Below are 55,910 nucleotides of genomic sequence, written 5' to 3' on the forward strand. Positions count from 1 at the left end.
GGGCCAGTGTGCGCTGACGCGCTTCGGCATGTTCGACCGCCGGTGACGGATAGTCTTTCCCCAACGTCACCCCCCATTTTTGCAACTGTTCGGCTCCCGCCAGCCATGGCGCGTGGATCCATTCCGATGGCACTCCGGACAGTTGCGGCAGATAGCGCTTGATGAAACGGCCCTGCGGGTCGAATTTTCCCGGCTGCGTGACCGGATTGAAGATCCGGAACCACGGTTGCGCGTCGCATCCTGTCGATGCCGCCCACTGCCATCCCCCGTTATTCGCCGAAAAATCGAAGTCGTTCAGCAGAACGGCGAAGTAGCGTTCTCCCCAACGTCAGTCGATACCCAGATCCTTGACGAGAAAGCTCGCCGTCACCGTCGATGGGATAAGCACCCGTCATTAGCAGTTCATTGTGGGGTGACGGCGCACGCGAAATAGCGGGCGTATGACCTGCCGACGATACCATCGAAGTCAAACAACGCGCGGACGCGCATCAATGCAAGCGACGCGCGGCCGGTCAGCGACGCCCTTCAGGCGCCACGCCGGCGAAGCGCGTCGTGCTCTACGTGCAGCCCGCGTGCAACTGCGCTCAGGCAACCTGCAGGCGCACAGCCACGTTGTTGCGCGTTGCGTTCGAGTACGGGCACACCTGGTGCGCGGCGTCGACGAGCTCGCGCGCAGCATCGGTTGCGAGGCCCGGCAGCGAAACGCGCAGTTCGATATCGAGTGCGAAGCCGCCGTTGTCATTCGGGCCGACGCCCACTTCTGCCGTCACGGTCGTATCCGCCGGGATCGCCTGCTTGCGCTGGCCGGCGACGAACTTCATCGCGCTCAGGAAACAGGCCGAGTAGCCGGCTGCGAACAGTTGCTCAGGATTGGTACCTTCCGCACCGTTGCCGCCGAGTTCGCGCGGGGCGGCCAGCTTCACGTCGAGAACCTTGTCCGACGATACCGCGCGGCCATCACGTCCACCGGTGCTCGTTGCCGTTGCCTTGTAAAGAATGCTCATTGTGTTGCTCCTTTAAAGTGGGTGCCACGCGGTGTGGCGGTCGCCATCGATCTGGCATGTCGATAAGATATCGCACTAATCATTAGTGTGCAAACTAATTTGGCTATCCCGGCGATAGACGGCAGGGTGCCGGCATTTAGCTCTCGTTGTAGTCGGTGAGCGTGGTGCGCAGGCGCGTCAGGTCGTCGCGCAATTTGAGGAGGAATTCGGGCGCCTGCTGGGTCGCGCAGAAGATTTCGGCAGGCACTTCACGGGCGGCGCGTTTGAGCGCGGTTCCAGCTTTGGTTAGCCGGATGTAGACAAGCCGTTCGTCCGTGACGCCGCGCTCCCGCTCGACGTAGCCTTGCGCTTCGAGGCGTTTGAGCAGCGGCGTGACGGTCGCCGAATCGAGATTGAGACGGGTTGCGATGTCCTTGACCGTGACGTCGTCCGCTTCCCAGAGCACCAGCATCGCGAGATATTGCGGGTACGTCAGCCCGAGTTTTTCGAGGATGGGCTTGTACGCCTTCGTCATCGCGAGCGACGTCGAGTAGAGCGCGAAGCAAAGCTGTTCGTCGAGCGTGAAGGGGAAAACCGGGCGCTGGGTCATGGTGCTTACCGTCCAGTAAGTGCGCGCGAATGGATCGCGCGCAAATCATTGTGCACCAATCGCGAATGGCTTGCGAGAGGCTGATGCTGCCCGGCAGGCAGCGGCGAAGCGCACCGCAAGCCACCAGCGCTGGCTGACACGCCCGGTGCGCTGACGGACGAACAGCAGCGCGAACGCCTGCTGCCCGTCGGGATCCTGCAAGCCGACAGGCTTAAGCTGCCGGCGTAGTGGGCGCGTCCGGCGCTTCGGGCGTCTGCACGCCGAAGCAGCCGCGATAGGTCGCGTAGAACGAGCAGTAGAGCATCGTCGTGACGACGATCGTCGCGGGCATCAGCACGACGAACGCGTACTCGGCGGCGCCGAGCGCCTGCATCAGCGCGGACAGCCCGAATGAAATCGTGATCGCCATTGCGAACCACAGCGCGCCAAACACGATGAACGCGCCGCGATTGCGCCAGCAGCTCACGAGGCTGAAAAACATCGCCTTCGCGGGCGGCACTTCGTGCCAGGTGATGAGTACCGGCGAGAACCAGAACAACATCGCGACCGGAATGTAGAACGCGAGAGCGGTCAGGACGGCGAGCGGAATGTCGCTGTTGACCATCGCTTCCGGTTCCATGCTGGTACCGCCAAGCATCACTTTCAGCAGCATGCCGCCGTCCGCGATCGCCGAACCTGCGAGTACCAGCGCCATCGCCACTACATACAGCACGCCGAGCATGGCGAGCCGCTTCGCGGCCGTGCCGCCATACGAGCGGAAGCCGTCGACGAGGATCGTCGGAAAGACCGGCTTGCCGGCGATCGTGTCGCGGCACGCCGCCATGAAGCCGACGGCCACACCCGGAATGACCGCGAGCGGCAGAAACCCGCCGATGATGGGGATCTGTGAGATCAGCATCATCGCGAGCAGATAGGTGAAGAACAGCGTCAGGAACGCGAGCGGATTCTTGCGGAACAGCCAGATACCCTGCCGGAACCAGACATAGCCGGCCTTCGCGGGAACTTCGATCAGTTGCATGAGGTATGGATGCCAGGAAGTGCAACGCCAGACAGGCGCTCGCGCAGGATGCGCTCGAAATGGCCTGGATCGTGCGGCTTCAGCATTTCGGCCGCACGGGGCATGTGAAAGTCATAGAGACGCGAGACCCAAAAACGGTACGCGCCCGCGCGCAGCATGTCATCCCAGTGACGGTTCTCTTCCGTCGTGAACGGCCGCACGGTCTGGTAGGCGCGCAGCATCGCCTCGACGCGCGGCATGTCGAGCGCGCCTGTTGTGAGATCAGTGCACCAGTCGTTCACCGTGACGGCGACGTCGAAGAGCCACTTGTCGCAGCCGGCGAAGTAGAAATCGAAAAAGCCGCCGAGGCGCACCTCATGGCCGCTTTCCGGCGCCGCGTGCGCGAACAGGACGTTGTCGCGGAACAGGTCGCAGTGGCACGGGCCCTCGGGCAGCGCGGCGTAGTCGTCGGAGGCGAAGAAGGCCTTCTGATGCGCGAGTTCCGTGGTCAACAGGTCGCGTTGTGCGCCGCTCAGGAACGGCGCCACCGCCGGCACGGTTTCCTGCCACCAGGCGAGGCTGCGCAGGTTCGGTTGATGATTCGGGAAAGCGCGTCCGGCGAGGTGCATGCGCGCCAGCATCTGGCCGACTTCGATGCAGTGCTCTTCGCGCGGCGCGAGTTCCGGCGCGCCTTCAAGACGCGTGACGATTGCAGCGGGCTTGCCGTGCAGCAGGCCGAACAGCGCGCCGTCGTCGCGCGGCATCGGGTCCGGCACGGGCACCTTGTGCGCGGCCAGATGGCGCATCAGATCCAGATAGAACGGCAGCTGTTCAGCCGTCAGCTTTTCGAAAATCGTGAGGACGTATTCGCCGCGCGTCGTCGTCAGAAAGAAGTTGCTGTTTTCGATGCCGGACTGGATGCCGCGAAAATCGACGACTTCGCCGAGATCGTAATGACGCAGCCAGTGAGCGAGTTGGGTGTCGGTGACAGCGGTGAAGACGGCCATGCGGGAAAAGGTGGAATCAGGTTGGTCGGACTGACGCGTGCGGGCAGTGCATTCGGAACGGCGACAGGCAAGGGCGAAAGCCGGCGAGCACTGTGCGCGCCAGCGATGCGGGCAGGCAGCGCACACGCGCTGCCGGTGCAAGATCAGTAATGCAGGTTCACCGACGGCAGGCGTGTGCTGGCGCGACCGTTGTCACGCACCTGCGGCGACGTGTCGGGCGACGCGCTCATCTGATAGCGCGTGCCGAAGTTCGAATGCACGTCGATCTCGACTGGCTTGCCCTTGTCACGGTACTCGGTGATTTCCGTGCCGCTGCCGCTGCGCTCGTAGAAACTCGGCGTACGCGGCTGGTTGATTTCCACTTTGGAACTGACTTGTGCGGCTGGACGGTTGATTGCCTCCAGATCCGGCAAGCCGGCCCGTTCGTTGGCGGCGTGGGCCTCGGCGGCAGCCTGGGCGTCGGCGGCGGGCTGTGCGGCCATCGCGACGCCGCTACAGGCGAGCGTCAGCGCAACGGCGACGGGAAGGAGCGGCTTCATGGTAATTCTCCGGGTAGGTGCCCCGATTCTAGCAAATCCGACCTGCCAGAAGGGCGTGACCGCCTTATTTTGCGCTGCTTTCGCGACACTCGCCGGGTTTTTCGACGCCCTTCGCACGTGCGGGTGGCCACATCTGGATGCGTTATTTCCGTGGTAATGTCGTCTCATCAAATGAGGCAATTGAAGATGAACAACGACACGACCCCGCGCACTGTGCAGACGCCCGCCAGCGACTTCCCGACCGAGTCATTCGAAGACGCCACCGAGGCGGTCACGCGTCTGTCCGCCATTTACGAAGCCAACACCTCGTTCCTGCGCGACGCCTTCGCGCGCTACCGCCGCAACGAGCCGTTCGAACGCCGCGTGCGGGCGTGCTATCCGTTCGTGCGCATCCGCACCGAGGTCAACACGCATGTCGATTCGCGCCGCTCATACGGTTTTGTCGCTGGCCCGGGCGTGTTCGAAACAACCGTGACGCGGCCCGACCTGTTCGGCAACTACTATCGTGAGCAGCTTCGTCTGCTGACGAAGAACCATCATGTCGCGATCGAAGTCGGCGTATCGCAGCATCCGATTCCGATTCACTTCGCGTTCGCGGAAGGTATTCATCTGGAAGGCGATCTCGACCGCGACCGTCTGCTCGCGATGCGCGACGTGTTCGATACGCCCGATCTCGCGCTGCTCGACGATCGCATTGTCAACGGGACGTATGAACCGCCGCCGGGCGAGCCGCATCCGCTTGCGCTGTTCACGGCGGCGCGCGTCGATTTTTCGCTGCATCGGCTGAAGCACTACACGGCGACGTCGCCCACGCACGTGCAGAATTACGTGCTGTATACGAACTACCAGTTCTATATCGACGAGTTCGTGAAGCTCGGCCGCACGATGATGGCGCACACCGATGACGAAGATCTGCGCGCGTATCGCAGCGAATACACGTCGTTTGTCGAGCCAGGCGATGTGGTCACGTACAACGCGAATATTGGCGAGCAGCAGGACGAAGGCACTGCGCCGCCGCGTCTGCCGCAGATGCCCGCCTATCACCTGAAGCGCGCCGACGGCAGCGGCATCACGATGATCAACATCGGCGTCGGTCCGTCGAACGCGAAGACGATTACTGATCACATTGCGGTGCTCCGTCCGCACGCGTGGATCATGCTCGGCCACTGCGCTGGCCTGCGTAACACGCAGCGGCTTGGCGACTATGTGCTCGCGCACGGCTATGTGCGCGAGGATCACGTACTCGATGACGATCTGCCGCTGTGGGTGCCGATTCCGGCGCTCGCGGAAGTGCAGGTTGCGCTGGAGCGCGCGGTCGCCGAAGTGACGAAGCTCGAGGGCATCGAACTTAAGCGCGTGATGCGTACGGGCACGGTGGCGAGCGTCGACAACCGCAACTGGGAACTGCGCGATCATCGCGAGCCGGTGCAGCGGCTGTCGCAAAGCCGCGCGGTCGCGCTCGATATGGAAAGCGCGACGATCGCGGCAAACGGCTTCCGCTTCCGCGTGCCGTATGGCACGTTGCTGTGCGTGTCGGACAAGCCGCTACACGGTGAACTGAAGCTGCCCGGCATGGCGGACCAGTTCTATCGCGGGCAGGTCGACCAGCATTTGCAGATCGGCGTGAAAGCGATGGAAATTCTGCGGACCAACGGGTTGCATCGGTTGCATAGCCGCAAGCTGCGCAGCTTCGCCGAGGTCGCGTTCCAGTAACGCGGGTTTCCGTAAAGTTTTGCGTGAGGATCAGAGCTGGCCGAATCCCGTCAGGCCGATGAGGCTGCCGGCGGCCAGCAACCACAGCGGATGGATCCGTGTGCGCCACGCGAGCGCGGCGCACACGCCGGTAGTGATCCACGCGATCCACGTCGTGTCCGACGCCTGTGCGATCAGCACGGCGCTCGCCGCGACGATCCCCGCTGTGACAGGTATGAGCGCCTTCTGCACCATCGCGCGCCACGGGCGGTCCTTGAAACGCTCCCATCCATGCAGCACGAGAATCGTCACCACCGACGACGGCCCGAACTTCGCCACCGATGTCACGAGCATTCCCGCCCAGCCTGCCACATGCCAGCCGACGAGCGTCACCACCATCAGGTTCGGACCCGGTGCGGCCTGCGCAAGCGCGAACAATGCGCTGAATTCGCTGGCGGGCATCCAGTGATGCACATCGACCACCTGCCGCTGCATCTCAGGAAGAATCGTGTTGCCGCCGCCGAACGCGAGCAGCGACAGCTGGCTGAAAATCGCGGCGAGTGAGATGAGGGTATCGATCATCGTGCGGCCCTCGCGGCGACAAGAATGCTGAGTGGTGTGAGAACGAGCATCGTCGGCAGCAATGGAAAACGCAGGATCGCGATCGCAATGAAGCCGATCGCCGCGATGGTCGCGGCAGCGGGGTCGCGACGCAGCGGCAGCAGGATTTTCACGGACATCGCGACGAGCAGACCCGCTGCGGCAGCGGAGAGTCCGGCGAAAAGGTGCCGTACGTGTGGGTCATTCTGCGTGCGTTCATAGAACACGCCGAGCGCGATGACGATAAGCGATGGCCCTGCTATCAGGCCAAGCACAGCGGCGAGCGCGCCGGACACGCCGCGAAAGCGCATGCCGACCGCGACTGAAAGGTTAATGACATTTCCACCGGGCAGAAACTGGCAGAGGCCCAGCAGATCGGTGAATTCGGCGGAAGACAGCCAGCGTCGCTGTTCCACGAGCGCGCGTCGCGCATGCGGCAGCGCGCCGCCAAACGAGATCAGACCGAGGCCGAGAAAGCCGCGAAACAGGTCGCCGAGGCCCGGCGTCGGCGCCAGCGCTGTGGCGGCAGTGTCGTGATTCATGTTCGATCGCGGTGAGGTCTGAAGCTGTGGAGGTTAGCGCGCTTCATCCTTTGCGCAAAACGATTTTTGCGGCGTCGCCTTGTGATCTAGAATCACAAGCATGGCTCGCGAACTTCCTCCCTTTGCCGCGCTGCGCGCTTTTGAGGCCGCTGCACGGCACGAAACCTTTACGGCCGCCGCTGACGAACTCTATGTGACGCACGGTGCAATCAGCCGTCAGGTTGCGGCGTTCGAAGCATGGGTCGGTGTGCAGGTGTTTCATCGCAACGGCAAGCGCGTACGGCTTACCGACGACGGCCGCCGCTACCTCGCCACCGTGCAGGCCGCGTTCGACAGCATCGCGATCGCGACGGAACAGCTTCGCGATACGGGTGTAGTGCATGTGCTGCGTGTGAATGCGTTGCCGACGTTCGCGATGAAATGGCTGCTGCCGCGCCTGAGCCAGTTCCAGCGCATGGCGCCTAACGTGGAGTTGCGGCTGGCCACCTCGAACGCACCCGTCGAAACGCTCGAGAACTTCGATGTGGCTGTGCGGCGCGGGCCTGCGCACTGGTCCAACTGCGCAAGCGGCCATTTTCTTGAGGAGACGGAGATACCTGTATGCAGTCCCGCCTTGCTGCAGCGCTCGCCGATCAACGTCGCTGACGATCTCGCGAAGCACGTGCTGCTGCATTCGGACACGCGTCCGGATGCATGGCGTAACTGGCTTGCCGCAGCGGGTGTGAAGGCGAAGTGCCGCAAGAAGCAGTCTTTCGATCACTTCTATCTTGCGTTGCAGGCTGCAGTGGATGGTCTCGGCGTGGCGCTCGGGCCGTTGCCGTTGCTGGCGGAGGAACTGGCTTCAGGACGCCTGGTGGTGCCGCTCGACGGCCCGCGCATCGATGCGCGGGGCTACTGGTGGGTCGCGCGGCGCGAAGTGGCTGACGCGCCGCTCGTCGCGCAGTTTTGCCGCTGGCTCGAATCGCAGGCCGGGCCTGAATGACAAAACGGGCAGCACATGGCCACCCGTTAAGCACCCGCCAGCATCAGAGATAGAACATCCGGTCTTCGTCCGACTTCGCCGGCGGCTGTTCGCCTTCGTCGCGATCTTCATAGAACGCGAGCACGGCTTCGAGCACCTGTTCCGGGTCGTCGATGACCTGCATCAGGTTCATGTCGTCGGGATTGATGAGACCCATCGGCACCAGCGAATCTTTGAACCACCCAAGCAGACCGCTCCAGAATTCGCCGCCGACGAGAATGATCGGCACGTGACGCGACTTCTTCGTCTGGATGAGCGTCAGCACTTCGGCGAGTTCGTCGAGTGTGCCGAAGCCACCCGGCATCACGATCACCGCATCCGAGTTCTTCACGAACGTGACCTTGCGCGTGAAGAAGTGACGGAAGCGCAGCGAGATGTCCTGCCACTGGTTGCCCGATTGCTCGTGCGGCAGTTCGATGTTCAGGCCGACCGAAGGCGCCTTGCCTGCATGAGCGCCTTTATTGGCCGCTTCCATGATGCCGGGACCGCCACCGGAGATCACAGCAAAGCCCGCGTCGGACAGTCTGCGCGCGATCTGCGTGGCGAGTTTGTAGTAGGGCGAGTTCGGTTTCAGGCGCGCTGAGCCATAGATGCTCACAGCCGGGCGGATCTCCGAGAGGTACTCGGTCGCCTCGATAAACTCTGCCATAATCGTGAACATCTGCCACGATGCGCGGGCCTTCTTGGCTGTCGCGCGCTCTTGATCTGCGAGTGATCGCAGACTCGGAATCAACTTTCTTTTGTTCATAATGCCTGAAGAACGAGTCCTGGAAACTGATCTGAAAACCAAGCCGGGAACTGGGCTGGAAGGTAAGACCCTTCTACTGGTGGACGGTTCGAGTTATCTGTACCGCGCCTACCATGCGATGCCTGATCTGCGCGGCCCCGACGGCGGGCCCACGGGTGCGCTCTACGGAATGATCAACATGCTTCGCCGCATGCGCAAGGAAGTTACGGCAGAGTATAGCGCGTGCGTGTTCGATGCCAAGGGCAAAACGTTTCGCGACGACTGGTATCCGGACTACAAGGCGAACCGGCCCTCGATGCCCGATGATCTGTCGAAGCAGATCGAGCCGATTCACGTCGCCGTGCGCGCGCTCGGCTGGCCGTTGCTGATGATCGACGGCGTCGAAGCCGACGATGTCATCGGCACGCTCTGCTGCGCCGCTGAAAAACACGGTATGAACGTGATCGTGTCGACGGGTGATAAAGACCTGGCGCAGCTCGTGACGGATCATGTCACCCTCATCAACACGATGACGAACGAAACGCTCGACCGTGCCGGGGTGATCGCCAAATTTGGCGTGCCGCCGGAGCGGATCGTCGATTATCTGTCGTTGATCGGCGATACCGTCGATAACGTGCCTGGCGTCGAGAAGTGCGGTCCGAAGACGGCCATCAAATGGCTCACGCAATACGAAACGCTCGATGGCATCGTCGCACACGCGGACGAAATCAAAGGTGCGGTAGGAGACAATCTGCGACGGGCGCTCGATTTTCTGCCGATGGCGAAAAAGCTCGTCACCGTCGACACGAATTGCGACCTGGCAGACCACGTCGTGTCGATCGCGGAAACGCTGCCTGCGCGCCCGGAATCACGCGAGGAACTACGCAACGTGTTCACGCGTCACGGCTTCAAGACGTGGCTGCGCGAAGTGGAAATCGCCGATGCGGTTGAAGGGCCTGAGACCGATGCGCCGCCCGCACCGACCATCGAAGGTCCGGGCGAGCGCGAATACGCCACAGTGCAAACGTGGGAGCAGTTCGACGCGTGGCTCGCAAAGATCAATGCCGCGGAGATCACCGCGTTGGATACGGAAACCACGTCGCTCGATCCGATGACGGCGCAACTGGTTGGTTTGTCGATTGCCGTTGAGCCGGGCAAGGCCGCGTACATTCCGGTAGCACATCGCGGGCCGGATGCGCCCATGCAGCTGCCGCGCGATGAAGTACTCGCAAAACTCAAGCCGTGGCTCGAAAGCGCTGACAGAAAGAAGGTCGGCCAGCATCTGAAGTACGACGAACAGGTGTTCGCGAATTACGGCATCGAGATGAACGGCATCGAGCACGACACGCTGCTGCAGTCGTATGTGCTGGAGTCGCATCGTCCGCATGACATGGATAACCTCGCGCTGCGTCATCTTGGTCTGAAGACGATCAAGTATGAAGATGTCGCGGGCAAGGGCGCAGGCCAGATCGGCTTCGACGAAGTCGCGCTCGAACAGGCCGCCGAATACGCAGCCGAAGACGCCGATATCACGTTGCGTCTGCATCAGACGCTGTATCCGCAGATCGCGGCGGAGAAAGACCTCGATCACGTCTATCGCGCGATCGAGCTGCCGACCGCACGTGTATTGCGCAAGATGGAGCGCACGGGCGTGCTGATCGACGCCGAAAAGCTGCGTATTCAAAGCGCCCAGATCGCGACGCGTCTGGTCGAGCTCGAAACTGAAGCGTATGTGCTGGCCGGCGGCGAATTCAATCTTGGCTCGCCGAAACAGATCGGCCAGATTTTCTTCGAGAAGCTCGAACTGCCGGTCGTCAAGAAAACGCCGAGCGGCGCACCTTCAACCGATGAAGACGTGCTGCAGAAGCTCGCCGAAGACTATCCGTTGCCGAAGATCCTGCTCGAACATCGCGGGCTGTCGAAGCTGAAGTCGACCTATACCGACAAGCTGCCGCGCATGGTGAACGCAGAGACCGGCCGCGTGCATACGAACTATGCGCAGGCCGTCGCAGTGACGGGGCGGCTGGCGTCGAACGATCCGAACCTGCAGAACATTCCCGTGCGCACGACCGAAGGGCGGCGTATCCGCGAAGCGTTTATTGCGAAGCCGGGACACAAGCTCGTGTCGGCGGATTATTCGCAGATCGAGCTGCGCATCATGGCGCACATCTCGGGCGACGAATCGTTGCTGCGCGCATTCGCGCAGGGCGAAGACATCCACCGCGCAACGGCTGCCGAAGTGTTCACGGTGACGCCGATCGAAGTGTCGAACGACCAGCGGCGGATCGCGAAGGTGATCAACTTCGGTCTGATCTACGGGATGAGCTCGTTCGGTCTTGCGTCGAACCTCGGCATCACGCGTGATGCGGCGAAGCTGTATATCGACCGCTATTTCCAGCGCTATCCGGGTGTCGCGCGCTATATGGACGAAACACGCCTGAGCGCCAAGTCGAAGGGTTACGTCGAAACGGTGTTCGGCCGGCGTCTGTGGCTGCCTGAGATCAATGGTGGCAATGGTCCGCGTCGCCAGGCGGCGGAACGCGCCGCGATTAACGCGCCGATGCAGGGCACGGCGGCTGACCTGATCAAGCTGTCGATGATCGCTGTGCAGAACTGGATCGAAGATTCGAAGATCGGCACGCGCATGATCATGCAGGTCCACGATGAACTGATCCTCGAAGTGCCAGACAGCGAACTGTCCGAGGTGCGCAAGCGTTTGCCTGAGCTCATGTGCGGCGTGGCCCAGCTAAAGGTGCCGCTCGTCGCGGAAGTCGGCGCGGGCGCGAACTGGGAAGAGGCGCATTGATGAAGCGCTGACCGGTGCCGAAGCGGCACGATATCGTCGCGCACATGACACACATGTGATTTGATGGCTTGTGACAAAGCGCGTTGCTCGCAGACAATCGTTAAAGGACGGCCGGTGGCGGATGGCGTATTCATACGCGACCTGCGCCGTCCCCTGACGCACAACCCCCGGTAAGCACGGAGAGTCTCGATGCATCGTTTCATTATCGTTGGTGGCGGGGCAGGCGGTCTGGAGCTGGCGACACGTCTTGGTGATCGCTACGCTTCGAACAGCAAGAAGAGCGCGGCGAAAGCGCAGGTGACGCTGGTCGACCGCTATCCGACTCACATCTGGAAGCCACTATTGCATGAAGTGGCGGCCGGCAGCATGGATCCGTTCACGCAGGAACTCGAATACGCGGCGCAGGCGCGCTGGCACGGCTTCGAGTTCCAGCAGGGCGAACTGGCCGGGCTCGACCGGACGGCAAAGCGCATCACACTCTCAGCCGTCGCGGACGACGACGGCGCTGAGCTTCTTCCCCAACGCGACCTCGAATACGACACGCTGATCATCGCGATCGGCAGTACGACGGCTTTCTTCGGCGTCACGGGTGCGCCTGAGTATTCGATCGCGCTCGATACCGTCAGCCAGGCCGAGCGCTTTCGCAAACGTCTGATCGCGGCGTGCATGCGTGCGGAGCACCAGGCGCATGAGTGCGTCGAATCCGGGCCCGGCACATCGCCTTCGACGGAACCGCGCATTCAGGTGGCGATTGTCGGCGGTGGCGCGACGGGCGTCGAATTGTCGGCGGAACTGCGCAATACGGCGCAGGTGTTGTCCGCGTATGGCCTGCACAAGCTCGACCCGCGTCACGACGTCGGTATCGTGCTGATCGAGGCAGGGCCGCGCATTCTGCCGGCGTTGCAGGAGCGCGTCTCGACGGCGACCGCCGAACTGCTGACCAAGCTTGGCGTGAAGGTAATGATCGGCGAGACGGTGGCGGAAGTGGCGCCTGGCATCGTGCGCACGGCGAGCGGCCAGACTGTGCGCGCCGATCTGACCGTATGGGCCGCGGGCATCAAGGCGCCGGCAATCCTGGGCCAGCTCGATGGCCTGCCTGTCAATCGACTGGGCCAGCTGTCGGTGCGCCGTACGCTGCAGACCGAAATCGACGACAACATCTTCGCGCTCGGCGATTGCGCAGCATGCGTATGGCCTGGCAACGAGCGCAATGTGCCACCACGCGCGCAGGCGGCACACCAGCAGGCGAGTTTTCTGATGAAGTCGTTTGCCGCGCGGCTCGAGAACAGGCCGCTGCCTGAATTTACCTATCGCGACTTCGGCTCGCTGGTGTCGCTGGGGCACTTCAGCGCTGTCGGCAACCTGATGGGCGGCGTGATCGGCGGCAACATGCTGATCGAAGGGCTGTTCGCGCGATTCATGTACATGTCGCTGTATCGTCTGCATATTGCCGCGCTTCACGGCTATCCGCGGATGGTGCTCGATACGTTCGCGCACTGGCTGCGTCGCTCGACGTTGCCGCGCGTCAAGCTTCACTGAGCATCGTCGAGCTTTACGACGGGTTCGCGGGCTTCTGCAGCGGGGTTGTCGGCAGTTGTATCCTGTCGCCTCCACCTCGCCGGTCACCAGGAGCCCGTATGCTGAACCCCGATGTCGACAGTCTGGTGCCTCACGTTCCATTCAATCGCCGCACGTTCATCAAGGCCGCGCTCGGCACGGGTTTCGCGGCCGCCGTGCTGCCGGTCTCCGCTCAGACCATCCACACCGATACAGAAGGGCTCGAAGCCGGCGAGATCGGCGTGCGGTCCGGCGACACGCTGGTGCCGGCGTACCGCGCGCAGCCTAAGGGCAAGACGCATCTGCCGGTGATCATCGTCATCCACGAGGCGTTCGGCGTGCACGAACATATCGCCGATGTCTGCCGGCGCTTTGCCAAACTCGGTTATCTGGCGATCGCGCCCGATCTGTTCACGCGCCAGGGCGATCCGATGGCCTATCCGACGGTCCAGCAATTGAGCGATCAGCTTCTGTCGAAGGTGCCGGACGATCAGGTGATGGGTGATCTCGATGCAACGCTCGCCTGGGCGGGCGAGCATGGCGGCGATCTGAAGCGGGTGGGCATCAACGGATTCTGCTGGGGCGGCCGGATTGCGTGGCTGTACGCTGAGCACAATCCTCACGTGAAGGCGGCGGTTTCCTGGTATGGGCGTGTGGCCGGCGACAAGACGCAGATGACGCCGGCAAATCCGCTCGATCTGGCAGGCAATCTGCGCGTGCCGGTGCTGGGCCTGTACGGGCTGCAGGATCAGGGCATCCCGCAGGACACGCTTGAGCAAATGAAGCAGGCAATCGCGCAGGATCCGCCGCCAGCGAGTGGCTCGCAGTTCGTCGTGTACGACGATGCTGGGCATGCGTTCTTTGCTGATTATCGTCCGAGCTATCGCAAGGCCGATGCCGAGGACGGCTGGCGTCGTGCGCAGGCGTGGTTCAGGCAGCATGGCGTCGCTTGAACTGCGCACATTGCGCCCGGAGCACACTTGTTTCAGTGACGTTGGTCCCTGGAAAGCAAAAGCGCCGCTCGCAGCGGCGCTTTTGTTGTTGCCTGACGTGACCTGAACCAGTGTGGCTTACGGATTTGCCCCGGTCGCCACCGGCCGCGAAGGATCCGCACTCCACTCACTCCACGAGCCAGGATAAAGCGCCGCGCCGTGCAGACCGGCCACTTCCATGGCGAGTATGTTGTGACAGGCGGTCACGCCCGAGCCGCACTGCAGCACGACGCGATCCGGCGTGGTGGCCGCCAGCAGCGTGCCAAACTCTTCGCGTAGCGAGTGCGCCGGCTTGAAACGGCCGTCGGTGGTCAGGTTGTCCTTGAAGTAGCGGTTCAGTGCGCCCGGAATGTGCCCGCCGACCGGATCGATCGTCTCGTTTTCGCCGCGATAACGGTCCGGCGCGCGCGCGTCGACGACCGTCAGTTCATGCACAGTCAGATTGCGGAGGATGGCCTGCGCGTCGGTTGTCACCGAAAGCGGCGCGCCAGGCGTGAAATTCCCCTTTGTTTTCGCCGGAATGTCCTGTGTCAGCGGGTGCCCCGCGGCCTCCCAGGCCGGTAGTCCGCCGTCGAGAACCGCAACCGAATCGTGGCCGACCCAGCGCAGCAGCCACCAGAGACGCGCCGCGTACATCCCACCCTGCGCGTCATAAGCCACAACCTGCTTCCCATTCGAGAGCCCATGCGCGGCGAGCGTTTCGACCAGCTTCGCCCGATCGGGCAGCGGATGGCGCCCATTGGTGCCCGTCTTCGGACCGGACAGGTCGCGATCGACGTGCAGATACTGCGCGCCGGCGATATGTCCGGCGGCGTAAGCTTTCTCGCCAGCGTCCGTATCGCCCAGATCGAAGCGGCAATCGAAGACCAGCACGCTGCCCGGTGCGGCGGCGAGGCATTCCGCGAGGTTCGTGGCTGAGATCAGCGTGGTGTAGTGAGTGTGCGGCATGACAACTCCTGAGACTGGCGTTTCCGGCGCGGCCGGCTGACGTTGTTAGTCTAAACAAAAAAAGACGGGCCGAAGCCCGTCTTTCCGTCGATTCGCACTTGCCTGCCCGCAATGGGCGACTGCTGATCAGATCGCGCCGAGTTCGCGGCGCAGAAACTCGTGGAAGTGCTGCATGCCGTCTTCCATCGGGCTCTGATACGGCCCGACCTGCGATTCGCCGCGTTCCATCAGCGCGCGGCGCCCGGCGTCCATGCGTTCGGCGATTTCGTCGTCCTCGCGGGCCGTTTCCATATAGGCGGCGCGCTCGGCTTCGACGAATTCCCGCTCGAAGAGCGTGATTTCCTCAGGGTAATAGAACTCGACGACGTTCGTTGTTTTCTGCGGACCACGCGGAATCAGCCACGACACCACCAGCACGTGCGGATACCACTCGATCATGATGCCCGGGTAGTACACCATCCAGATTGCGCCAAACTCCGGCGGCGTGCCGTTGCGGAAGCGCAGGACTTCGTCGTGCCACTTGCGGTAGGTCGGGCTGCCCGGCTGTTCGAGATCCTTGTGGACGCCGACTGTTTGCACGCTGTACCACTCGCCGAATTCCCACGTCAGGTCGTCGCACGAAACGAAGCTGCCGAGGCCCGGATGGAACGGCGCGACGTGGTAATCCTCCAGATAGACCTCGATGAAGGTCTTCCAGTTGTAGTTGCACTCGTGGACTTCGACGTGATCGAACATGAAGCCCGAAAAGTCGAAATGCCGCTTCGTGCCGAGCCGTGCCAGATCTTTCGCGACGTCGCGCCCCTGCGACTCGAACAGCAGGCCCTGCCAGTTCTGCAGCGGCGTGGCGCCGAGATTCAGGCAGGGGTTGTCAGCGAAATGGGGTGCGCCAAGGAGTTGACCGTTCAGGTCATACGTCCAGCGATGCAGGGGGCAGACGATGTTCTCCGTCTGGCCGCGGCCGTTGAGCATGATTGCCTGGCGGTGTCGGCACACGTTCGACAGCAGTTCGACCTGCGACTGCTGGTTACGGACGAGCACACGCCCCTCGCTCTCGCTGGGCAAGGCAAAATAATTCCCCGCTTCGGGCACCATGAGATCGTGGCCGATGTAGCGAGGACCTTTCCTGAAAAGGGTGTCGATTTCGCGCGTAAGAAGCGCTTCGTCAAAGTAAGCCGTGACTGGCAACTGGCTGTGAACAGACTTCAGCTGCAATGCATTGCTCAGATTGGACATTCCCACTCCCGATGAAAACGTGAAAGCAGTGAACAACCCAACCATCGAAGATTCGATTTAGGGAGCCCGCGATTATACCCGTTTCCCCTTTCCTGGGGCGCTTAAGTGCCTGATTTGGGTCAAAATTGTTACGAAAGTTGCCAATTTCGCCGTGCAATCGACCGCTTTTTTTCTATCGGGTGCAAGCTGTCGGATAGTTGGCCTGAGCCCACGATCGGGTCGGGATTTGCGCTTTTGCCGTAGAATGTCCGACTTGTTTTAATTTTGCGACGACTCATGGCGAAGACCGCATCGAACGACACCGCTGTAGCACCTGTACAGGACGCAAGCGGCGTGCCGCTGCCCGACAACTACGAGGCGGCGGTGGCGGAGCTCGAAGGTCTTGTCGGACGCATGGAAGGCGGCAGTCTGAGCCTCGAGGAATCGTTGTCCGCTTATCGGCGCGGCGCGACACTCGTGGCCTTCTGTCAGCAGCAACTGGAAAAGGTCGAGCAGCAGGTTCGCGTTCTCGATGGCGAGACGCTCAAGCCGCTGCCGACGAACGCCGCAGGCACAGCCGCTGGGGAGAGCGGAGACGACCTATGACTTTCGAACAATGGATGCGATCGGTACTCGATCGCGTCGAGACGGCACTCGATCATTACCTGCCGGTACAGACGACTGAACCCGCCACGCTTCACGAAGCAATGCGTTACGCCGTACTCGGTGGCGGCAAGCGCGTACGTCCGCTGCTCGTTCATGCCGCCGGTGAGTTGACGGATGCGCGTCCCGAATGCCTCGATGCGGCGGCGTGCGCGCTCGAAATGATCCACGTCTACTCGCTCGTTCACGACGACATGCCGTGTATGGACGACGACGCACTGCGTCGCGGCAAGCCGACGGTACACGTCAAATATGACGAACCGACAGCACTGCTCGTTGGCGATGCGCTGCAGTCGCAGGCTTTCGTTACGCTGACGGACGCTGTGCTCGCGCCCGCGCAACAGGCCGCGCTCGTGCGTGAACTGGCGCTGGCCAGCGGCTCGATCGGCATGGCCGGCGGTCAGGCGATCGATCTGGCGAGCGTCGGCCATACGCTGACGCGCGCGCAGCTCGAAACGATGCACCGGATGAAAACCGGCGCGTTGCTGCGTGGCTCGGTGCGGATGGGTGCGCTGGCGGGCACGACGCCGTCGGTGGATGCAATGAAGTCGCTGGACGTGTATGCCGCTGCTGTGGGCCTGGCGTTTCAGGTCGTCGATGACATTCTCGATGTGACGACCGATTCCGCCACGCTCGGCAAAACCGCAGGTAAAGACGCGAAGGACGGCAAGCCGACCTACGTGTCGATCATTGGGCTCGATGCGTCGCGTGCGCTTGCCGCACAGCTACGCACGGACGCACACAACGCACTCGTGCCTTTTGGCGCGCGTGCGCAGCGTCTGGCCGAGCTCGCTGACCTGGTCGTAGACCGGGTGAGTTAAAAACGCGAAAGCCCGCCGCCGCGCACGATTCACGTGGGGTGCGCGTTACGAAGTGCGGGCGCGTAAGTTTTCCTACAATGGAACGACGATGTACGACTTGCTGAAAACCATCGACGACCCGGCAGCCCTGCGCCGCCTCGATCGCCGCCAATTGCAACCGCTTGCAGACGAGTTGCGTGCCTTTGTGCTCGACAGCGTCTCGAAGACGGGCGGCCACCTGTCGTCCAATCTCGGGACGGTCGAACTGACCATCGCGCTGCATTACGTGTTCGATACCCCGCGCGACCGGATCGTCTGGGACGTCGGCCATCAAACCTATCCGCACAAGATCCTGACGGGCCGCCGCGACCAGATGCACACGCTGCGTCAGCAGGGTGGCATCTCGGGTTTCCCGAAGCGCGACGAGTCGGAATACGACACGTTCGGCACGGCGCACTCGAGCACGTCGATCTCCGCTGCGCTCGGCATGGCGGTCGCGAGCAAGCTGCAGGGCGACAACCGCATGGGCATCGCCGTGATCGGCGACGGCGCGATGACGGCCGGCATGGCGTTTGAAGCGATGAACAACGCGGGCGTCGAGGACGACGTGCCGCTGCTCGTCATCCTCAATGACAACGACATGTCGATTTCGCCGCCGGTGGGCGCGCTGAATCGCCATCTCGCGCGTCTGATGTCGGGCCGCTTCTACGCTGCCGCGCGTGCAGGCGTCGAACGCGTGCTGCGCGTCGCGCCGCCGATGCTCGACCTTGCCCGCAAGCTCGAAGAGCACGCGAAGGGCATGATCGTGCCGGCTACGCTGTTCGAAGAGTTCGGCTTCAACTACATCGGGCCGATCGACGGTCACGATCTCGATTCGCTGATCCCGACGCTGCAGAACATCAAGGAACTGCGCGGTCCGCAATTCCTGCACGTCGTGACGAAGAAAGGCCAAGGCTACAAGCTGGCCGAAGCCGATCCGGTGCTGTATCACGGCCCGGGCAAGTTCAATCCGGCTGAAGGCATCAAGCCTGCGACCACGCCGTCGAAGAAGACCTACACGCAGGTGTTCGGCGAATGGCTGTGCGACGCGGCGGAACTCGATGCGCGCGTGGTCGGCATCACGCCCGCAATGCGCGAAGGCTCGGGCATGGTCGAGTTCGAGAAGCGCTATCCGGATCGTTATTTCGACGTCGGCATCGCCGAGCAGCACGCGGTGACATTCGCTGGCGGTCTCGCCGCTGAGGGCATGAAGCCTGTCGTCGCGATCTATTCGACGTTCCTGCAACGTGCGTACGACCAGTTGATCCACGACGTCGCGCTGCAGAACCTGCCGGTGGTGTTCGCAATCGACCGCGCGGGCCTCGTCGGTGCTGATGGCGCGACGCACGCGGGCGCATACGATCTCGCGTTCCTGCGCTGCATCCCGAACATGACGGTGATGGCTGCGTCGGACGAAAACGAATGCCGTCAGATGCTCTACACGGCGCTGCAACAGCCGAATCCGACGGCCGTGCGTTATCCGCGTGGCGCGGGCACGGGCGTGGCGACGGTCAAGCAGATGGCCGCGATTCCGCTCGGCAAGGGCGAAATCCGTCGCGAGACGTCGCAGTCGGCTGGCAAGCGTATCGCGATTCTGGCGTTCGGCACGATGGTCGCGCCTTCGCTGGCTGCGGGTGAGCAGATCGACGCTACTGTCGCGAACATGCGCTTCGTGAAGCCGCTCGACGCCGAGCTGGTTCGCAGGCTCGCCGAAACGCACGACGCCATCGTCACGGTCGAAGAAGGCTGTGTGATGGGCGGTGCGGGCTCAGCCTGCGTGGAAGCCCTCCTTGAGAGCGGGGTGATCAAGCCCGTTCTACAATTGGGCCTGCCCGACCGCTTCATCGATCATGGCGATCCGGCGAAGCTGCTGTCGCAATGTGGTCTTGATGCCGCGGGCATCGCGAAATCGATCCGCGAGCGCTTCCTTGATCACGCTGCCGGCAAGTCGGTCAAGCGCGTCGCGTGATGCTGCTGCCGTCGTGAGACGGCAATTTCCCTTCAGACGAATCGACGGGCCTGCGGGCCCGTCGCGCAGCGTCGGCGCCCTGCCGGCGCACGCGGTTGCGCCAGTCGATACGCGCAGCCAGTGAGGATAACAACATGAACCAGATGAACCCCGCCTTCATGATGCCCGACGTGCAGAGCACCGTCGATACGCGTCAGATCGCGATCCAGCGCGTGGGCGTGAAGGCGGTGCGTCATCCGCTGACCGTTCGTACGCCCGAAGGCGACGCGCAGCCGACGATCGGCACGTGGAATCTCGACGTCCACCTGCCCGCCGAAGTGAAGGGCACGCACATGTCGCGTTTCGTCGCGCTGCTCGAAGAGAACAAGGCGCCGCTCGACGTGGCCGCGTTCCGCGCGATGCTCGCATCGATGCTGCAAAAGCTCGAAGCCGAGGCGGGCCGCATCGAAGTGTCGTTTCCGTACTTCGTGAACAAGACTGCGCCGGTCTCCGGCGTGCAGAGCCTGCTCGATTACGACGTGACGCTGACCGGCGACACGCGCAATGGCGTAACGCGTCTGTTCCTGAAGGTGCTGGTGCCGGTGACGAGCCTGTGCCCGTGCTCGAAGGAAATCTCGCAGTACGGCGCGCACAACCAGCGCTCGCACGTGACGATCAACGCCGAACTCGCGGACGACGTGCCGGTGGAAGATCTGATCCGTATCGCGGAAGAAGAGGCGTCGTGCGAACTGTGGGGACTGCTGAAGCGTCCCGACGAGAAGTTCGTCACCGAGCGCGCGTATGAGAACCCGAAGTTCGTCGAAGATCTGGTGCGGGATGTGGCGCAGCGTCTGAACGCGGACTCGCGGATCATCGCGTATGTGCTCGAAGCCGAGAACTTCGAGTCGATCCACAATCACAGCGCGTATGCGTTGATCGAAAACGACAGGCGCGCGGTGCGATAAGCGTTACCGTGTCTGCCTTGAAAGACGAACGGCCGCATCATGTGATGCGGCCGTTTTTGTCTGGATACCGGTCGTCGCCCGCAGGCTGAAGAGGGCGCGTGTGCAGGCCCTATCGAGCCAGAGACGACAGATCCCAGCGCGGCTTGACCGTGAATGCGTAGTCCTTGCCTGCCTGCTCCGGCCAGCGCTGCAACCGCAGCGCACCCGCGAGCGCGATCATTGCGCCGTTATCGGTACACAGCGACAGGTCCGGATAGTGCACCTCGAAGCCGCGCTTTTTCGCGGCGGCAGAAAGCGCCTCGCGCAACTGTCGGTTCGCGCCAACGCCGCCCGCCACTACGAGTCGCTTCAGCTTCGTCTGCTTGAGCGCCGCCAGTGATTTCGCGGCGAGCACATCGACAGCTGCATCAACGAAGCCACGCGCCAGATCCGCCTTGGCCTGCTCGCAAATGTTGGCGCCGCCGAGCTTCTTCGTGTGCGTCAGGACGGCGGTTTTCAGGCCGCTGAAGCTGAAGTCGAGATCGCCCGAATGCAGCATCGGACGCGGCAGCGAGACTGCGCCCGGATTGCCGAATTCCGCCATGCGCGACACTTCCGGGCCACCTGGATAGCCGAGGCCGAGCAGCTTCGCGGTTTTGTCGAAGGCTTCGCCGGCGGCATCGTCGAGTGTTTCACCGAGCGTTTCGTATTCGCCGACATCGGTGACGCGCATCAACTGCGTGTGGCCGCCCGACACCAGCAGCGCAACGAACGGAAACGGTGGCGGTTCATCGACGAGCAGCGGCGAAAGCAGATGCCCTTCGAGATGGTGAATGCCGATCGTCGGGCGATCCCACGCCATCGCGAGCGCGTTCGCGATGCTCGCGCCGACGAGCAGCGCGCCCGCAAGCCCCGGCCCTTGCGTATACGCGATCGCATCGATCTCCGTGCGTGCGGTGCCGGCGCGCTCCAGCACCTCTTCGAGCAGCGGCAGCGCGCGCCGGATGTGATCGCGCGACGCCAGTTCCGGCACCACGCCGCCGTATTCGCGATGCATGGCGATCTGCGAATGCAGCGCGTGCGCGAGCAGGCCGCGCTCAGTGTCGTAGAGCGCGAGGCCGGTTTCGTCGCAGGAGCTTTCGATGCCGAGAACGAGCATGATTCGGGGGCTGGACGGGCGCCGCGAAGGCGTCCGAAAGGTAAAGGCAAGCCTCAAAGTATAGCAGCGACGGCAAGGCGACGAAGGGCGGCAGGTACAATGCGCGCCATGGAATCCTTCGATATTGCGGTTATCGGCGCAGGCGCGGCCGGCATGATGTGCGCGGCGGTGGCCGGCCAGCTCGGCCGGCGCGTCGTGCTGATCGACCATGCGCCGCGCCTCGCGGAAAAAATACGCATCTCCGGCGGCGGCCGCTGCAACTTCACGAATCTGTACGCCGGTCCGGCGAATTACCTGTCCTCGAATCCGCATTTCTGCCGCTCCGCGCTCGCGCGCTACACGCCGCGCGACTTCATGGCGCTCCTCAAGCGCCATCGCGTGACGTGGCATGAGAAGCACAAGGGGCAACTCTTCTGCGACCAGTCGAGCGAAGCGGTCATCGATGTGCTCAAGCACGAATGCGACGCCGGCGGCGTTGCATGGCGCCGGCCGCTCGCGGTCGAGCAGGTCAGGCATGAAGCCGCCGGCGGCTTCACGCTCGACACCCACGCAGGCCCGATCCGCACCCGCGCTGTCGTGGTGGCGACCGGCGGCCTTTCGATCCCGAAGATCGGCGCGACCGACTTCGCCTATCGTCTCGCGAAGCAGTTCGGGCACAAGCTGATCGACACGCGTCCGGCGCTGGTGCCACTCACTTTTGCCGCTGACGACTGGGCGCCGTTTTCGGCGTTATCGGGTGTTTCGCTGGAAGTCCAGCTGGCGACCGGCAATAAAAAGAGCGGTGGTGAGTTCGTCGAGGATCTGCTGCTCACCCATCGCGGCCTCTCCGGTCCGGGCGTGTTGCAGATTTCGACCTACTGGCAGCCCGGTGAGCCCGTCCACGTGAACCTGCTGCCGGACCGGGACGCCACGACGGCACTTCTGGAAGCCAAAACCGGCACGAAGCGCCAGATCGCCAATCTGCTCGCCGAATGGGTGCCGACGCGCCTCGCGCACGTCTGGCTGGAGACGCATGCGATTCCAGCCGAGGCGCGCGTCGCCGATCTGCCGGACAAAACGCTGCGCAAGATCGGTGAGGCGCTTTCGCGCTGGACGCTCACCCCGAACGGCACCGAAGGCTATCGCAAGGCCGAAGTAACGCGCGGTGGCATCGACACGCGCGAACTCTCTTCGTCGACGATGATGAGCGCGCGGGTGCCCGGTCTCTACTTCATTGGCGAGGCCGTGGACGTCACGGGCTGGCTTGGCGGCTACAACTTCCAGTGGGCGTGGGCATCGGGCGTCGCGGCGGGCCAGGCGGCCGCGGAGCAGGTTCTGGGGGCTTGACGGCGCCGTTTCTTTGTGCGAAACGTCTGTTATAATCTCCAACCTTTGCAAAGCTCCGTTATTGAAAAATGACGACTATCCGCGTAAAAGATAACGAGCCCTTCGAAGTCGCGATGCGCCGCTTCAAGCGCACGATCGAGAAGAACGGGCTCCTGACCGAACTTCGCGCGCGCGAGTTTTACGAAAAGCCAACGGCTGAACGCAAACGCATGAAGGCGGCCGCGGTCAAACGCCACTTCAAACGTCTGCGCAGCCAGATGTTGCCCAAAAAGCTTTACTGATTCTTTGTCCGCCGCAGTCGCTTTGAGCGCCGTGGCGTGCAATCGTTGGCGGCATCCAGCGCTCGATGCCGCTGCACGCGGAAAGACCAGGCCGCAAGGCCGCCACGGTGAGGCCGCATCCATTACGCGAATTCGCGACAACCCGCTTGAGGAAGGTGTCCCAAGCGGGTTTTTGTCTTGATGCGAGCGTCGCGCGGGACTGTTTTCATGGCTTGTTTATCAGGCTTGTTTTAATCAACGCATTCAGGTGAGTGATGAGTCTCAAGGACCAGATCAACGACGATATGAAAGCCGCGATGCGGGCGCGCGAGACCGAGCGTCTCGGCACGATCCGCCTGCTGCTCGCCGCGATCAAGCAGCGCGAAGTCGATGAGCGCGTGACGCTCGACGACGCGGCGATCACGGCCGTCATCGACAAGATGATCAAGCAGCGCAAGGATTCGATCAGCCAGTTCGAGGCGGCCGGGCGCACGGATCTCGTCGACAAGGAAGCGGCTGAACTCGTCGTGCTGACCGCCTACATGCCGCAGCAATTGTCCGACGCTGAGGTTGCCGCTGAAGTGCAGGCCGCCGTCGCGCAGACGGGCGCCGCCGGCCCGCAGGATATGGGCAAGGTGATGGGCGTGCTGAAGCCGAAGCTCGCCGGCCGCGCTGACATGACGGCCGTGTCCGGGCTCGTCAAGGCAGCACTCGCGAAGTAAAACCCTGTCCGGAACCGGGCGACCCGCGTATTGACGGGTCGCCCGGTTCTCATGAAATTCGAGGCCGCCTTCCTACTGTGATTCCGCACTCGTTCCTGCAGGATCTGCTGAACCGCGTCGATATTGTCGACGTGGTTGGTCGTTTCGTGCAGTTGAAGAAGGGCGGCGCGAATTTCATGGGGCTTTGTCCGTTTCACAACGAGAAGAGCCCTTCGTTCACCGTTAGTCCGACTAAGCAGTTCTATCACTGCTTCGGATGCGGTGCGCACGGCACGGCGATCGGTTTTCTGATCGAGCACGCCGGGCTGACCTTCCCGGAGGCCGTGAACGAGCTGGCGCAATCCGTGGGCCTGACGGTGCCGCAGGAGCCGTCGCCCATGCGCAGCGGAGGTGGCGGTGGCGGAGAAGGTTATGCGCCGGCTGTATCGAAAGCTGTCACGACCGCGCTGTCTGACGTGATGCAGACCGCGTGCGATTTTTACCGCAAGCAGTTGCGTGGCGCGCCGAATGCGATCCAGTACCTGAAAAAGCGTGGACTGACTGGCGAAGTCGCGGCGCGTTTCGGGCTCGGTTACGCGCCGGATGGCTGGCAGAACCTCGAAACCGCTTTTCCCGACTATAGGGACGACGCGCTGGTCGAATCCGGTCTCGTGATCGTCAGCGAAAAGTCGGATGCGCAGGGCCAGAACCGCCGTTATGACCGCTTTCGCGAGCGGATCATGTTCCCGATCCGCAACGTGAAAGGGCAGGTGATCGGCTTCGGTGGCCGTGTGCTGGATACCGGCGAACCTAAATATTTGAATTCGCCGGAAACGCCTCTATTTAACAAGGGCAGCGAGCTGTACGGCCTTTTTGAGGCGCGTCTCGCGATCCGCGAGCAGCAGTATGTGCTGGTGGTCGAAGGGTACATGGATGTGGTCGCGCTGGCGCAACTGGGGTTCCAGAACGCGGTTGCGACCCTCGGTACGGCGTGCACGCCGATTCATGTGCAGAAACTGATGCGCCAGACAGATACCGTGATCTTCAGCTTCGACGGCGACTCAGCCGGCCGACGCGCCGCGCGGCGCGCGCTGGATGCCTGTTTGCCGCACGCAGCGGACAACCGGACGATCCGCTTCCTGTTCCTGCCGACAGAGCACGATCCGGACAGTTACGTGCGTGAGTTCGGTACCGAGGGGTTCTCGGAACAGGTCGCGCGGGCGATGCCGCTGTCGCAGTTCATGTTGAACGAAGTGCTGACCGGCAAGGAGCTGGATCAGCCGGAAGGAAAGGCGCGCGCGTTGTTCGACGCCAAGCCGCTGTTGCAGGCGTTGCCGGCGAACGCGTTGCGTGCCCAGATCATGCACATGTTCGCCGACCGGCTCGACGTGCCGTTCGACGAAGTGGCCGCGCTCTGCGAGGTCGATGCCCGGATCGCCGCGGCGTCGCGCGTCGCGCCGCCGCGCAAGGATCGTCGTAGCGTGACCGGGATCGAACAGCGGGCGCTGCGCAATCTGGTGATGCATCCGCGCATTGTCGCGGTGCTGGATGAGGAAGCGGAACAGGCGCTGTTGACGGTCACCCGTCACGGTGAACTGTTCGAGGAAGTGACGACGCATGCGCGTGCGCTGGGCGAAGCGGCTGAGTTTCAGCTGTTGTCGGATCTGCTCAGAAACAGCGCGAATGCGCCGACTTTCGAAGAAATCTTCCGCGAAATTCTGGACTATGATGAAAACGTGCGCGACCTGCTGCTGAAGAATCCCGAGGACGAAACCGTCATCGAGGAGCGCCGCGAGCAGGAACGGATTGTTGGCGAGGAACTGAAGGCGGCGATCTTCAGGATGAGCTATGACGCGTACAGCGCGAGGCTTGATCAACTGTCGCGGCAGTCACGACATACGCCGGAAGAACTGGCCGAATACACCGATCTGAATCGGAAGCGAGCGGACATGAAACGTCAGCTCGGGCTGTAAGCGGGGAAGGGCAGAACCTGAGGTGCTATAATAAAAGGTTCCCAGCAGTTTGTTTGCAGTTTTTGTTTGTTTTCCAGGCAAGAGGGCGAATTGCAATGGTAAAGACTACAGGCGGAAAGAAAGCGACGGGCAAAGGCTCCGAGGAGCCGACCAGAAAGGTCACGCAGGCCAGGTCTGCTTCTTCTTCCGCGAGAAAAACGTCTGCCACAAGCGTCGCACCTTCTCCTGGGAAGAAATCCTCGTCCACTTCTGCCGCGCGAGCGGCACCGGTTGCGGCATCTGTAGCTAACGTGGCTGGCGCCTCGAAAGCCTCAAAAGCCACGCAGCCAGCAACGAAGCGGCCGGGTTCCAGAAGTACCAGGGAAGCGGCTGCCGCGCAGGACACTGCGGCAGTGCGCGAGACTCCAGTATCCACGGTTCAACCGGCTGTTGTCCAGCAGCCGCGAGTCGAGACTACAGCCGGTATGGCGAACTCCATGACGAAAAAGCTGAACGAAGTATCCGTCGATGACGACGCAACCCAGAACGAAGAGGCAGCAGCAGCGCCGGTCGTTCCGGGCAAAGGCGAAAAGGCCAAGGCACGCGACCGCCGCGCAAAGGAAAAAGCGCTGCTGAAAGACGCTTTCGCGTCGACGCAGCCGGGCACCGCCGAAGAGCTTGAAGAGCGTCGCGCGAAACTGCGCGCGCTGATCAAGCTCGGTAAGGAACGTGGCTTCCTGACGTACGCCGAAATCAACGATCACCTCCCGGATAACTTTGCCGAGACCGAGGCGATCGAAGGCATCATCAGCACGTTCAACGATATGGGCGTGGCTGTGTACGAGCAGGCGCCCGACGCTGAAACGCTGCTCCTGAACGACAACGCGCCGGCGGCTTCGTCGGATGATGAAGTCGAAGAAGAAGCAGAAGTCGCCCTCTCCACGGTCGATTCCGAATTCGGTCGCACGACCGACCCGGTCCGCATGTACATGCGCGAAATGGGTACCGTCGAGCTGCTGACGCGCGAAGGCGAAATCGAAATCGCGAAGCGGATTGAAGATGGCCTGAAGCATATGGTCATGGCGATCTCCGCGTGCCCGACGACGATCGCCGACATCCTCGCGATGGCCGAGCGCGTCGCGAACGAAGAGATTCGTATCGACGAACTCGTCGACGGTCTGATCGATGCCAACGCGGAAGACGCGGACGGCTTCTCCGAGCAGGAAGCGGAAGCGATCGAGGCTGAAGAAGAGGAAGCCGAAGAGGAAGCAGAGGAAGAAGAAGAAGACGACGGCACCGCGCAGGCTACGGCCAACGCGGCGCAGCTCGAAGCGCTCAAGCGCGCGTCGCTCGAAAAATTCGCGTCGATCAGCGAATGGTTCGACAAGATGCGTCGTGCGTTCGAGAAGGAAGGCTACAAGTCGAAGGCGTATCTGAAGGCTCAGGAAACGATTCAGAACGAGCTGATGATGATCCGCTTCACGGCACGTACCGTCGAGCGTCTGTGCGACACGCTGCGCGCGCAGGTGGACGAAGTGCGTCAGGTCGAACGTCAGATCCTGCATACGGTCGTCGACAAGTGCGGCATGCCGCGTGCCGAGTTCATCGCGCGTTTCCCGGGCAATGAAACGGATCTCGAATGGTCGGAAAAGATCGTCGGCGAAGGTCACGCTTACAGCGCGATCCTCACGCGTAACATTCCGGCGATCCGCGAACAGCAGCAACGTCTGCTCGATTTGCAGGCGCGTGTTGTGCTGCCGCTGAAGGACCTGAAGGAAACCAACCGTCAGATGGCGGCGGGTGAACTGAAGGCGCGTCAGGCGAAGCGTGAAATGACCGAGGCGAATCTGCGTCTCGTGATCTCGATTGCGAAGAAGTACACGAACCGTGGCCTGCAGTTCCTGGATCTGATCCAGGAAGGCAACATCGGCCTGATGAAGGCGGTGGACAAGTTCGAATATCGCCGTGGCTACAAGTTCTCGACGTACGCAACATGGTGGATCCGTCAGGCCATCACGCGTTCGATCGCGGACCAGGCACGTACGATCCGGATTCCGGTTCACATGATCGAAACGATCAACAAGATGAACCGCATCTCGCGTCAGATCCTGCAGGAAACCGGTCTCGAGCCGGATCCGGCAACGCTGGCAGAAAAGATGGAAATGCCGGAAGACAAGATCCGCAAGATCATGAAGATCGCGAAGGAGCCGATCTCGATGGAAACGCCGATCGGTGACGACGACGATTCGCATCTGGGTGACTTCATCGAGGATACGAACACGGTTGCTCCGGCCGACGCCGCATTGCACGCCAGCATGCGCGATGTCGTGAAGGACGTGCTCGATTCGCTCACGCCGCGCGAAGCGAAGGTGCTGCGCATGCGTTTCGGTATCGAGATGAGCACCGATCACACGCTCGAGGAAGTCGGCAAGCAGTTCGACGTGACGCGTGAGCGGATCCGTCAGATCGAGGCGAAGGCGCTGCGCAAGCTGCGTCACCCGAGCCGGTCGGACAAGCTGAAGTCGTTCCTCGAAGGGAATTGATCGACGGCTGTTGGTGTTAAAGGCAGTCTGCTGCCGATGAAGGGGCTTCCAGATCGTTCTGTGTTCAAGCAGGCGGTCCCGGAAGCCCCTTTTTTCGTGTAGTATGTCGGCCAAATCAGCAATCAGGCCCGGCCCTCAGACCGGGTCTTTTTCTTGGGCCGGACGCCGTGCTGGTTGCAGGCAGCGGACTCATAATCCGCCTCCGAAAGGACATCGTCGGTTCGAATCCGACCCGGCCCACCAAGCCTGGCTTGGGTTTGCGGGTTTTCATGTAGTGAACACCGATTTCCGCAATTCGGGGATTTTTCCGCAATTCTGGCATCGTGGGGTGGTCACCGCTCCGATAGCAGATCAATGACGGCTGAGTTCTGTATTGCACAGGGCTCAGCCCTTTTAGTTTGGTCTTGATGCGTTGGCGATTGTAGTAGTGGATGTATCGGCGCAGGCCAGACCGAAGCGCAACTCGATCTGCAAGCGCTGCACCGTGTCCGGCAGCGACTCGTACCCTGGTGGGTGGCGCCAGCTTTGTACCTGGCAAAAAGAACAATGCTGTATCGCTCGACGGAAGCACCGGCTACGTGAGCCCGCCGGCCGGTCTGATTTGTAGCCTCTCCGCTCCGACGGCAGAACAAGTGGCCGCGCTCGCCCCAAGTTGGAGGATATCGGGCTTCCAGCGCGCTGAACTGGGCGACATTGACGGTGAACTCGGTCCTTGCACTTCGCGTACTCATAGGCGCTTTGCCAAAGCATCAACGTCGCTGATGTCCGCGCTCATCGTTGAACAGGTCAAGCGTCACTGTCAGAGACAGCCGAACGTGGTCGATCACGAATTCGCCTGTAACGGTGGCCAGTTCAAGCCACCGTTATGCCCAGATCGTTTGCCAGCAGCGCCGCCTGCGCATGTGAGATCGTCGCGCGCTTGAAGCTTGAAGCAGTACGAACTCTGAGCGTTCCAAGCTCCGCGTCGCGCAGATCGGCACCCTCGAACTTCGCATTCGCGAGGTGCGCTTCGCGGAGGCTGCCCCCTCAAACACGGTATCCCGGAAGTCGCAGCCGCTCAAATCGGCACCGGAAAAGTCAAGCCTCACCAGTCGCTGCTTTCTGAAAGAAACGCCACTCATGTCGGCGCCAACCAGCAGCGTATCGAAGAACTCAAGCCCCAGGGCCGATATTCCGGTGAAGACGGCCCCTGTCAGTTTCACGCCGTCGAACATTGACGAAGCCAGCTTCGCGCGGGCCCACGAGGAATTGTTGAAGTCGGAGTCCTTGAAACGCGCGTCGGTCAACTGTGCCGTGACGAAATCGATGCCGCGGCCCTTGCAGCCCAGCCATCGGCTGTTCTCGAGTCTGGCGCGCCTGAATGACGTTTCTGCTGCTGAGCAGCGCAAAAATGTGCAGTCCCGGAACGTCAGATCGGACAGGTCGGCGCCGTCGAAAGCGCACCGTTCGAATTCAATCGGGCCGTTGCTCGCGCCGAGCAGTTCAACGAAGTCAGCGCGAGTCATCGTTCTATCGAGAATATGCATGTGGATGGAGGGTGTGCCGAAAAAGGAGAACATGGGGATCTCGGGTTTGCAGTCCGGGAGAGGAGCAGATTATAATCAAAACATTCCATACGGATGGTATGTTTAATGACCCTTGCTCATCGCAGACAGAAGCAACCTGAACTGGTGCGTAAAGAACTGCTGGATGTCACGCTGCAGATACTGGTGGATGAAGGACCGCATGCCGTGACACTCGACGCGGTGTCGAAACGGGCTGGCGTGACCAAGGGCGGACTCCAGCATCACTTTCGCAGCAAGCAGGCACTCCTTGATGCGCTGTGCGATCAGCTTTTCGAGGAGTTCCATCAGCGATATGAGCTTGCGCTGCTTGCCGAGCCTGATGGCCCCGGTCGGCACGCGCGAGCGTACGTGCGGCTGTCATTTGACAGCGGCAACGATCACGAGCAGGTTCGCACGCAGCGCGCGATTGCCTTGCTGGCGCTGACATGGCCGCCATGTCGCGAGCGGTGGAGCGCTGTCGTGACCGCTGCAATAGCGGCCGACGGCGTGGATGAGGATTTGGCGAACCGGTTGCTGCTGTGCAGGCTCGCTGCTGACGGGTTTTGGTATTCCCAGATGCTGGATTCCTATCCAATTGGGAACAAACGAAAAGCCGCGCTCCTGGATGCCCTTCTAGACTTGTGCTGAAAGGGCGCACAACGACCGGAGCAGCGACGACTGGTGGGCTGCGGACCGGTAAGCGCATCAACGCAGGTAACGGCATAGGTCTGAACGTACCTGCCGATAACATCGTTAGATAGGCAAAGAATATTGGGCGTCAGAAAAATGCAAGCGATGCAGTGGGCTGGTGCGTGAATGCCCGTTGATCCTGAAACGCGCCAAAGACAACCCTTGTATTCATACGACCTCTCGCGCCCCTTCGAACCGATTGTCGATCGGCCGAAACCCGGCTTGCCTTTACCTCTCGGATACGCGACATTTCTGGAATCGCCAGTAGCGAAGCAGAACACCTTGGTCCAGGACGGTTCGCGACCACTCCGCATCCCACCACTAAATGCCGTCCTGGACTCCGGCTTCCAGCGAGCGAAGCGGGTTCACTGAACGCCGTCAACGAGAAGCCGATAACCTTCGCGAACCAGGTGTCTACATAATGCGCATCCCACCCCTGAAAGCCATCATTGCATTCGAAAGTGTCGCGCGGACAAAGAGCGTCAATCGGGCGGCTGACGAATTAGGGCTCACGCCATCGGCGGTCAGCCATCAGATTTCGAACCTCGAATCCATGGTCGGAAGACCTTTGTTCACCCGGCTAGGGCGAGGGCTCGTTCTGACTCCGACCGGTCAGCAATACCTGACGGACGTCACAGGATCGCTTGCTGATCTGAGCCGCGCGACGGAGCGCGCATCGAGCCAGTCGGGCCTCGAGATCCTTCGTATCCATTCGAGTCCAAGCTTTGGGTTGATGTGGCTGCTACCCAGGCTGTCTTCGTTCCAGGAAGCGAACGGCGACATCCAGTTGAATCTGGCCTGTTCCTACGAAGATGTGTCGTTTACCTCTGGCTACTATGACCTCGATGTACGGCACGGCTACGCAAACTGGACCGATGGAGAGATCAAGACGCTCCGCAATGAATTCATTGCGCCTCTTGCTTCACCGGAATACCTGAGACGGTTCCCGGTGCGCACTCCCGAGGATCTGCTCGAGCGGCGTCTGATCTTCTCGGAGACTCCGCTCGTACAGTGGAAGCAATGGTTCGGCAAGTTCGGCGTCGCGGCGGCCGGGAAAGCCTACGATTTCTCTTTCGACCGCTCCTACATGTCGCTCGAGGCTGCAGCGCTGGGGCACGGCATCGCGCTCGAAAGCACGATGCTCGCATCGGTCCAGCTCAGGCGACGTTCGCTCGTGCCGGTCTTCGATCAGACCTTTGCGGTCGAAGTCGGTGCCCATCACCTCGTTTACCCTGGCCAGAACGCGGATTTGCCCCGCGTGGCCAAATTCGTGGCCTGGGTCGAGCAAGAGATCGGCGATGACGCAGTGGGTCAAGAAGCCACGCCAGGCGGGACGACGGCGCCCGCCATGAGGCGAAATGGCTGACTACCGACGCCTGTAAATCCACGGTGCCGCGACACCTGAAAATTCTTCAGCAATAGTTGAGCCGAACTGCATTGATCGAGATGGTCGGAGCGCTGAAACTGCGCCTACTCACTCACACGATCAATGGAGACAAGCATGTTGCTCAACAGCAAAGTGGTCATCGTCACAGGTGCAGCCTCGCCGCGCGGCATCGGCAAGGCAACCGCAAAAGCGCTCGCTGCGCAGGGCGCGCGAGTGGTCATTCTGGACCTTCGAAAGGAAGACGCCGAAAGCGCCGCGCGCGATCTCGGCGACGGGCACCTGGGGCTCGCCTGCGATGTGACCGACAAGGCCGCATGTATCGCCGCGGCCGGGGCGGTGCTGGCAAAGTACGACCGGATCGACGGGTTGATCAACAACGCGGGCATCACCCAGCCGCTGAAGACGATGGACATCGAAGCAGGCAACTTCGACGCGGTCATTGACGTGAACCTGCGCGGCACGCTCTACATGTCGCAAGCGGTTATTCCGCAGATGAGAAAACAGAAGAGCGGCAGCATCGTCTGCATGTCATCCGTTTCCGCGCAACGCGGCGGCGGGATCTTCGGCGGTCCGCACTACAGCGCCGCCAAAGCAGGCGTACTCGGCCTCGCTCGTGCGATGGCGCGTGAACTCGGGTCCGACAACATCCGCGTCAACTCGATCACACCGGGCCTGATCCAGACCGACATCACCGGCGACAAGCTCACGACGGAGATGCGTGCCGACATCATCAAGGGCATTCCGCTTGGTCGTCTTGGCGACGCGCTCGACGTCGCCAATGCCTGTCTTTTCCTCTCAAGCGATCTATCGGCCTACCTCACCGGTATCACGCTCGACGTCAACGGTGGGATGTTGATCCACTGAAAAGTGACTCGCCTGGATGTCGGGCGAACCCTCAACGCACCCGGGAGAGACCCGGGGCGATATGGCAGGAGACAAGCATGAAATCGAAGTCCACGGTGCCGTCGATGACGGTCGATGTCACGTCGCTTGCCGATCCGGCGAGCTTCGAATCAAAAACGTATGCGAAGGTTGGACGGCGCTTGATACCGTTTCTGATGCTGTGCTATCTGGGCGCTTATCTCGATCGTGTCAACGTGGGCTTCGCGAAGCTGCAGATGCTCAATGACCTGCGATTCAGCGAGACCGTGTATGGCTTCGGCGCCGGTATCTTCTTTCTTGGCTATTTCCTCTTTGAAGTGCCGAGCAATCTTATGTTGCACAGAGTGGGCGCACGAAACTGGCTCGCTCGCATCATGCTGACGTGGGCGCTGATTTCCGCCTCCTTCGTCTTCGTAAAGACGCCCACGACGTTTTATGTTCTGCGGTTTCTATTGGGTGTGGCGGAGGCCGGGTTTGCGCCAGGCGTCATCCTGTACCTGACGTACTGGTTTCCTTCGGCACGGCGCGCCAAGGCGCTCTCCCTCTTCTTCATGGCGATCCCGCTTGCCGGCATTGTCGGTGGGCCGCTGTCCGGTTACATCCTGCACGCGTTCCATGGCGTACAGGGTCTCGCGGGCTGGAAGTGGCTGTTCATGCTCGAGGCGCTGCCGTCGTTGCTGCTTGGCGTTGCCATTCTGCTGTACCTCGACAACGGCATCGCCGCCGCGAAGTGGCTCACTGATGCCGAGAAAGCGCTCCTCTCACGCAACGTGGCGAACGACAACGCCCACAAGGTGGCCCACGTGTCGATCCGGTCTTTCATCGGCGATGGTCGTTTGTGGTTGATGGCTGCGATCTACTTCTGCGTCGTGCTCGGTCAGTATGGGCTGACGTTCTGGCTGCCGACGATCATCCGCAAGTCGGGCGTGGCTGATCCGTTGTGGGTGGGTATCTTTACCGCCATTCCGTACCTGTGCGCCATCATTGCGCTGCCGCTGGTGGGAGCAAGCGCTGACCGTCATCGCGAACGTCGTCTGCATCTTGCGATTCCGATGCTCGTATCGGCGGCAGGCTTTGCAACGCTGCCGATGCTGGGCGGAGTCGCCGCGTCGCTGGTGTGTGTCAGCGTGGCCGCCGCCGGCATCCTCGCTTCGTCGTCGCAGTTCTGGTCACTGCCGACGGCGCTCCTCGGCGGCATGTCCGCCGCAGCGGGTATCGCCGCGGTGAACTGTTTCGCCAATCTCGCGGGCTTCTTCTCGCCGGCCATTGTGGGCTGGTTGAACGACCTGACCGGTAAGTCGACGGCTGGGCTCATCTTTATCTCTGTCGCAATCGTCATCGGCGCCGCGCTTGTTTTCCTCGTGCCAGCCAAAACCGTCAATCGTTGACATTGTCCGCTGCAAAGACTCACTTCTCTCCAAGGAGACATCATGAACAGTCCGTCATCAGATGCGGTGACGCTCGCTGAGCGCGCCTATCGGATCCGCAGAAACGCCTTGCTGATGGGCGAAGTGCAGGGGCAGGGGTACATCGGCCAGGCACTCGATATCGCCGATGTACTCGCGGTTGCCTACTTCGGCGCGATGCGCTACCAGCCCGACAACCCCGAATGGGACGGCCGCGACCGCTTTCTGCTGTCCAACGGCCACTACGCGATTGCGCTCTATGCCGCGCTGTTCGAAGCCGGCTTCCTGCCACCGGAAGAACTCGAAACCTACGGCAGCGACGACAGCCGCTTGCCGATGTCCGGCATGGCGAGCTATACGCCCGGCATGGAGATGTCCGGCGGCTCGCTCGGCCATGGTCTGACGATCGCGGTGGGTCGCTGCCTCGGACTGAAACGCAAGGGCTCGGACGCTTTCGTCTACACGCTGTTCTCCGACGGCGAACTCGATGAAGGCGCGATCTGGGAAGGCCTGATGTCGGCCGCGCACTGGAAGCTGGACAACCTGATCGCCATGGTCGACGTCAACAACCAGCAAGCCGACGGTCCCTCTACGCAGATCATGGCGTTCGAGCCGCTCGTCGAGAAGCTCGAAGCATTTGGGTGGTTCACGCAGCGCGTGGACGGCAACGACATCGATGCCGTGAAGGCGGCCTTCGATGCCGCGCGCATTCATCCGAAGGCGCAGCCGCGGATCATCGTCTGCGATACGCGCATGGGTTGCGGCGTGCCGTTCCTCGAGGAACGGGAAAAGAACCATTTCATCCGCGTCGATGCCCATGAGTGGCAACTGGCGCTTGCAGCACTCGAAGCAGGGAGACAAGCATGAGCGACACCACCATCAGCAAGCCGCGTCTCAAGACCTCGGCAATGATCGCCTCGATTGCCGGCGAAGGACAGGTCACGCGGTCGGCGCCGTTCGGCCATGCGTTGGCGCAGCTGGCTCGCGAGAAGAAGAACGTGGTCGGCATGACCGCCGACCTTGGCAAGTACACTGACCTGCACATCTTCGGCAAGGAATTCCCTGAACGCTACTATCAGATGGGCATGGCCGAGCAACTGCTGATGGGCGCGGCCGCCGGCATGGCACATGAAGGCGCCCAGCCGTTCGTCACGACCTACGCCGTGTTCGCGACCCGTCGCGCGTATGACTTCATGCACCAGGCCATCGCCGAGGACAACCTCGACGTGAAGATCATCTGCGCGCTGCCGGGCCTCACGACCGGCTACGGCCCGAGCCATCAGGCGGCCGAGGATCTTGCCCTGATGCGCGCAATGCCGAACATGACGGTCATCGATCCGTGCGACGCGCTCGATACCGAGCAGATGGTGCCCGCGATCGCGGCGCACAACGGTCCCGTATATGCGCGCTTGCTGCGTGGCAACGTCCCGGCCGTGCTCGATGAATACGACTATCAGTTCGAACTGGGCAAGGCGAAGCTGCTTCGCGACGGCGCCGAGGTGCTGATCATCTCCTCGGGCATTATGACCATGCGTTCGCTGGAGGTCGCGAAGGCGCTGGAAGCGGACAACGTCGGCGTCGGCGTGTTGCACGTGCCGACCATCAAGCCGCTCGATACAGCGACGATCCTGCGCGAAGCCAGGCGCACAGGCAGAATGGTCGTGGTCGCCGAGAATCACTCGGTGATCGGCGGTCTCGGAGAAGCGGTCGCGACCACGCTGCTCACGGCCGGCGTCACGCCGATGTACCGCCAAATCGCACTGCCCGATGAGTTTCTCGCTGCAGGTGCGCTGCCGACCCTGCACGACCGCTATGGCATCTCGACCAACGTCATGGCGAGCACGATAAAGAGTTGGCTCGGATGAGCACAGGGAGTATCCCGACGAGACAGGTAAGTCGGGGCCACAGCGTTGAGAGCTGTGACGGTGCGTCAGTTCGACGGCGCACCGTCATGGGAAGACGAGAGAAACGTGGCTGTGAGCCGCGCTTGCTGATGTGCGCGGCTACTCCTCACCGCGAACACAATTCACCTTCGTCATCTGTCTCCATATTTTCTGGCCTGCCCTTTGGGGCCGACGAGCGCAGTGCGTACAGATTCGCGACCGCAAGGCCGTTGCAATCCCACAGCTTCGCGAAGCCGCGGCATCGGCGAATGGTCGGATCGTCGAGGTTTGCGTCGGCGGTGCCCGGATTGAGCATCACGAACAGGGCTGCCGGCTTCATCGGCGCCATCGATTCCGACGCGCGCCTGAGCAGGTAGCGGTAGGTGCCGCGCATGCGCTAAAGATTGCGCTCATGCTACGATTCCTTCATGAGGATGACGGAGGTTGATATGGCTACGTTTGCTATCGACGGCGTACGCATCAGTCCCGCTACTGACCGCGTCACGCACGTGCGCTGGGCTCTCATCGACCCGAAGACACACGAATGGCTGTCCCCGCCCCAAATCGCAGAGGTGGACGCCGCAGTAAGGGCCATACGTGCGGGAGACGTCGTTTGGTCCCTGTTTACCCTCGGTGGCGTGAGATTTCTGGGTCCAAAAATAAAGATCGTTGCGCACCCCGGCGGTCATGATGGGATCGACACGGAGATTCCCGACGGGAAGATCGAAAAGTCCATAGACGATCTGCCGAACGTTTGACTGAGTGCCTGCGTGCTCGTTGGTAGTCATACCAGGGTTCCTTGAAAGCGACGATGGGGGCCGGCATGCAGTTCGACTGCAAGCAGTTCCACATCGACGCTTCGCCGCTCGATGAAGGCGGCTGCTACTACGCCCGCGCAAAGATCTACCGGCGCGCCTCGGTGGGTGGCGATGCCATCGAGGTGAAGTATTCGGGCGACCTCGGTGACTACCCTCCGATGCGGACGGATTCGAGGCGGCGCGCCGCTGGGCGATGCAGTGGTGCGATGAGCACTCCGCTCAGGTCGCGAGTTTCGATTCCTGGAGTATCTCGATGGAGGCTGACATGTGGGATAAAGTCGAACACGAGGGATTTGAAATCTGGGTACTGCCGTTCCCCGTATTCGGACCGCCGGTTCCCAATACTCCCTTTAACTACAGCGGGTATTACTGCCGCCATGGTGCGGATGCACATCTGGTTGACCCGAGCGGTCGGTTCCATGAGCTCGCTGGGACATTCCCCACTGAAGAAGAGGCGAGAGAAGCTGGATACAGTGAAGGCCGGCGTCTTATTGACAAGCTGCTGTCCGAAGGTGGCTGGGCTGTTGGCAACAGCTGAATCAGTCATTCCTTTGACTCTCCCTGCTCTCTAGATTGCGACAGAGCGGCGTCGTAGCCGGGAAAATCAGGCCAGCACCTTTCCCATCGAAAGGTCAGCCGAAAACTCGCTTACATATTGGCACTGTGTACCTGGGACCGCTGAGAGAACCTCCGACTACAAACTCGTCGAGTGCGAGTGTTCAAGGAATGTCGTTACCCGTGAAGTTCATGACCTGGAAGACATGTGCTGATCTGTTGACTGAAGCGCCATGCACTTCAGTCAACAGGATGTGGTTTCGGGTTTAAGCGATGCCCGCGCCAAGGGCCGGGAACACATCGGTGAACAGCAAAGCGATCAGCTGTTGTCCGGCCGGGGTGGACCAGTCCTGCGCGATTTCCGCCATGAGCGTGTTGGTGGCGGTGAGTACCACGCCCGCATCGTGCATCCGTTGACGCGAAAACGCTTCGGAAAGATCGCTGGGCGATCCAGATGCATCCATCACTGCCTGCACGGCAAAGCCTTCGAGCGCAGCGTCAATGGCCGGGAAGATCAGGCAAACGTCGGTGGTGACGCCTGCCATGATCAGGTTCTTGCGCCCCGTGGCGAGCACCGCATTGCGGAAGTCGGGGTAGGCCCAGGCATTGACGACGCCGGGACGCCTGACGCGCGCGGCATGAGCTTCGGGCAGGATCGCGGCGATTTCCGGAAGAATGGGGCCTTGGGCGCGATCTTCCTGACTGGACGTGATCACGACCGGCAGATTGAGGATCTTCGCCATCTTGGCCAGCGCAATCGACTGCCTGGCTGCGAGTTCCCGGTCGATATTCCTGATCAGTTGCATCGTGCCAACCTGATGGTCAATCAGCAGCAAGGCGGTGTTGTCGGCAGTGAATCGTTCAACCTTCATGATGTAGTTCCTAAGTAGTGGTGGGGCGCACGCCCTGGGGTGCGTGGCGGCTTGCTACAGCCTTCCCATCTCGCCACGGCGGTAAGCGGTGGTTGCCGCGATCAGGCTCTCCTGGCTCGCAAAAGCCATGGGTCCGTTTGACAGTACCGGTTGGCGCAGCGGCTCGCCGATGAACACGGCGACCTTGGCGCCTCCAGCCTTGGCGGCGAGCTTGTGCGTCGTCGCGTCGGTCGCGGCCGGCAGGATCGGGGCAGCGAGGTTGTCGAGGCCGAAGCGTTCGCCATTGAGCTCCGCGTTGCCGAAGATTGGCATGAAGAAGGCGCGCTGGCCCGCGGCCACCGGCAGCGCCAGTTCAGCGCCGGCCTCCAGCGTGATGTCGAGCAAGGTGACCTCGGTCGGCGGTGTCAGCGGGGAACGCACGCCGTCGAAGCTGCCCAGGGGGACGCGGACCCGGACGCCGGGGCGCTGCACCACCGGCACGTCCTGCGGGGCCAGGCTCAGCGCGAACGGCGCCGCGTTCTGCTGAGCCCGGGGGAGATTGACGAAGATTTGCAGCAGGTGGGTGGTACTTCCCGGCACCGCGGGATTCTCTTCATGGATCAACCCCCGCCCTGCCGCGGTCCAATGCAGCCCACCCGGCTCGATTAGCGTGTTGCTGCCCAGCGAATCACGGTTGGCAATGCCCGTCTCCGAGTCGAGGAACAGGTAGGTCACCGCGGAGAAGCCGGCGTGCGGATGCGGCGGGAAGGTGGGCGCGCTCATCCACGCATGGTCGATACCCATGAACGGATCGAGCAGCAGGGGATCGGCACCATGCAGACGGTACGCGCGGAAATGGTTTCCCCGATTGGCGCGCTGCATGCGGGCGGTGGCTGTCGACATGGCGCAGTCCTTAGACGTTACCGGCCGCATTCAGCGCGGGGTAATCGATGTAGCCCTGAGCGCCGGGCGTGTAGAACGTGTTCTTGTCCGGGGCGTTGAGCGATGCGCCCTGGCGGAAGCGCTCGGGGAGATCCGGGTTGGCGAGGAATGCACCGCCGAAGACCGTAGCGTCGGCGCGTCCCTCGGCCAGCAGATTTTCAGCGGCGGTCTGGTCAAGTCCGCCCCCGACCAGATACGCGCCATCGAAACGCGGGCGCAACATGGCGTGGTAATCGACGCTGGTACCGAACAGGGCGACGTGCAGATACGCGAGATTGAACCCGCGCAGACGTTCGACGAGATACGTGTAGGTTTCCTGCGGCGCGGCGTCGGAAATGTCGTTGAACTTCATTTCCGGCGAGATCTTGATCCCCACGCGATCGCCACCGGCCTCTGCCACCATCGCGTCCAGCACTTCAAGAACGAAGCGCGTGCGGTTCGCAACGGAGCCGCCATATTCATCCTCGCGCTGATTGCTGCCGGACGAGAGGAACTGTTCAGGCAGATAGCCTGAAGCAGCATGCAACTCGACGCCGTCGAAGCCCGCTTCGAGCGCGCGACGCGTCGCCATACGGTACTCGTCAACGACACCGGCGATCTCATCCAGCCGCAGCGCTCGCGGCGTGACGAATTCTTCCATACCGTTGCCGGTCCAGGTCTGTCCTGCCGGCTTGATGGCCGACGGTGCCACCGGCAGCGCGCCGTCCGGCTGCATCGATGGGTGCGAGATGCGCCCGCTATGCATCAGCTGCATGAAGATGCGTCCTCCGCGGGCATGCACGGCTTCAGTCACCCGCTTCCAGGCGGCCACCTGGACATCGCTATGGATGCCGGGTGTACGCACATATCCCTTACCGGTCGTGGACGGAAACACGCCCTCAGTAACAATCAGACCTGCGCTGCTGCGCTGGGCGTAGTAGGTGACGACGACGTCGTCAGGAACGCCCGCGTCATCGGCGCGCGAGCGGGTCATCGGGGCCATCACCATACGGTTCGGGATGGACAGGCCGCCAATGCGGACCGGGGTAAAAAGCTGGCTCATGTTGTGTTCCTCTACGGTGATGTGCTCATCAGATGCAGTCATCATCCAGCAAACCGTAGACGGGATAAAGATGGCAAAATGGAAATCATTGGGTCATTTATGGAGCAGTGAGATGGAGTTTCTGAACGACATGGCGTTGTTTGTCGACGTGGTCAAGGCGAAAAGCTTCCGCCGCGCGGCCGAGGCAACCGGGGTGCCGAACTCGACGCTATCGCGCCGGATTGGTGCCCTCGAAAAGGCGATCGGATTGCGCCTTCTGCATCGCACGACCCGCAAGACCGAGTTGACCGAAGCCGGTCAGCTCTATTTCGAGCGCGCGAGGCGCATCGTGGACGAGGCGCGGCTTGCGCACGAGCAACTCGGCGAAATGCTGGCCCAGCCAGTGGGTGTGTTACACGCGTCATTGCCGGTGGATTTTGCGAATATCTTCCTCGCGCCGCTGCTCGCGGAATTTGCACGCCGCTATCCCGGCATCACTTTCGAATTCGACCTGACGCCGCGCCGGGTCGATCTGGTCACCGAGCCGTTCGATGTCGCGATCCGGATGGGTGAACCGCCGAGCTCGAGTCTAATTGCGCGGCAGCTCGCCCGTTTGCCGCGGTATCTCTACGCATCACCGCGTTATATCGAAACCTATGGCGAGCCAGTCGAGCCGGCCGACCTGGAGCGGCACGAATGTCTGCGCCTCAGCCCGGCAGAGGTCAACGGATGGACGCTGCACAGTGAAAGCGAAAGCGAACCGGCAGAGGTCGCAGTGGGCGGTCGGTTCCTGCTGAACAGCGTCGGCATGATCCGGCGACTCGCGACCCTGGATCTGGGCATCGCTGTACTTGCGGAAGAAGTCGTCGCCGAAGACGTCGCCAACGGGCTGTTGCGCCGGGTGATGCCGGGGTGGCAGGCCCCGGCGGTTCCGGTCTATGCCATCACGGAGACGCGGTTGTTACCAGCGACAGCGCTTCATTGAATTTTTACGAGAGCACCTTGGGGGAGTAGTGCCTGTCACCAACCCGGCAGCACCGATGCCGACGCGAAAGTTGCACCGGCGAAGAGGACGACGGGTTTTATAGCGCTTTCCTTCGATTGCCTAGACATGGCTGAGCACAGCGGCAGCGATCACCAGGGTCGCTCCGGCGCCGACCACGAAGGCCAGCGTGCGGACAACCGGGATGCCGGCGGCGTAGACGACGTAGTGGACGAGCCGCGCCCCCAGATAGACATTGCATGCCACGATTGTCGCCGGGGTGCTCACGCCGGTCAGCGCCGCGATGACCACGAGAGGCGCGAACACGGCCAGGTTTTCCACCGCGTTGGCGTGCGCGCGGCGCGCCCTCTCGGCCCAGGCCGGGTCGGGCCGAAAAGCTGGATCGGGATTGGCCAATGTCTGGGCGGGCCCGCGCGTCAGGATTCTCGCGAACATGTAGGGGATCCACATCAGGACCGTCGCTGTGGCAATCAGAGCCAGGACATGGAGTTCCGGTGTGAGCTTCATAATTGGCGGCCTCTTATCGCTCCGAGAGCTTCAGTTGGATTTCGAGTTGACGGGCGCGCCCGTCGTTCTGGTGAACGAAAGCGCGAGAGGGAAGCCCTTCTGCAAGAGGCGCTTCGCGGCGACGCTGCCGGTTGCGCCGCCGATGTGTTCATCGACGGCGCTCCTGCGCTTACTTGCTTTGAATCAGAAGACCCAGCGGAGCGAGCGGACCGACGTGCATCAACTCATACTTTGCGTACCCGCCGGCCGTGAGCGGCAGGGCTTCTACCGTCGCCCTGGCCTCTTCGATCGTTTCGACGTTCATGAGGAAGATCACGCCGGGCTTATCCTGGCGGAACCAGAACTGCTCGATCTTGCCGTCGAGATAGAGCTTGAGCGTGGCAGGCACTTCGTTCGGCATGATCTGCTGGCGCTGTTCCGGCGAGAGCGGCTGAACGATCGATGCGACAGCTAAAACCTTCATGTGGATCTCCCTGGTTAAAGTTCATTGCGTTGTGCAACGGAGAGCACTGTAGTCGTCGCGGGCAAAAATCTGTATCGTCACAAATGCCAACTTTAGGGTCATTTACGCCATGCGCATTTCGGTGCTCGCTCTTGACGGATTATTCGATACCGGGCTCGCTGTGACGCTCGATGCGCTCACCGCCGCGAATGGGCTCGCTTCCCGCCTGATGGGCGGAACACCTCGTTTCGACGTATCAACCGTCGGCGTGCGCAAAAGAGTGCGTTCCGGCCAGGGCTTCACGATTCCCGTACAGGCCATCACGCCCGATCTGAAGCCGGACTGGGTGATCGTTCCGGCGCTGAATACGACGACTCCGGATCGGCTGGTCCCCGCTCTCGAACGGGCGGATGTGAGGCGCGCCGTCGCGCAACTGCTGACGTGGCATCGCGAAGGCGTACGTATTGCCGCTTCGTGTATCGGGACGTTCCTTGTGGCAGAGGCCGGCCTTCTCGATCATCGGGAGGCAACGACGACCTGGTCGCTTGCTCCGCTGTTTCGGCAACGCTATCCGCGTGTCTCGCTCGACGAGTCCCGCATGCTCGTGCCATCGGATATCGGCGTAACCGCTGGCGCAGCGATGGGACATCTCGATCTCGTCCTCTGGTTGATACGCACGGCGAGCCCGGAACTGGCGTCGCTCGTTTCACGCTACCTGCTGGCAGATATTCGCTCCCTGCAGGCGCCCTACATCATTCCCAACCATCTGGCGCAGGCCGATCCTTTGATCCAGCAATTCGAACGGTGGGCCCGGGATCATCTGAAGGAGGGATTTTCGCTGCAGGAAGCAGCTGGCGCGCTGGCGACCAGCATGCGGACACTGCAGCGCCGTTGTCAGGAAGTGCTCGGCAAGTCACCGCTTGCCTGGTTCCAGGATCTGCGCGTCGAACGCGCGCAATCCCTTCTTCACGGCAGCGGGCTCGATATTGAAGCGATTGCCGCGGAAGTTGGCTACGAAGACGGGGCAACGCTGCGCACGCTCTTGCGCCAGCGGCTCGGGCGAGGCGTGCGCGATCTGCGTGCCGAACTGCTGTAATGAAGCTGGTTCCTGACTCCATCCGATCAGGATACGTTTAAGCGGGCAACAGGAGGATGGATTCCAGTCAAGGCCAGCTACGCTCGCGGCGTGCCTTTGGGCTCGCTTTTCCATCCGGCGAAGTACAAAGAATCTTGTGGCGTAAACGGCTGCAAAGTTGTCGTTTATGCCTCGCGCGCAACTTGCGTGAGGGACGTGCGGCGCTCGTCCAGGCGATCTACGAAAAATCCTGACTGACCAACGCGAATCGCGCGTCGCAATCCGCGAAGACGCTTATGCCTGATTTTCGCGGACAGCTTATGCTTAACGGCACGATCAATGTGCCGTTAAGCATAAAGTGGCTATCTGCCTGACTCCCCGCCCGCGCATTTTGTTACCGCAGAAAAAGAAGCGGCCAGGCGGCGCCGGTAGTTCCGTCTTCACCGGCCTGCTATTGCTTCCCGGGGGCTCGATTGCGCTGCCTTTCGCCACGTGTGCGACAGCCCCTTGCAATCCTCCTTAATCAAAGTCCGCATGCGGAGGTTCAATGCAACAAAGTGAACCAGCGCCGGAAAGCGGAATGAGCAGGCAGCGCGTCGGGTCAGCCGGGTCGGTGTCCTTCGGTCAGGCGCTGCGGTACTGGCTTAGGCTAGGCTTTATCAGCTTCGGAGGGCCAGCCGGGCAGATTGCCATCATGCATCAGGACCTGGTCGAGCGAAAACGCTGGATTTCCGAGAAGCGATTCCTGCACGCATTGAACTATTGCATGATTCTTCCCGGACCCGAGGCGCAACAGCTTGCCACCTACATCGGTTGGCTAATGCATCGCACGTGGGGCGGCATCATTGCCGGGGCGCTCTTCGTACTCCCGTCGCTTTTCGTCTTGATTGCACTCTCCTGGGTCTACATGGCTTTCGGCAACGTCCCAGCCGTCGCAGGCGTGCTTTATGGGATCAAGCCAGCGGTCACGGCCATCGTGGTCTTCGCTGCATACCGGATTGGCTCGCGCGCACTGAAGAATGCGTGGCTGTGGTCGATTGCGGCCGCTGCATTCATCGCCATTTTCGTTGCGAATGTCCCGTTTCCGCTGATTGTCCTCGTCGCCGGCGTCATCGGGCATTTTGGCGGCAGGTACGCTCCGTCGAGATTCGTCGTTGGAGGAGGGCACAAGGCCGGTGAAAAGGCGTTTGGCCCCGCGGTCCTCGACGATGACACGCCCACTCCCCGACACGCGTTGTTCACGTGGAAGCGATTCACCGTCGTGCTCGCTGTCTTCATGCTTATCTGGCTCGCGGCTATCGCTGCACTTTCTTTCGTCTACGGTTGGGCCGGAACGCTAACCCAAATGGCCTGGTTCTTCACGAAAGCCGCCTTGTTAACGTTCGGGGGCGCATACGCAGTGCTGCCGTACGTCTATCAGGGTGCCGTCGATCATTATCACTGGTTGACCGCCCCGCAGATGATAGATGGCCTGGCTCTCGGAGAGACGACGCCCGGACCGCTCATCATGGTGGTCTCGTTTGTCGGGTTCGTTGGCGGCTGGACCAGGGCAGTGTTCGGGCCGGACGCTATGCTCGCATCCGCAGTCGTTGCGTCCATCGTCGTGACGTTCTTTACGTTCCTGCCGTCTTTCCTGTTCATTCTGCTCGGCGGACCATTCATCGAGACAACTCACGGTAACCTGAAATTCACCGCGCCTTTGACAGCCATTACCTCGGCGGTAGTTGGCGTCATCGTGAACCTCGCGGTTTTCTTCGCGCTTCACGTGTTGTGGCCACATGGCATGCAGGGCGGCTTTGACTGGCTATCGCTGCTTGTTGGCCTGGCCGCGGGCATCGCATTGTTTCGATTCAAGCTCGGCGTGATTCCGGTTGTGCTTGCGTGCGGCGTCATCGGTCTTGTACTGCGGTTGTTCATGTTATGACGCCGCTCGCGGATGTGAAGCCAGATTCCCGCCGCCATCAGTGCTGCCGCTAGCAGAACAGCAGGCGCGCAGTCAAACGCCCCGGCCGGGCTTAAACAAGTCCCCGCCACGAAAGGCGAAAGGGAGTCGAAAGATACCCCTTCCCCCTATACAAAAATTGCAAAAGATATATACTCCCCGGGGGTATAAGGGGAATGCGATGGGTCACACAGTTCAGGAAAAACAGAGGCTTCTCAACAGGGTTCGCCGCATCAAAGGTCAGGTAGAGGCCATTGAACGTGCACTGGAGGAAGAGCACGGTTGCGCCGATGTCCTGCAGCGAATTACGAGTTGTCGGGGAGCGATGAACGGCCTTCTTGCCGTGGTGCTGGAAGACCACATCAGGAATCACCTTGTCGATGCGGACACGGGCGAGGAGCCAGATGGCAGCGCGAGTGAACAGCTCATCGAAGTTGTTCACAGCTATTTCAGGTAAGCAGGGCTGGAAATGAGTGATTTCAAAAACGCCGCATTCGGCGCAGGACACGACCACATCTTTCTGGGTGCCGGTCACGAAAAGAACGAGCGTAAAACGTGGGCCGTGATTGCGCTGTGCAGCGCGATGATGCTGATTGAGATCGTTGGCGGAAGTATGTTCGGGTCGCTTGCGCTCGTGGCCGACGGCCTCCACATGTCGACACATGCAGGGGCAATGCTGATTGCGGCGCTTGCCTACACGTATGCGCGCAGGCATGCTGCCGATTCCCGCTTCGTATTCGGAACAGGCAAGCTGGGCGACCTCGCGGGATTCACCAGCGCCATTGTGCTCGCGATGATTGCCCTGCTGATCGGGTACGAGGCGGTCTCGCGTTTTCTGTCGCCGGTGCCAATTCATTTCGGCGAAGCGATACCCATCGCAGTGGTTGGCCTGCTGGTCAATCTGGCGAGTGTGTGGCTGTTGAGCGGCGATCATCACGGTCACAGTCACGGCCATGTTCATGGTCATGATGACCACGCTCACGAAGAGGCAGCACAGACGATTTCTACTCCGTCCGGTGTATTCGCCGTTTCCATCTTCGAAGATGGCGTGCCGCCCGTTTTCCGCATTGCGCCGGCCTCGGCGAGCTCACAACTGGACGCTTTGGCCGTGTCGGTGACGACTATCCGACCAGACGGTGCGCAGCAGGTATTTACGTTGGCAGACCGTGGTGCTTACCTGGAATCGAAGGAAGACATTCCTGAGCCACACGCTTTTAAGGCCATCGTGCGGATGCCGGACGGCGAGCACGAGGTCGAATTCGCAGAGCATGAGCATGGCCACGACGCGCATGACGCAGCTACGCGGGACCACAACATCCGCTCCGCGTACATCCACGTTATGGCTGACGCGGCTGTATCCGTGCTGGCCATCATTGGCCTCGTGCTGGCGCGGACGTTTGGATGGCTCTGGATGGACCCGTTGGCGGGTGTCATCGGGGCATTGGTGATTGCAAACTGGTCGTACGGATTGATGCGCGACACCGGAGCGATTCTGCTCGACATGAATCCCGACCGGCGCATGGCGGAGAACGTGCGTTATGCGATAGAAGACCGGGGCGACAAAGTCGTAGATCTGCATGTGTGGCGGGTGGGTCCGGGTCACATGAGCGCGGTGGTGTCGGTGGCGACGAATGAGCCCCAGCGGGACTCGCGCTTCTATCATGCCGTGCTCGAGCGCTTCAAGGGGCTGTCGCATGTCACGGTGGAAGTACAACCCTCGCAAGCGGCGGCCTGACCCATGGCAGTCGAGTCACCGTGCGTCGACGTTTGTAAGATTGATGGCAAGTCCGGTTTATGCGTTGGATGCTTTCGCACACGCGATGAAATTCGCGGATGGAAGCATATGACCGACCACCGACGCCATCAGGTGATTAACGACAGGTCGAGCCGGAAGGCGAAGCTGCAGCGCGAATCACCAGACTCGTTGGTGCGGGCAGAGAATGCCGTGGGCGGCACCCTGCAGGCCAGCGAGCCGGCTGAACGCAATGCCGGCTTCCCGCGCGAGCATCGAGAAGACAAGGAGGGGCCATGTTGATTGATCTGGAAAGTTTCACGCCAGGCTTGTCCCTCACCGGCGGCCTTCTGATTGGCGCTGCCGCCGCCGTGCTGGTTTTCTTTAACGGACGTATCGCCGGCATCAGCGGCATTCTCGGTGGTCTGTCTGGCATGCCGGACAAGGATGTGGGATGGCGTATCGCCTTTCTCGCTGGACTTGTCGGGGCACCCATCCTCGCAAGCTTGCTGGGCAAATCGATAGCGCCTGATATCCAGGCTGGGTGGAGCGAAATCATCGTTGCCGGATTTCTTGTCGGCATCGGCACACGTTACGCCAGCGGATGCACAAGCGGCCACGGCGTCTGCGGCATCTCACGCGGCTCGATTCGCTCACTTGTGGCGACGGCGACATTCATGGCGAGTGGTTTTTTGACCGTGTTCGTGCACAGACATCTGCTGGGAGGCTGAGATGGGGCTGCTCACTGCGTTACTTTCCGGGCTGCTATTTGGCGTCGGCTTGATGGTGTCCGGCATGGCCAATCCGGCGAAGGTATTGGGGTTTCTCGACATCGTGGGACGATGGGATCCCTCGCTCGCATTCGTGATGGCCGGCGCGATAGCTGTCGGCGCGATGGCCTTTCTTTTTGCCAGACGCCGGAAGACTTCCCTGCTGGGGGCGCCCATGCGGATTCCCACTAGCGCGGATGTAACACTGAGGCTTGTTCTGGGTAGCGCGGTGTTCGGCGTGGGCTGGGGACTTGCAGGATTTTGTCCGGGGCCCGCACTGGTTGCGCTGGGCGCTGGCTTTCCTAAAGGGTGGGGTTTTGTTGTCGCCATGCTCGCAGGAATGGCTGTCTTCGAGTGGCTGGAGCAGGCGAAATTGAGTCGGCAGCAAGCCTGAGTTGCTGCCTGGAAAGTGCTCTTTCCCGCTAGCCGGCCGGTCTGCTTCGATGAGAGGGTGGCCCGACTCTCAGACGCCGGAGCAGTCACGTCAGATAGAGGCGACGAAGCAGGGAACTGACGAGGAGAAGCAACATGATTGATGGACTGATAGCTGGACGCCTGTACGGCGAAGCCCAGATCCGGACAGGACAGAACGGGAAGCGGTTTGTGACGTGCAAGGTGCGGGCAACCGCCGGCGACGGGGATACGCTTTTCGTCAACGTGATTGCTTTCGATGACGACGTGCAATCGGCGTTGCTGGCTCTGGGTGACGCCGATAGCGTGGCACTGACCGGCGCCCTGACGCCGAAGGTCTGGACGGACAAGAACGGTCTTGTGAAACCTGCGCTCGACATGGTCGCGCACGGGATCCTTACGGCGTATCACGTCCGCCGCAAGAGGCAAGCCGTCAGCGGCGAATCAGCGTCGCACGACCCTCACGCCGGGGATCACCTGGATGACCCGATATGAACCGGCTGGCCGCCCGGACCATGCCGGATATCGCGTGCTATGCTTGACCACGCAACGGACTTCCACGAAACAGACCTGTATCTGCGTCGACGATGAGGTAAGCGCCGTCTCAAACGTCGCACAGGTCGGCACAGGGCTGAGTCGGGCACGACCGCGATCGCTGACCATGGACTATCGTCATCTGCAACAGCGCAAGAGCCTGCACGGCCGCATCGTGCAAGAACTCGGCATGGGTATCGTGAGCGGCAAGGTGCAGCCGGGCCAGCGGTTGCCCGCTGAAGCTGTACTGTGCGAGCGCTATGGTGTCAGTCGCCCCGTACTGCGCGAGGCGACCCGTGTGCTCGTGGCAAAAGGGCTGGTGGTGTCGAAACCGCGTGTCGGCAGTGTCGTGAAGCCGCGCGCGGAGTGGCACATGCTTGACCCTGATGTCCTGTACTGGACGATCAACAGCATTCCGGAAGGCGAATTCTTCAGTTCCCTCCTGACCGTGCGCCGCATCATCGAACCCGCGGCGGCCGCACTCGCCGCCACCGCAGCGACAAACGACGATCTTGCGCGCATCGCGTCCGCTTACGACCAGATGGAGCGTGCGGAAACCGCAAGCGCGCTGCTGGATCCCGATCTCGAGTTTCACCGCGCAATCATGGCGGCCACCCATAACGATATGCTGGCCTATATCGGCAACATGCTGTCGCTCGCCCTGTCGGAATCGATCAAGCTGACGAGTCGCCATCCAGACACGCATGCGCTTTCGTTACCGCGCCACAAGGCGATTCTGACCGCGATCCAGAGCCGTGACCCGCTCGGCGCGCGACACGCAAGTCTGGTCCAGCTCGACAATGCGCGCGCGGACGCTGAGCGTATTCTGGAAACCGGCAGCCATCACCCGGCGTAACCGTCACCCGGATGCGATAGCAGCGCCTGCGTCGGTCAATGCGAATGTCGCGGCACTTCCGCGCCCCGGCAGCCCACCAGGAAATCGAAGTCACAGCCCTGATCGGCCTGCAATACGTGCTCCACGTACAGATGCCGGTAGCCGCTCGCATCGGCGGGATCGTCTTGCCGGGCTTGACTCCACGCTGCGAGACGCGCAGCCAGTTCGTCGTCGCTGACGTCCAGATACAGGCGCCCGGCATCGCAGTTCACCTCGATCCAGTCTCCGTCCTGGACCACCGCAAGCGGGCCGCCCGCGCGAGCCTCGGGTGCTACGTGGAGCACCACCGTGCCGTATGCCGTGCCGCTCATCCGCGCATCGGATATGCGCACCATGTCCGTCACGCCTTGTGCCAGCAGTTTCGGCGGCAGGCCCATGTTGCCTACCTCCGCCATGCCGGGATAGCCCTTGGGACCGCAGTTTTTCAATACCAGCACCGAATCGGCGGTCACGTCCAGGTCGGGTAGGCCAATGCGTGCCTTGTAGTCTTCGAAGCTCTCGAACACCACCGCCCGCCCGCGATGCCTGAGCAGCGCGGGCGTGGAGGCAGAAGGCTTGAGCACCGCCCCGTTCGGCGCGAGGTTGCCGCGCAGCACGTATAAGCCGCCATCGGGGAAGATCGGGTTGTCTAACGTGCGGATGACTTCGTCGTTGTAGAGCGGGGCGTCCTTGCAGTTTTCCCATAAAGACTGACCATTCGCGGTCAACGCACCAGGATGCGGCAGCAGACCGCCTTCGCCGAGGCGGCGCAATACCGCAGGCAGACCACCTGCGTAATAGAACTCCTCCATCAGGTAGCGGCCCGACGGCTGCAGATCGACCAGCGTCGGCGTGCCGCGTCCGATCCGGGTCCAGTCATCGAGTTCGAGGCTCACGCCGATGCGGCCCGCGATGGCTTTCAGATGAATCGCCGCATTCGTCGAACCGCCGATCGCCGCATTCACACGAATCGCGTTTTCGAATGCTTCGCGCGTGAGCAGTTTCGACAGACGCAGATCCTCAAGCGCCATCTGCACGATCCGCATGCCCGACATATGCGCCAGTACGTAGCGGCGCGCGTCGACTGCGGGAATCGCGGCGTTGTGAGGGAGTGTCACGCCAAGCGCTTCGGCCATGCAGGCCATCGTCGAAGCGGTTCCCATCGTATTGCACGTGCCCGCCGAACGCGACATACCGGCTTCCGCCGACATGAAGTCGTGCAGGGAAATTTTGCCCGCCTTTACCTGCTCGCTCAATTGCCAGACGATCGTGCCGGAGCCGATATCGCGCCCTTGATGCTTGCCGTTGAGCATCGGGCCGCCGCTTACGACGATCGCCGGCACATCGCAGCTTGCCGCGCCCATCAGCAGCGCGGGGGTCGTTTTGTCACAACCGACCAGCAACACGACCGCGTCGATCGGATTGCCGCGAATCGACTCTTCAACGTCCATGCTCGCAAGATTGCGTGTGAGCATCGCCGTGGGACGCAGGTTCGACTCGCCATTGGAAAACACGGGGAATTCAACCGGAAAGCCGCCTGCTTCCAGCACGCCGCGCTTCACGTGTTCGGCGAGCTTGCGAAAATGCGCATTACACGGCGTCAACTCGGACCACGTGTTGCAGATCCCAATAATTGGCTTGCCGTGAAACTCGTGATCGGGAATGCCCTGGTTTTTCATCCAGCTTCGATACATGAAGCCGTTCTTGTCGGCTGAGCCGAACCATTGGGCAGAGCGTAGCGGGCGCGTTCCGTTCTTCATGTCCCTTTCCTCCTTGACGCTACCTCGATAGTAATACTATTAAAGTGGCACATAGTGCGGATCGTATCGATAACGCGCGACCCGCGGAAAACGAACCAGACCCGTCCCGTCATCGTGTTGCGCTGCACCGCTGGCTGCGACTACGGAAAGCTGCGTTGTGCCGCGAAAATTAATTAGTCGGACTAGTTAAGGGTATACATCGATTAATAGGTAAAAGTGCGTGATATAGCATTTTCGGCAGGGTAGTCATGCGTACGCGCGTGCACGCGGGTTTCGTGGATGTAGTGATGCCCGGCTCCGGTGCTTTTCCGACCTGCGCCGTCATGCACCGTGAAGTGTTTAACAACTGAGAGACGGGAGAATGAGATGGCGCACGAGCAGGAAGACAAGGACGAAGTGCAGGGCATGCGTCGCGGGTTGCTACAGGGCGCTGGCCTGACTGCAGCACTGGCGCTACTGGGTGGCGCGATCACGCCGGCGCAGGCGGCGGAAGCGGCTCCGTTCCCGGCGCACAAGCGCTGGAAGATCGTATTCGTCAACCATGTCACCACGAATCCGTTCTTCGTTCCAACGCAATATGGCATTCAGGACGCGACCGCTTTGCTTGGGATGGACTACCAGTGGACCGGCTCGGCCAACGCCGACATTGCCGAAATGGTGAACGCGGTGAACGCGGCGATTGCCGGAAAAGCGGACGCAATCGCTGTACCGATCGTCGACCCGAAGGCGTTCGACAAACCGATCCAGGCCGCGCTCGACGCCGGCATTCCTGTCTTTGCCTATAACGCCGATGCGCCCTCGGGCTCGTCGAATCCGCGCCTCGCCTATATCGGACAGGATCTGTACCTGTCTGGCTACCAGATGGGCGAACGCATCGTGAGCCTCATCGATAGCGGCCTCGTCGGGCTCTTTATCGCAACGCCAGGTCAGCTGAACATTCAACCCCGGCTTGACGGCGCAGTGGCTGCAATCAAGAAATCGGGCAAGAAGATCGACGTGCAAACCATCGCCACCGGCGCGACCGTCAACGAAGAATTATCGAAGATAAAGTCGTTCTTCCTGGGCCACCAGGATCTCAAGGGCATGTTCGCGGTTGACGCGGGCAGTACCCAGGGCGTCGCAGAGGTGATGAAAGAATCTAACCTGCCTTCCAAAGGCGTCCATGGCGGCGGCTTTGATCTGTTGCCACGCACGGTCGATCTGATCCACGACGGCTTCCTCGACTTCACGATCGACCAGCAGCCTTATGTGCAGGGTTTTTATACCGTGGTGGAGGCGTTCATCTTTCTCGCGTCCGGTGGCCTTGTTGGACCGGCCAATATCAACACGGGCCTGAAGTTCGTCACCAAGGGCTCGGTCGATCCTTATCTGACCACTTCGACGCGCTATGAAGGCAAGAGCACGAAAGCCCAGATCGTGCCACGCACGGGTGCGATCAAAGGGTGACATCCTCCGTGGCGGACGCCAAAAAGTCCCTCAGACGCCCGAGGCGCTGGTCAGGCGCACTCGGGCGTTCCAGCGAGATCCGCATCTTTGCGGTCGCGCTCATCCTCTCTGTGTACTTCGAGACAGTCAATCATGACTTCCTGCTGACCAGCGCGAGCCTCCAGAATCTCTCGCAGTTCATCGCCCCGGTGGCGATCATTGCCTTTGGCGAAATCATGCTGATGATTGGTGGGGAGATCGATCTCTCCGCCGGGATGGTCTTTGCGTTTGCGCCGTTCATCATGCATTTTGCTCTTGAGGCCGGCTTGCCCACATGGCTTGCAATCCTCACCGGAGTGACTGCGGCGGGCCTTGTCGGGCTGATTAACGGCGCCGTGACGGTGTACCTGCGCATCCCATCCTTTGTGACGACGCTGGGTACGTTGTTCTTCGTGAACGGCCTCACGCTGACGATCTCACGCGGTACACCGGTTTCGCCGCCGGAGAATTCAGCTTTTGCGGCGATCATGGGGGGATGGGGTTACAGCGAGATCATCTGGACGCTCGCCATTGCCGCGGCGATGCACGTGCTGCTTCGCTATACACGCTGGGGTTTGCATACGATCGCGTCGGGAGCGAATCCGCTAGGCGCAAGCGAAGCGGGGATACACGTCAGGCGCCTGAAGCTCGGAAACTTCATTCTTGCCGCCCTGCTTGCCGGCTTTACCGGCATCCTGGAAGGCTTTCGTATAACGTCGATCGATCCGCAAGCGGGCGGTAACCAGATCATGTTTCTCGCAGTTGCCGCCGCTGTGATTGGCGGTACGCCGCTAGCGGGTGGATCGGGCACGATCATTGGTGGTTTGATCGGTGCAGCGGTGCTTGGCATTCTCAACGACGGCTTCACGCTGATCGGCATCAACGCCTTCACTTTCAACATGATTCTCGGCGCAGCCATCCTCGGGGCCATGATCTTCAACATCCATGTCGTTCGTCTCGCGCGCAAGGGAGAGCTGTGATGTCCGAGGTGCTGGAGGCGCTGCGCGGCGAAGATATCGTCAAACGTTTCGGCGCGGTCACCGCGCTCGATGGCGTATCGCTGACGCTAAGACATGGCGAGATCCTCGGCATCCTCGGCGACAATGGCGCAGGCAAATCGACGTTGATCAAGATTCTGACGGGGTTTCATCAGCAGACAAGTGGCAAGCTTTTTGTGGGCGGCGAGGAAACAGCACTTCGCTCGGTCGATCACGCCCGTTCGCTAGGCATCGAATGCGTCTACCAGGATCTGGCCCTCGCCAATTCGCTGAGCATTTATCACAACATGTTCCTGAACCGGGAAATCATACGTCGAGGGCCGTTTCGACTGTTGAACAACCGTGCAATGCGTAACCGCGCCGCGGAGTGTCTTGAAGAAATCGGCGTGCACGTGCCGTCGGTGGACCTGCCGGTCGAGCAGCTTTCCGGTGGGCAGCGGCAGGCTATCGCGGTTGCTCGCGCGGTCAATTCGAATGCACGGATACTGCTGCTCGACGAACCGCTTGCCGCGATGGGTGCCCGCGAGGCCGGACTGATCATCGACCTGATTCTTCGGCTCAAGGAGAAAGGTGGCCTGTCTATCGTGATGATCATGCACAACTACGCGCAGACGCTCGATATCGCGGATCGTGTGATGCTGATGCAGCGTGGACGCGTGACCTACCAGCGGGAGGCCGCCAGCACGTCGGTCGCGGAGCTGATGGATATCGTGCGACGCGAATATCGGGCCATGCGGACAGGGACGCAATGACGCCAGCCGGCGCAAAGCCGGCGCGCGAACGGCTGACGATTGAGCCGATCGAGCATGGATTTGATCCTTATTGGCCTGTGCACTTTGCGATCAGTCGGATAAGCTCGCAGGGTCGGGCATATCGTAATCCGCGCGCCCGCTGCCATACATGAAGGAAGAAGGCCATGTTCGAAAATGTGCCAGCTTATGCCGGCGATCCGATTCTTTCCCTGAACGAAGACTTCCAGCGCGATCCGCGTACCAACAAGGTAAACCTGAGCATCGGCGTGTATTTCGACGATGCGGGCAGGCTGCCCGTGATGAGTGCGGTGCAGGCTGTCGAAGCCTCGCTGCTCCAGACCGTGTCGCCGCGCAGCTATCTGCCGATGGCGGGTCATACCGGCTATCGTGACGCCGCCCAGGCGCTGGTCTTTGGCGCAAACCATGACGCACGTGTTGCCGGCCGCATCGCGACGCTCCAGACGCTCGGCGGCTCGGGCGCACTCAAGGTGGCCGCTGATTTCCTGCACCGGCACTTGCCGGCTTCGCAGATATGGATCAGCGATCCGAGCTGGGAGAATCATCGCGTGGTGTTCGAAAGCGCTGGCATTACCGTCAACAGCTACCCGTACTACGATCCGGACACGGGTGGTCTGCGCTTCGATGCGATGCGTGACGCGATCGACGCCTTACCCGAGCGTAGCGTCGTCCTGCTGCATGCCTGTTGTCACAACCCGACGGGCGTCGATCTCGACCGGTCGCAATGGACTGAACTGATACCGGTACTTCAGCGCCGGAAGCTCATCGCATTTGTCGACATGGCGTACCAGGGTTTCGGCGATGGACTCGAAGAAGACGCCGCCTGTGTGCGCCAGCTAGCGGACGCCGGTGTGCCGCTGATCGTAGCCAGTTCGTTCTCGAAGAACTTTTCGTTGTACGGCGAGCGTTGCGGCGCGCTGAGCGTCGTCTGCCGCGACGCTGAACAGGCGCAGCGCGTGCTCGGGCAGCTAACCTTCGCGATCCGCTCGAACTACAGCAGTCCGCCCACGCACGGTGCGAAGCTGGTAGCAGGCGTTCTGTCGGATGCTTCGCTGCGCGCAGCCTGGGAAAACGAACTCGC

Annotated in this window: 52 protein-coding genes, 1 tRNA gene and 7 pseudogenes (2 of these 60 cut by a window edge); 38 read left to right on the forward strand and 22 right to left on the reverse strand. The window is 61.6% G+C overall.

Annotated elements, in window-relative coordinates; all coding sequences use genetic code 11:
• The 6 genes and pseudogenes from P3T21_RS01460 to P3T21_RS01485 form a co-directional block, all read right to left on the reverse strand.
• A pseudogene (locus P3T21_RS01460) lies at positions 1-370 on the reverse strand (FAD-binding domain-containing protein) (its annotated part extends 14 nt beyond the left edge of the window); the annotation flags it as partial.
• A 214-nt stretch (positions 371-584) separates the two neighbouring features.
• A complete protein-coding gene (locus tag P3T21_RS01465; RefSeq protein WP_429254152.1) occupies positions 585-1,004 on the reverse strand; it encodes an organic hydroperoxide resistance protein in 420 nt (139 codons plus the stop codon).
• Positions 1,005-1,140: 136 nt separating this feature from the next.
• A complete protein-coding gene (locus P3T21_RS01470; protein ID WP_429254153.1) occupies positions 1,141-1,593 on the reverse strand; it encodes a MarR family winged helix-turn-helix transcriptional regulator in 453 nt (150 codons plus the stop codon).
• A 211-nt stretch (positions 1,594-1,804) separates the two neighbouring features.
• Positions 1,805-2,611, reverse strand: coding sequence for a BPSS1780 family membrane protein (locus P3T21_RS01475; protein ID WP_429254154.1), 807 nt, complete (start codon positions 2,609-2,611; stop codon positions 1,805-1,807).
• Positions 2,602-3,597: a homoserine kinase gene (locus P3T21_RS01480; RefSeq protein WP_429254155.1), complete on the reverse strand. Its 996-nt coding sequence runs from the start codon at positions 3,595-3,597 to the stop codon at positions 2,602-2,604. The genes P3T21_RS01475 and P3T21_RS01480 overlap by 10 nt, the downstream gene beginning before the upstream one ends.
• Before the next feature lie 143 nt (positions 3,598-3,740).
• Positions 3,741-4,136 carry a hypothetical protein gene (locus P3T21_RS01485; protein WP_429254156.1) on the reverse strand — a complete coding sequence of 132 codons (396 nt, stop codon included), beginning with the start codon at positions 4,134-4,136 and terminating at the stop codon, positions 3,741-3,743.
• Between the two features lie 186 nt (positions 4,137-4,322).
• On the opposite strand from P3T21_RS01485, the gene P3T21_RS01490 reads away from it, so the two are divergent.
• The gene (locus P3T21_RS01490; RefSeq protein ID WP_429254157.1) at positions 4,323-5,849 is read left to right on the forward strand and encodes an AMP nucleosidase; all 1,527 of its coding nucleotides are present in this window, start codon (positions 4,323-4,325) and stop codon (positions 5,847-5,849) included.
• A gap of 30 nt (positions 5,850-5,879) precedes the next feature.
• Here the strand turns inward: P3T21_RS01490 and P3T21_RS01495 are convergent, their stop codons facing one another.
• Together P3T21_RS01495 and P3T21_RS01500 are read right to left on the reverse strand one after the other, a co-directional pair.
• Positions 5,880-6,410 (reverse strand): chromate transporter, encoded by a 531-nt coding sequence (locus P3T21_RS01495; protein ID WP_429254158.1) that lies wholly within the window; start codon positions 6,408-6,410, stop codon positions 5,880-5,882.
• On the reverse strand, positions 6,407-6,970 hold the full coding sequence (locus tag P3T21_RS01500; protein WP_429254159.1) for a chromate transporter: 564 nt from the start codon (positions 6,968-6,970) through the stop codon (positions 6,407-6,409). Before P3T21_RS01500 ends, P3T21_RS01495 begins: the two co-directional genes overlap by 4 nt.
• A 100-nt stretch (positions 6,971-7,070) precedes the next feature.
• Between P3T21_RS01500 and P3T21_RS01505 the strand changes: the two genes are divergently transcribed.
• Positions 7,071-7,952: a transcriptional regulator GcvA gene (locus P3T21_RS01505; RefSeq protein ID WP_429254160.1), complete on the forward strand. Its 882-nt coding sequence runs from the start codon at positions 7,071-7,073 to the stop codon at positions 7,950-7,952.
• Positions 7,953-7,995: 43 nt separating this feature from the next.
• Here the strand turns inward: P3T21_RS01505 and P3T21_RS01510 are convergent, their stop codons facing one another.
• Positions 7,996-8,739, reverse strand: a complete 744-nt coding sequence (locus P3T21_RS01510) for a TIGR00730 family Rossman fold protein (RefSeq protein WP_429254161.1) — start codon at positions 8,737-8,739, stop codon at positions 7,996-7,998.
• 1 nt (position 8,740) lies between these two features.
• Here P3T21_RS01510 and polA point away from each other — a divergent pair, with 1 nt between their 5' ends.
• The 3 genes from polA to P3T21_RS01525 all read left to right on the forward strand — a co-directional run bounded on the left by polA (position 8,741) and on the right by P3T21_RS01525 (position 14,034).
• The gene (polA, locus tag P3T21_RS01515) at positions 8,741-11,524 is read left to right on the forward strand and encodes a DNA polymerase I (RefSeq protein WP_429254162.1); all 2,784 of its coding nucleotides are present in this window, start codon (positions 8,741-8,743) and stop codon (positions 11,522-11,524) included.
• 189 nt (positions 11,525-11,713) lie between these two features.
• Positions 11,714-13,063: an NAD(P)/FAD-dependent oxidoreductase gene (locus tag P3T21_RS01520; RefSeq protein WP_429254163.1), complete on the forward strand. Its 1,350-nt coding sequence runs from the start codon at positions 11,714-11,716 to the stop codon at positions 13,061-13,063.
• Between the two features lie 98 nt (positions 13,064-13,161).
• The gene (locus P3T21_RS01525; protein ID WP_429254164.1) at positions 13,162-14,034 is read left to right on the forward strand and encodes a dienelactone hydrolase family protein; all 873 of its coding nucleotides are present in this window, start codon (positions 13,162-13,164) and stop codon (positions 14,032-14,034) included.
• 117 nt (positions 14,035-14,151) lie between these two features.
• On the opposite strand, the gene P3T21_RS01530 is transcribed toward P3T21_RS01525, so the two are convergent.
• Positions 14,152-15,021, reverse strand: coding sequence for a sulfurtransferase (locus P3T21_RS01530; protein ID WP_429254165.1), 870 nt, complete (start codon positions 15,019-15,021; stop codon positions 14,152-14,154).
• Positions 15,022-15,147: 126 nt separating this feature from the next.
• Complete coding sequence (locus P3T21_RS01535) at positions 15,148-16,254, reverse strand: aromatic ring-hydroxylating oxygenase subunit alpha (RefSeq protein ID WP_429254166.1); 1,107 nt, start codon at positions 16,252-16,254, stop codon at positions 15,148-15,150.
• Between the two features lie 276 nt (positions 16,255-16,530).
• Here P3T21_RS01535 and P3T21_RS01540 point away from each other — a divergent pair, with 276 nt between their 5' ends.
• The 4 genes from P3T21_RS01540 (at position 16,531) to folE2 (ending at position 20,648) form a co-directional block, all read left to right on the forward strand.
• Positions 16,531-16,839, forward strand: a complete 309-nt coding sequence (locus P3T21_RS01540; protein WP_429254167.1) for an exodeoxyribonuclease VII small subunit — start codon at positions 16,531-16,533, stop codon at positions 16,837-16,839.
• Positions 16,836-17,717, forward strand: a complete 882-nt coding sequence (locus P3T21_RS01545; RefSeq protein WP_429254168.1) for a polyprenyl synthetase family protein — start codon at positions 16,836-16,838, stop codon at positions 17,715-17,717. Before P3T21_RS01540 ends, P3T21_RS01545 begins: the two co-directional genes overlap by 4 nt.
• Positions 17,718-17,805: 88 nt before the next feature.
• Positions 17,806-19,704: a 1-deoxy-D-xylulose-5-phosphate synthase gene (gene dxs, locus P3T21_RS01550; protein ID WP_429254169.1), complete on the forward strand. Its 1,899-nt coding sequence runs from the start codon at positions 17,806-17,808 to the stop codon at positions 19,702-19,704.
• 134 nt (positions 19,705-19,838) lie between these two features.
• Positions 19,839-20,648 (forward strand): GTP cyclohydrolase FolE2, encoded by an 810-nt coding sequence (folE2, locus tag P3T21_RS01555; protein WP_429254170.1) that lies wholly within the window; start codon positions 19,839-19,841, stop codon positions 20,646-20,648.
• Positions 20,649-20,757: 109 nt separating this feature from the next.
• Here the strand turns inward: folE2 and tsaD are convergent, their stop codons facing one another.
• Positions 20,758-21,786 carry a tRNA (adenosine(37)-N6)-threonylcarbamoyltransferase complex transferase subunit TsaD gene (gene tsaD, locus P3T21_RS01560; RefSeq protein WP_429254171.1) on the reverse strand — a complete coding sequence of 343 codons (1,029 nt, stop codon included), beginning with the start codon at positions 21,784-21,786 and terminating at the stop codon, positions 20,758-20,760.
• Positions 21,787-21,894: 108 nt separating this feature from the next.
• On the opposite strand from tsaD, the gene P3T21_RS01565 reads away from it, so the two are divergent.
• The 6 genes from P3T21_RS01565 to P3T21_RS01590 all read left to right on the forward strand — a co-directional run bounded on the left by P3T21_RS01565 (position 21,895) and on the right by P3T21_RS01590 (position 28,811).
• Positions 21,895-23,112 (forward strand): NAD(P)/FAD-dependent oxidoreductase, encoded by a 1,218-nt coding sequence (locus P3T21_RS01565; RefSeq protein ID WP_429254172.1) that lies wholly within the window; start codon positions 21,895-21,897, stop codon positions 23,110-23,112.
• 68 nt (positions 23,113-23,180) lie between these two features.
• A complete protein-coding gene (gene rpsU / locus P3T21_RS01570) occupies positions 23,181-23,393 on the forward strand; it encodes a 30S ribosomal protein S21 (protein WP_429254173.1) in 213 nt (70 codons plus the stop codon).
• Between the two features lie 254 nt (positions 23,394-23,647).
• Positions 23,648-24,094 (forward strand): GatB/YqeY domain-containing protein, encoded by a 447-nt coding sequence (locus P3T21_RS01575; RefSeq protein WP_429254174.1) that lies wholly within the window; start codon positions 23,648-23,650, stop codon positions 24,092-24,094.
• A 77-nt stretch (positions 24,095-24,171) separates the two neighbouring features.
• Positions 24,172-26,046 carry a DNA primase gene (dnaG, locus tag P3T21_RS01580; protein ID WP_429254175.1) on the forward strand — a complete coding sequence of 625 codons (1,875 nt, stop codon included), beginning with the start codon at positions 24,172-24,174 and terminating at the stop codon, positions 26,044-26,046.
• A 95-nt stretch (positions 26,047-26,141) separates the two neighbouring features.
• Entirely contained in the window at positions 26,142-28,568 is a 2,427-nt protein-coding gene (gene rpoD, locus P3T21_RS01585) for an RNA polymerase sigma factor RpoD (protein ID WP_429254176.1), read from the forward strand.
• Between the two features lie 155 nt (positions 28,569-28,723).
• Positions 28,724-28,811: transfer RNA gene (locus P3T21_RS01590), tRNA-Ile, on the forward strand.
• A 115-nt stretch (positions 28,812-28,926) separates the two neighbouring features.
• Here the strand turns inward: P3T21_RS01590 and P3T21_RS01595 are convergent.
• The 3 pseudogenes from P3T21_RS01595 to P3T21_RS01605 form a co-directional block, all read right to left on the reverse strand.
• A pseudogene (locus P3T21_RS01595) lies at positions 28,927-29,028 on the reverse strand (IS3 family transposase); the annotation flags it as partial.
• A gap of 392 nt (positions 29,029-29,420) precedes the next feature.
• Positions 29,421-29,558, reverse strand: a pseudogene (locus tag P3T21_RS01600) (pentapeptide repeat-containing protein); the annotation flags it as partial.
• 98 nt (positions 29,559-29,656) lie between these two features.
• Positions 29,657-30,127, reverse strand: a pseudogene (locus P3T21_RS01605) (pentapeptide repeat-containing protein); the annotation flags it as partial.
• A gap of 72 nt (positions 30,128-30,199) precedes the next feature.
• Here P3T21_RS01605 and P3T21_RS01610 point away from each other — a divergent pair.
• The 6 genes from P3T21_RS01610 to P3T21_RS01635 all read left to right on the forward strand — a co-directional run bounded on the left by P3T21_RS01610 (position 30,200) and on the right by P3T21_RS01635 (position 36,342).
• Positions 30,200-30,760: a TetR/AcrR family transcriptional regulator gene (locus P3T21_RS01610; RefSeq protein WP_429254177.1), complete on the forward strand. Its 561-nt coding sequence runs from the start codon at positions 30,200-30,202 to the stop codon at positions 30,758-30,760.
• Between the two features lie 463 nt (positions 30,761-31,223).
• Positions 31,224-32,168, forward strand: a complete 945-nt coding sequence (locus tag P3T21_RS01615) for a LysR substrate-binding domain-containing protein (protein ID WP_429254178.1) — start codon at positions 31,224-31,226, stop codon at positions 32,166-32,168.
• A gap of 135 nt (positions 32,169-32,303) precedes the next feature.
• Entirely contained in the window at positions 32,304-33,053 is a 750-nt protein-coding gene (locus P3T21_RS01620) for an SDR family NAD(P)-dependent oxidoreductase (RefSeq protein ID WP_429254179.1), read from the forward strand.
• Between the two features lie 77 nt (positions 33,054-33,130).
• Entirely contained in the window at positions 33,131-34,459 is a 1,329-nt protein-coding gene (locus P3T21_RS01625) for an MFS transporter (RefSeq protein ID WP_429254180.1), read from the forward strand.
• 42 nt (positions 34,460-34,501) lie between these two features.
• The gene (locus P3T21_RS01630) at positions 34,502-35,344 is read left to right on the forward strand and encodes a transketolase (RefSeq protein WP_429254181.1); all 843 of its coding nucleotides are present in this window, start codon (positions 34,502-34,504) and stop codon (positions 35,342-35,344) included.
• Positions 35,341-36,342 (forward strand): transketolase family protein, encoded by a 1,002-nt coding sequence (locus P3T21_RS01635; protein WP_429254182.1) that lies wholly within the window; start codon positions 35,341-35,343, stop codon positions 36,340-36,342. Before P3T21_RS01630 ends, P3T21_RS01635 begins: the two co-directional genes overlap by 4 nt.
• Before the next feature lie 145 nt (positions 36,343-36,487).
• Here P3T21_RS01635 and P3T21_RS01640 read toward each other — a convergent pair whose 3' ends face one another.
• Positions 36,488-36,754: a DUF1643 domain-containing protein gene (locus P3T21_RS01640; RefSeq protein WP_429254183.1), complete on the reverse strand. Its 267-nt coding sequence runs from the start codon at positions 36,752-36,754 to the stop codon at positions 36,488-36,490.
• Between the two features lie 55 nt (positions 36,755-36,809).
• Between P3T21_RS01640 and P3T21_RS01645 the strand changes: the two genes are divergently transcribed.
• From P3T21_RS01645 to P3T21_RS01655, 3 genes and pseudogenes are all read left to right on the forward strand, one after another.
• Complete coding sequence (locus tag P3T21_RS01645) at positions 36,810-37,118, forward strand: hypothetical protein (protein WP_429254184.1); 309 nt, start codon at positions 36,810-36,812, stop codon at positions 37,116-37,118.
• Positions 37,119-37,183: 65 nt separating this feature from the next.
• Positions 37,184-37,398: pseudogene (locus P3T21_RS01650) on the forward strand (hypothetical protein); the annotation flags it as partial.
• A 33-nt stretch (positions 37,399-37,431) separates the two neighbouring features.
• Positions 37,432-37,716 (forward strand): hypothetical protein, encoded by a 285-nt coding sequence (locus tag P3T21_RS01655; RefSeq protein ID WP_429254508.1) that lies wholly within the window; start codon positions 37,432-37,434, stop codon positions 37,714-37,716.
• Positions 37,717-37,999: 283 nt separating this feature from the next.
• Here the strand turns inward: P3T21_RS01655 and P3T21_RS01660 are convergent, their stop codons facing one another.
• The 3 genes from P3T21_RS01660 to P3T21_RS01670 are packed head-to-tail and all read right to left on the reverse strand — an operon-like array spanning position 38,000 to position 40,568.
• Positions 38,000-38,605 (reverse strand): isochorismatase family protein, encoded by a 606-nt coding sequence (locus P3T21_RS01660; protein WP_429254185.1) that lies wholly within the window; start codon positions 38,603-38,605, stop codon positions 38,000-38,002.
• Positions 38,606-38,659: 54 nt separating this feature from the next.
• A complete protein-coding gene (locus tag P3T21_RS01665; protein ID WP_429254186.1) occupies positions 38,660-39,487 on the reverse strand; it encodes a pirin family protein in 828 nt (275 codons plus the stop codon).
• 10 nt (positions 39,488-39,497) lie between these two features.
• Entirely contained in the window at positions 39,498-40,568 is a 1,071-nt protein-coding gene (locus P3T21_RS01670; protein WP_429254187.1) for an alkene reductase, read from the reverse strand.
• Positions 40,569-40,680: 112 nt separating this feature from the next.
• Between P3T21_RS01670 and P3T21_RS01675 the strand changes: the two are divergent.
• A pseudogene (locus tag P3T21_RS01675) lies at positions 40,681-41,635 on the forward strand (LysR substrate-binding domain-containing protein).
• A gap of 17 nt (positions 41,636-41,652) precedes the next feature.
• On the opposite strand, the gene P3T21_RS01680 reads toward P3T21_RS01675, so the two are convergent.
• Complete coding sequence (locus P3T21_RS01680; RefSeq protein ID WP_429254188.1) at positions 41,653-42,057, reverse strand: MAPEG family protein; 405 nt, start codon at positions 42,055-42,057, stop codon at positions 41,653-41,655.
• 169 nt (positions 42,058-42,226) lie between these two features.
• Positions 42,227-42,520 carry a hypothetical protein gene (locus P3T21_RS01685; protein WP_429254189.1) on the reverse strand — a complete coding sequence of 98 codons (294 nt, stop codon included), beginning with the start codon at positions 42,518-42,520 and terminating at the stop codon, positions 42,227-42,229.
• A 109-nt stretch (positions 42,521-42,629) separates the two neighbouring features.
• Between P3T21_RS01685 and P3T21_RS01690 the strand changes: the two genes are divergently transcribed.
• The 9 genes and pseudogenes from P3T21_RS01690 to P3T21_RS01730 all read left to right on the forward strand — a co-directional run bounded on the left by P3T21_RS01690 (position 42,630) and on the right by P3T21_RS01730 (position 49,819).
• On the forward strand, positions 42,630-43,595 hold the full coding sequence (locus tag P3T21_RS01690; protein ID WP_429254190.1) for a GlxA family transcriptional regulator: 966 nt from the start codon (positions 42,630-42,632) through the stop codon (positions 43,593-43,595).
• A gap of 559 nt (positions 43,596-44,154) precedes the next feature.
• A complete protein-coding gene (chrA, locus tag P3T21_RS01695) occupies positions 44,155-45,498 on the forward strand; it encodes a chromate efflux transporter (protein ID WP_429254191.1) in 1,344 nt (447 codons plus the stop codon).
• 199 nt (positions 45,499-45,697) lie between these two features.
• On the forward strand, positions 45,698-45,973 hold the full coding sequence (locus P3T21_RS01700; RefSeq protein ID WP_429254192.1) for a metal/formaldehyde-sensitive transcriptional repressor: 276 nt from the start codon (positions 45,698-45,700) through the stop codon (positions 45,971-45,973).
• 12 nt (positions 45,974-45,985) lie between these two features.
• A complete protein-coding gene (gene dmeF / locus P3T21_RS01705; protein ID WP_429254193.1) occupies positions 45,986-47,251 on the forward strand; it encodes a CDF family Co(II)/Ni(II) efflux transporter DmeF in 1,266 nt (421 codons plus the stop codon).
• A 3-nt stretch (positions 47,252-47,254) separates the two neighbouring features.
• A pseudogene (locus tag P3T21_RS01710) lies at positions 47,255-47,437 on the forward strand (DUF1289 domain-containing protein); the annotation flags it as partial.
• 107 nt (positions 47,438-47,544) lie between these two features.
• A complete protein-coding gene (locus tag P3T21_RS01715) occupies positions 47,545-47,979 on the forward strand; it encodes a YeeE/YedE family protein (RefSeq protein ID WP_429254194.1) in 435 nt (144 codons plus the stop codon).
• Position 47,980: 1 nt separating this feature from the next.
• Positions 47,981-48,412, forward strand: coding sequence for a DUF6691 family protein (locus P3T21_RS01720; RefSeq protein WP_429254195.1), 432 nt, complete (start codon positions 47,981-47,983; stop codon positions 48,410-48,412).
• A 134-nt stretch (positions 48,413-48,546) separates the two neighbouring features.
• The gene (locus P3T21_RS01725) at positions 48,547-48,924 is read left to right on the forward strand and encodes a single-stranded DNA-binding protein (RefSeq protein ID WP_429254196.1); all 378 of its coding nucleotides are present in this window, start codon (positions 48,547-48,549) and stop codon (positions 48,922-48,924) included.
• A gap of 166 nt (positions 48,925-49,090) precedes the next feature.
• Entirely contained in the window at positions 49,091-49,819 is a 729-nt protein-coding gene (locus P3T21_RS01730; RefSeq protein ID WP_429254197.1) for a FadR/GntR family transcriptional regulator, read from the forward strand.
• Between the two features lie 35 nt (positions 49,820-49,854).
• On the opposite strand, the gene P3T21_RS01735 is transcribed toward P3T21_RS01730, so the two are convergent.
• The gene (locus tag P3T21_RS01735; RefSeq protein ID WP_429254198.1) at positions 49,855-51,597 is read right to left on the reverse strand and encodes an IlvD/Edd family dehydratase; all 1,743 of its coding nucleotides are present in this window, start codon (positions 51,595-51,597) and stop codon (positions 49,855-49,857) included.
• A gap of 366 nt (positions 51,598-51,963) precedes the next feature.
• Between P3T21_RS01735 and P3T21_RS01740 the strand changes: the two genes are divergently transcribed.
• The 4 genes from P3T21_RS01740 to P3T21_RS01755 all read left to right on the forward strand — a co-directional run.
• Positions 51,964-53,043 (forward strand): sugar ABC transporter substrate-binding protein, encoded by a 1,080-nt coding sequence (locus P3T21_RS01740; RefSeq protein WP_429254199.1) that lies wholly within the window; start codon positions 51,964-51,966, stop codon positions 53,041-53,043.
• A gap of 8 nt (positions 53,044-53,051) precedes the next feature.
• Positions 53,052-54,041 carry an ABC transporter permease gene (locus tag P3T21_RS01745; protein WP_429254200.1) on the forward strand — a complete coding sequence of 330 codons (990 nt, stop codon included), beginning with the start codon at positions 53,052-53,054 and terminating at the stop codon, positions 54,039-54,041.
• On the forward strand, positions 54,041-54,811 hold the full coding sequence (locus P3T21_RS01750) for an ATP-binding cassette domain-containing protein (protein ID WP_429254201.1): 771 nt from the start codon (positions 54,041-54,043) through the stop codon (positions 54,809-54,811). The genes P3T21_RS01745 and P3T21_RS01750 overlap by 1 nt, the downstream gene beginning before the upstream one ends.
• 164 nt (positions 54,812-54,975) lie before the next feature.
• Positions 54,976-55,910, forward strand: the 5' portion of a protein-coding gene (locus P3T21_RS01755) for an aromatic amino acid transaminase (RefSeq protein WP_429254202.1). Its footprint extends 277 nt past the window's final position; 935 of the gene's 1,212 nt are visible here — the first part of the coding sequence; the start codon lies at positions 54,976-54,978; the stop codon falls past the right edge of the window.

Source organism: Paraburkholderia sp. GAS334, from assembly GCF_050436625.1.
Lineage (GTDB): Bacteria > Pseudomonadota > Gammaproteobacteria > Burkholderiales > Burkholderiaceae > Paraburkholderia.

Coding starts and splice junctions, on each gene's coding strand:
- P3T21_RS01685 (WP_429254189.1), bottom strand. CDS start 42,520: ATGAAGGTTTTAGCTGTCGCATCGATCGTTCAGCCGCTCTCGCCGGAA.
- P3T21_RS01620 (WP_429254179.1), top strand. CDS start 32,304: ATGTTGCTCAACAGCAAAGTGGTCATCGTCACAGGTGCAGCCTCGCCG.
- P3T21_RS01485 (WP_429254156.1), bottom strand. CDS start 4,136: ATGAAGCCGCTCCTTCCCGTCGCCGTTGCGCTGACGCTCGCCTGTAGC.
- dmeF (WP_429254193.1), top strand. CDS start 45,986: ATGAGTGATTTCAAAAACGCCGCATTCGGCGCAGGACACGACCACATC.
- P3T21_RS01465 (WP_429254152.1), bottom strand. CDS start 1,004: ATGAGCATTCTTTACAAGGCAACGGCAACGAGCACCGGTGGACGTGAT.
- chrA (WP_429254191.1), top strand. CDS start 44,155: ATGAGCAGGCAGCGCGTCGGGTCAGCCGGGTCGGTGTCCTTCGGTCAG.
- P3T21_RS01510 (WP_429254161.1), bottom strand. CDS start 8,739: ATGAACAAAAGAAAGTTGATTCCGAGTCTGCGATCACTCGCAGATCAA.
- P3T21_RS01565 (WP_429254172.1), top strand. CDS start 21,895: ATGGAATCCTTCGATATTGCGGTTATCGGCGCAGGCGCGGCCGGCATG.
- P3T21_RS01615 (WP_429254178.1), top strand. CDS start 31,224: ATGCGCATCCCACCCCTGAAAGCCATCATTGCATTCGAAAGTGTCGCG.
- P3T21_RS01680 (WP_429254188.1), bottom strand. CDS start 42,057: ATGAAGCTCACACCGGAACTCCATGTCCTGGCTCTGATTGCCACAGCG.
- P3T21_RS01545 (WP_429254168.1), top strand. CDS start 16,836: ATGACTTTCGAACAATGGATGCGATCGGTACTCGATCGCGTCGAGACG.
- P3T21_RS01505 (WP_429254160.1), top strand. CDS start 7,071: ATGGCTCGCGAACTTCCTCCCTTTGCCGCGCTGCGCGCTTTTGAGGCC.
- P3T21_RS01720 (WP_429254195.1), top strand. CDS start 47,981: ATGGGGCTGCTCACTGCGTTACTTTCCGGGCTGCTATTTGGCGTCGGC.
- P3T21_RS01475 (WP_429254154.1), bottom strand. CDS start 2,611: ATGCAACTGATCGAAGTTCCCGCGAAGGCCGGCTATGTCTGGTTCCGG.
- P3T21_RS01500 (WP_429254159.1), bottom strand. CDS start 6,970: ATGAATCACGACACTGCCGCCACAGCGCTGGCGCCGACGCCGGGCCTC.
- P3T21_RS01495 (WP_429254158.1), bottom strand. CDS start 6,410: ATGATCGATACCCTCATCTCACTCGCCGCGATTTTCAGCCAGCTGTCG.
- polA (WP_429254162.1), top strand. CDS start 8,741: ATGCCTGAAGAACGAGTCCTGGAAACTGATCTGAAAACCAAGCCGGGA.
- P3T21_RS01750 (WP_429254201.1), top strand. CDS start 54,041: ATGTCCGAGGTGCTGGAGGCGCTGCGCGGCGAAGATATCGTCAAACGT.
- P3T21_RS01640 (WP_429254183.1), bottom strand. CDS start 36,754: ATGCGCGGCACCTACCGCTACCTGCTCAGGCGCGCGTCGGAATCGATG.
- P3T21_RS01735 (WP_429254198.1), bottom strand. CDS start 51,597: ATGAAGAACGGAACGCGCCCGCTACGCTCTGCCCAATGGTTCGGCTCA.
- P3T21_RS01480 (WP_429254155.1), bottom strand. CDS start 3,597: ATGGCCGTCTTCACCGCTGTCACCGACACCCAACTCGCTCACTGGCTG.
- P3T21_RS01715 (WP_429254194.1), top strand. CDS start 47,545: ATGTTGATTGATCTGGAAAGTTTCACGCCAGGCTTGTCCCTCACCGGC.
- rpsU (WP_429254173.1), top strand. CDS start 23,181: ATGACGACTATCCGCGTAAAAGATAACGAGCCCTTCGAAGTCGCGATG.
- P3T21_RS01725 (WP_429254196.1), top strand. CDS start 48,547: ATGATTGATGGACTGATAGCTGGACGCCTGTACGGCGAAGCCCAGATC.
- P3T21_RS01730 (WP_429254197.1), top strand. CDS start 49,091: ATGGACTATCGTCATCTGCAACAGCGCAAGAGCCTGCACGGCCGCATC.
- P3T21_RS01625 (WP_429254180.1), top strand. CDS start 33,131: ATGAAATCGAAGTCCACGGTGCCGTCGATGACGGTCGATGTCACGTCG.
- P3T21_RS01670 (WP_429254187.1), bottom strand. CDS start 40,568: ATGAGCCAGCTTTTTACCCCGGTCCGCATTGGCGGCCTGTCCATCCCG.
- P3T21_RS01635 (WP_429254182.1), top strand. CDS start 35,341: ATGAGCGACACCACCATCAGCAAGCCGCGTCTCAAGACCTCGGCAATG.
- P3T21_RS01490 (WP_429254157.1), top strand. CDS start 4,323: ATGAACAACGACACGACCCCGCGCACTGTGCAGACGCCCGCCAGCGAC.
- P3T21_RS01575 (WP_429254174.1), top strand. CDS start 23,648: ATGAGTCTCAAGGACCAGATCAACGACGATATGAAAGCCGCGATGCGG.
- folE2 (WP_429254170.1), top strand. CDS start 19,839: ATGAACCAGATGAACCCCGCCTTCATGATGCCCGACGTGCAGAGCACC.
- rpoD (WP_429254176.1), top strand. CDS start 26,142: ATGGTAAAGACTACAGGCGGAAAGAAAGCGACGGGCAAAGGCTCCGAG.
- P3T21_RS01660 (WP_429254185.1), bottom strand. CDS start 38,605: ATGAAGGTTGAACGATTCACTGCCGACAACACCGCCTTGCTGCTGATT.
- P3T21_RS01525 (WP_429254164.1), top strand. CDS start 13,162: ATGCTGAACCCCGATGTCGACAGTCTGGTGCCTCACGTTCCATTCAAT.
- P3T21_RS01690 (WP_429254190.1), top strand. CDS start 42,630: ATGCGCATTTCGGTGCTCGCTCTTGACGGATTATTCGATACCGGGCTC.
- P3T21_RS01470 (WP_429254153.1), bottom strand. CDS start 1,593: ATGACCCAGCGCCCGGTTTTCCCCTTCACGCTCGACGAACAGCTTTGC.
- P3T21_RS01520 (WP_429254163.1), top strand. CDS start 11,714: ATGCATCGTTTCATTATCGTTGGTGGCGGGGCAGGCGGTCTGGAGCTG.
- P3T21_RS01630 (WP_429254181.1), top strand. CDS start 34,502: ATGAACAGTCCGTCATCAGATGCGGTGACGCTCGCTGAGCGCGCCTAT.
- P3T21_RS01665 (WP_429254186.1), bottom strand. CDS start 39,487: ATGTCGACAGCCACCGCCCGCATGCAGCGCGCCAATCGGGGAAACCAT.
- P3T21_RS01700 (WP_429254192.1), top strand. CDS start 45,698: ATGGGTCACACAGTTCAGGAAAAACAGAGGCTTCTCAACAGGGTTCGC.
- P3T21_RS01530 (WP_429254165.1), bottom strand. CDS start 15,021: ATGCCGCACACTCACTACACCACGCTGATCTCAGCCACGAACCTCGCG.
- P3T21_RS01645 (WP_429254184.1), top strand. CDS start 36,810: ATGGCTACGTTTGCTATCGACGGCGTACGCATCAGTCCCGCTACTGAC.
- dxs (WP_429254169.1), top strand. CDS start 17,806: ATGTACGACTTGCTGAAAACCATCGACGACCCGGCAGCCCTGCGCCGC.
- P3T21_RS01655 (WP_429254508.1), top strand. CDS start 37,432: ATGGAGGCTGACATGTGGGATAAAGTCGAACACGAGGGATTTGAAATC.
- P3T21_RS01540 (WP_429254167.1), top strand. CDS start 16,531: ATGGCGAAGACCGCATCGAACGACACCGCTGTAGCACCTGTACAGGAC.
- P3T21_RS01740 (WP_429254199.1), top strand. CDS start 51,964: ATGGCGCACGAGCAGGAAGACAAGGACGAAGTGCAGGGCATGCGTCGC.
- tsaD (WP_429254171.1), bottom strand. CDS start 21,786: ATGCTCGTTCTCGGCATCGAAAGCTCCTGCGACGAAACCGGCCTCGCG.
- P3T21_RS01535 (WP_429254166.1), bottom strand. CDS start 16,254: ATGTCCAATCTGAGCAATGCATTGCAGCTGAAGTCTGTTCACAGCCAG.
- P3T21_RS01610 (WP_429254177.1), top strand. CDS start 30,200: ATGACCCTTGCTCATCGCAGACAGAAGCAACCTGAACTGGTGCGTAAA.